Source organism: Clostridioides sp. ES-S-0001-03 (assembly GCF_020676075.1).
GTDB lineage: Bacteria > Bacillota > Clostridia > Peptostreptococcales > Peptostreptococcaceae > Clostridioides.
Map to the genome: position 1 here is coordinate 230,687 of NZ_JACVWJ010000005.1, position 57,671 is coordinate 288,357.

The following is a 57,671-nucleotide window of genomic DNA, read 5'->3' on the forward strand; positions in this document are numbered from 1 at the left end:
TGCATTTTTTACTATATCAGCAGTACGCATTATCTCAACAACACCTATTACAGATATTATTGAAGATTCTTTTACAAGTGTAATAAACTCATTTGCTAATGAAGGTAGTATATTTTTTATAGCTTGAGGTATTATTATATATCTCATAGTTGACCAGTAATTTAATCCTAATGATCTACTTGCTTCCATTTGTCCATTATCAACTGATTGTATACCTGATCTAAGTATCTCTGCCACATATGCACCAGAGTTTACTGACAATGCAAATGCACTAGCTATAAATTCACTTGGTATACCAAATAACATAGGGAATCTTATTCCTAATTGAGGTAATCCAAACCATACTATATATATCTGTACTAATAATGGTGTTCCTCTTAAAATCTCAATATAGATTGATGATATTACTCTTAATACTTTACTCTTTGATATTTTTGCCATACAGATAATTATACCTATTACAAATCCAAAGCATAATGCCACAAGAGAAATTCCTACTGTCACACCTGTTCCTTCCAAAAAAGAAGTCCCAAATCTACTTAAAAAACTAAAATCTAAACTCATAATTTCATCTCCCACATAACTTTCTTACTAATTTGAAGCAGCTTCAGTAGATGCTTCATTTAAAAATTCTTCTATTTTTTTACCATCTTGTAATTCTTTTATTTTTTTATTTAATAATTCTATAAAGTCTTTGTTGTTATCAGCTTTTTTAATTGCTGCTGCCATACCTTCTGTTACATCTTTACCAACTTCAGTATTTGCCATTTTTATTCCATCATATTTTTTAACATTTATTAAAGAAACTGCTTCATTAACAACAACTGCATCTATATTTCCATTTTTTAATTCTGTGATTAGGTCAGGTACTGCTTTTAAAGATTTTGTAGTTGTCATTTTTAGAGTGTTAACTACATATTCTTCTTGAATGCTTCCTGCCTGTACCCCTACTCTAAGTTTTTTCAAATCGTCTTCAGTTTTTACTTTGTCTATATCTGCATCTTTAACTATAACTGCATTTCTACTTAAATAATATAATTCTGAGAAATCAACACTCTTTTCTCTTTCTGGTGTTGGAGACATCCCTGCAAGAACCATATCAACTTGGTCTGCATTTAAAGCACCTATTAATCCATCAAATGACATATCTTTAATTTCAACCTTTACACCAAGTTCCTTTGCAAATTCTTCAGCCAACATTACATCAAATCCTTTTATTGAATCTTTACCATCTACTACTTTATGAAATTCAAATGGTGGGAATTCTGCACTAGTACCAACAACTAATTTTCCACTTTCTTTTATTTGCTCTAATTTTGTTTTTTCTTCTCCACCACTACATCCTACTAGCGATAATGTTAATCCTAATACTAATCCTAAACTTAATAATTTTTTAAATACTTTCATTTTAACTACCCCTCTCTTTTAATTATAATTTTCCCTCAAATTTTTAATACTTTAATGTTTCGAGTTACAAAAAAAGTCCCTCAGTCTTTAATGACTAAGAGACGACTTTACCGCGTTACCACTCTTATTGATAAATACTTATACAACCTTCAAAATTTGTGAATTTTAGCCTTTATAGCTACAGGGATATTTTAATTTTAAAATCAAAAAAGTCCCTTAGCTTTACAGCTAAGAGACGAATTATATCCGCGTTACCACTCTTTTTGATAAGTAAGTACTTATCCTCTCAATCCCTTAAGGCGGGCAAACCAATTATCATACTAACTAAAACTTCTGATAATTTCCTCCAGAGCTCTCTTCACATAGACTTCATTGCTAGGCTTACACCAACCCCTAACTCGCTGTAAATCCATATATGCTACTTTCTCTATCACTGGATTTGTTTCCTTAAATTGTTAATACAATTGTACTTCCTTCTAATATTTTTGTCAATAAGTTTTTTATTTTTTTAATAATTTTATTTTCTAAAATTTAGATATTTTATTACATGCTTGTTGATATTATCCATATATTTATAAATAATGTATTTCTTATTTATTTCTGTTCTTTAGGTAATTACAAATAATATACTTCTTATTTGTTTCTATTTCTTAAATGCTTATAAATAATATTTTTCTTTTTATTTCCATTATTTAAATACTTATAAATAATATTTTTCTTTTTCATTTTCATTGCTTAAATACTTATAAATAATATATCTTATATTTATTAAATTTTATATACTAAGTTAAATAATATGGATTATATTCTTCAATAAACAAGTTTTCAAATCTAAAGTTCGCTCTCTATCTTTAAACTTTATCGTAAACATGTTTCCATCTTTTTTGATTATTTCGCCTTCGTGAAATTTTTTATGGTATACCTTATCACCAACACCAATACTATCAATTTCTTTTTTAGTTGGAGATTTTATATCATTGATAAACAATGATTTATCAACTTTTTTACCATATTTATTTAAAGTAGAACTTATACATAGTTTTTCTTCAGCTCTTGTAATAGCTACATACATAAGTCTTCTTTCTTCTTCTAATTGTTCCTCTTTTTTTTCTTCCTTACAAATATCATATGATTTTTCATGAGGTATTGTTCCTTCATTTGCACCTATAATATAGACATTCCTAAATTCTAATCCTTTTGCACTATGCATAGTTGTAAATATAACACCATCAGTCTGTTTATTCTTGTTATTTTCCATTAACTCAATCTTTACTCTCTCAATATGGTCTAAAAACTCTGTCACTGTATTGAAATTTGTAGCAGAACTCTCAAGTTCGTTTAATATCTCTACAAGCCCATTAGTCTTTATCTTTCTATTGCTACAGTAATCCAAGACATATCTATCATAATCAAGACTAGTTCTAATATAAGATATTGCATTTTTAGGATTTAAAGTATTCAAATAGCTCAAGTCTATCTCCAAATCTGTTATTGTTTTGACTTGTTTGGGATGAAGGTTACATTTGTTTATTAGTGCTGTTACAAAATCTTTTTCATCTTTAACCATATTTACATTATCTTTAGATATATATCTAAATGGCTTATTTATAATTCTTAACCAATCTTTATTTGATTTTGGATTAATACCTATTCTTAAATATGCTAGTATATCCTGACTTGCCCAATGGTCATATATTGTAATTACTGAATCTTTTACTACAAATGGAATTCTCATATCCATAAATACATCTACTAAGGCTCTTGACTGTATATTAGTTCTATAAATTACTGCAAAATCTGAATACTCTACATAATCCTTTTTTATTTCGTCAATTATTTCCTTGGCAATATGTAAAGCTTCTTCCTCTGAATCATATGGAGAAATATAACTCACAATGCCTCCCTTACCTTGACTACATTTAATAACTTTTTCATATCTATTTCTATTTTTTTCTATAAGCCTGTTTGCAGTATTTACTATTTCACTTTTAGACCTATAATTTACATCCAGCACTATTTTTTTAGTATTATTAAAATATTTTTCAAATTCAAGCAAAAAATCTGGTCTAGCTCCTCTAAAACCATATATACTTTGGTCTTCATCTCCAACCGCAAATATGTTGTTTAGTGGATTACAAATTAACTTTAAAACCTCAAATTGCACTTTATTTATATCTTGGAATTCATCTATCAATATATATTTATATACATTCCTAACCATTTCTAAGGCTGATTTATTATTCAAAAGCAAATAATAAGTCTTTATAAGCATATCATCAAGATCAATCTTATTAACTTTTGATTTTTGCTCTTCATATAAATTATATACTTTTAAAAACTCATCTTTTGTCAACACTTCTGAGCTAAATTCATTCTTATCCATAAGTTCATTTTTTACATAAGATATTTCATTTATAACTTGACCTATATTTTCATCATCATCTGCATTTTCTATATTTAGACTTTTTAATATTGCCTTTATTGTTATCCTCTTTGACTTTTCATCAAATATGCTATCTAAATTGTACCTTTCAAAATACCTCAAAATCTTAAAAAACACAGAATGAAAAGTGCCATATGTTACCTTATTGAGTCTTATATCATCACTTAAACTCAATGCTCTATTTTTCATTTCTACTGAGGATGCTTTGGTAAAACTTATCGCCAATATTCTTGCTGGTGCTATATTTTTGTTTACTACCATATTAGCTATTCTATATGTAATTACCCTAGTCTTACCTGAACCAGGCCCTGCAAGTATCATGCAAGGCCCATCTATATGTTCAACTGCTTCTAGTTGATTTTCATTTAACTGTCTTATATCTATATTTGTTGTGATTATTACATCCACCACCTTAATTTATAATCATCCTATTTTCTTTTTTAATTATAAACTAAAAGTATCCTAAAAATACATTTAATTTTTCTTCTATTAAACTATATCATCTCTATTTTCATAACATATCTTGAGTTCCTGTTTAATTTTATCACTTATATCTTGAGGAACAAATTCTGGTTTACCAATGTAATATCCTTGAATATAATCTATTCCAATAGCTACTAATGCTTCCATTTCACTTTTGGTTTCTACACCTTCTGCTATAACTTTAATATTTCTTTCTTTAGAATATGAAATAAGGTTTTTTAGTATTTTTCTTCTATCTTCATCTTTGTCAATACCTCTTACAATAGACATATCAATCTTCACATAATTTGGCATTATGTACAGTAGTACAGCATCGCCATTGTAACCTGTTCCAAAATCATCTAAAGCAATTTCTATATTCCACTGATTTATATACACTTTCTTTTTGTCAATAAAATCTTCACTAATCTTATCATTCTCTGTTATTTCTAGCACTACCCTATTTAGATAATTACCATATAAATCTTCTATTTCTTCAAAATCAACTTTTGATAAATTATTATTTGGTATAGAGTTTAAGAACAATTTACACACTCCAAACTGTTCCCTATATCTCTTAAAAGATTTAAGTGCTTTGAACCATGTGATACGTTCGATTTGATATAACTTAGACTGTGAACGAGCCAATCTAATAACATCCATTGGAGAACTAAAAGTTTCCATTTTGGGTCTCATAAGTGCTTCATATGCAAATACTTCACCTTTACAATCCACAATAGGCTGAAATGCATATTCAACCAATTGACCATCAATTAATTTATTTAACTCTTCTCTATTATGCAACAAGAATGAATCTTTATTATATATATTGACATCAAATTCACTTACTTCGCCTTTAATTGTATTTTTAATTTGATACATAGCAAAATCTGCATATTTCATTAGTTCATCATAGTTAGTTGAATCGCTAGGATACCAAGAAATTCCTGCTGATGCTCTTATTTTAAATTCTGTCCCATCATGAAGCTTTAATAAAGTATTATTCATCTGTGTCTTAACAGAGTTAATAATAGTTCTTATGCTATCTTTACTTTCATACCCATATATGAATACATAAAACTCATCCCCTGAAAGTCTAGAAACTATACCATTCCATGATATAAACTTTTTAAGTATATCTGCTGCACATCTAATATATTCATCACCAGCATCATGACCATAGGTATCATTAATATATTTTAAATTATCTAAATCCCACATTATAAATGCAGCTATTTTAATCTCTTCTTTATTTTCAAATTTTTCTCGTACTTGTGAATAAAAAGCTCTCCTATTTAGAAGATTTGTTAAAATATCGAAATCTCTTTCATACTCAATTTTCATTTTCTCAATAAACTCTTTTGTAACATCAACAACAACACCTAATATCTTTAAGTCATCTTCAACAATATTTAATCTTATCCACTTAGAAGTTTTATCTTTAGATTCAAATTTATATATGTATATATTTTCTGTCTTATAATTTTTCTGTAAATATGTATTCATTTCATTCATTTTTTTTATAAATTTACTTTTTGATATATATCCATATTCTTGAAATTCATCATCCGTAGTAAATATACTAAAAAATCCTTTTGTACAAAAAACATTATCTCCATTTTTATATAATTCAAAAGCTCCAATTGGCATATCTGCAATTTCAATAATTTGTGATAATTTTGATGAGGAATCTGCAACATTTGCACTAAGTAGCTCTATGGCTGAAGATAATTCATCTATTTCAGATATGTTTATTTTATCAAGATTTACTGGTTTTGATGGATTACTATTTCTAACTTTATTAACCAAAAGAACAATTGGTTTTGTAAACAATCTCGACGCAATATAAATACCTATAAGCCCTATCACTAAGGAAACTGCAACAGACACTATTACCAAGGTTTCCACTCTTTTTGAAAAACACAATAAACTTTTTTCTTCAATAATTCCCAAAAGAGCCCAACGCTCATTTTCAAATGGAGTATTGGAATTGTATAAATCTAAATATTGTACACTAGCATAAGTACTTTCTTTAATTTTACCATCATCTTCATTTTTAACTTTATATACATTTTTATAAGATTCTTTTTGCTCAAGGTTCGAATGTAAACCATCCCAAAATTTGTCTTTAAATGTATAACCATTCGAAACAACATTTTCAAATGCCAAATCATCATTTCTATCTACGCCTAAAATATAATTACCTTTTTTATTTTCATTTATCTCCCCATATGGAAGCAACTCTCTTAAATAATTTATACCTAAATCTATTCCAAGTACTCCATATACAGTTCCATCTTCATAAATAAGAGGAACTGAATATGTTATAACTCTATCGCCTTCATTTGTTAATAAGAACTGACTTCCCCAGTATCCTAAATTAGAACTTGATGTATTTGGATTATCAATTGCAGCTCTAAATGGTTTATAAAAGAAATTATCTCCTTTTTCCTCATTTTCACTTTTAAAGGAAAACTTTGGAGCCCAATAACTATCCATAGATATTCCAAAACTTCTTGCTATCTCTGAGGAGCCTCTTTCAATTAGCAAATCAGAATTATCATTTGGGTTAAATTTAGGGTCTAGGTCTCTTATATACAATCCTGTCTTACTTATTTCATCTTTACTATTTATTGAATCATATTCAATATCTTTGTTATTTAAAATTATGAAAGAACCTGTAACAGAATTTTTTCTCAAAAGATATATTAAATCTTTTGATATATTTTTTATAATTTCTTTATTAATTTCTTCGTTTATACCCACATCTTTAATTGAGACATTATTTTCATCTAAAACTTTTTTTACAGATGAGTTAATAGCTAGTTCTGTCTCGCTTGTCTTTGACCATCTTTGTAACATCTCATTTTGTATATAATTTTTACGATTAATTACTCTTTCATTTAAAATATCAAATGAATTATCATTTAGTCTTTTAATAGTTCCTCCCCATAAAATTGTGGCACAAAATAAACTTGTTTGAATTAGCATAACAATAATTAGAGGAAATATCATCTTTTTCATTATTGAGTTATTCTTTTTTAGATTATTTTCCATATTTATTCCACCCATACCTTTGTGCATTTTGGTACACGTTGCCAATTCACCTACTCTTTTACAGCATTTTCAAGCTCAGTCTTAAAATTTAAAAACCATGCTGAAAAATTTTCATTATTATTAAATTGTGCTACTGCATTCTCTTTAGAGGTTCCATTTTTTATTAATTCATTTATTTTATTTAAATCTTCTTTAGCTTTATCAATCATTGAATACTCAAGGATTTGTCTGGCTTTTGTCCCACCATCAAATGCTTTATTAGTGTACAACTTACAACTATTAATCTGTTCAATAGATGAAACAATTGAACTTTCCACTTTACTTGATACCTTTAAATCGTCTTTATTCATAACATCCTTTATAACATCCAAATTATTTGTTTTTTTCTTTACTGGTAGATATCCAGAAGCAATAGAGAATTTTACATTAGACTCTTTATCTGTAAACCATTTTAAAAATTCTACTGATGCATACTCTTCTTCTTTAGTAGATTTTGTTACAGCCATTCCTGCCCCTTGTTGTACAGCATATTTTTCTTTATCTTTAAAACGTGGAGCTTGAAAGACAGATGTCTCAATTTTATAACTCTCATTATCATTTAACATTACTTCATCTGGAAAATATGATGCTCCTGAACTAGAGCCAACAAGAGCTAGTATATCTCCTGTTTTTGCATCATCAGAACGGAACTTACCATAAGATGCAAAATATCCATTTATATATGGGACATAAAAATTATGCCATAATTTTTTCATAACCTTTTCATCAAGATTCAATGTAACTTTTCCATCTTTAACTGAAAAAATTTCTACTCCTAACTGCTTACTTCCTATAATAATATAATTTGCTAGAGCATCTCTTCCAAAAAATGCTTTACCATCATTAGGCTCTTTTGTTAAACTATCTGTCCATTCATAGTATTTCTTTGATGTCTCTACTAATCCTTCAATTGTTTGTATATCATTTATATTTGAATTTGTTGCTTTGGCAAACTTATCCCAATCTGTCTTATTTAACATCAAAATCTCAGTAGACTTTGCAATCGGAAAAAGCTTAAGTTCGTTATCAGAATTTAGTCTACCTTCATCTACATATTCTTCTATATACTCATTTAATTCATCCTTACTTATGTACTTATCAATATCTACTAGTAGTTTTAATTTATCCATTTCATATGCAGTATCTGAGTACGCTGCAAAAATATTTGGAACATCTTCAGAACCAACCTTTTTATTAGCAGAATCCAGCACCTTTTCAGATAAATCAACTACATTTCCCTGACTAAACGCTTCAACAATAATTCCTTTTTCAGCACCTACAGTGTCATTAAATTCCTTAACTAGCTTATCAAACGCCATTTTTTGCTGTCCATTATAATAATGCCAAATTTCTATTGATGTCGGATTTTCTGGATCTAGTTTATAACTCTCTTCCTTTTTCAAATCACACCCTGTAAGTAATAAAATAATCATTGATGTGATAATTAATTTTACAAATCCACTCCTATTCATAAAATCGACTCCTTCAAATGTATAAAATTTATTATAGCATTAAAACCGTAACTTAATTACTTATATTAATTATAAAATATTTACTGATATATTTAAATAGGACTAACAGTATATTTAAAAGCAACTAGAAAACAAATGATTACAAATATTGAAAATATACCTTTAGCATAATTCTTCTCTCTAAATGCACCAAATGATACCAAACCTTGTTGAATAGCCACTGTAATTACTAAAAGTGTCATTATTATATTAAGCTGAACTAACTTAAACAGATAAAGTAAAGAAAATATTACTAAAAGAACACATAATACAATACTAGATTTATTAATAATAGTAGTAATCTTATCTTCTTTTTTATGTTGTTTATTAGATTCTTTTAACTTCTCTTTATTTAAAGTTTCAACCTTTTTATTATACCTTGCCCTTGTTTTATCTTTATATTTTGTGTTTTTATTCTTATTACCCATTTATTTACTCACCTTTGATATCAATTTTAAAATTGAGTCCTTTCATAATTTAAATATTATATATTTAAGATACCATATATTATCACAAAAAGGTAACTTACTAATCATCTATTTTTAATTTTCGCATAAAAAAGCTATCCCTTATTAGAAATAACTCTGTATTGAGATAGCTTATTTAACTATTTATTTTCTCCAACATTTTCTACATCATCGAACTTACTATCAACCAAGACTATATCAACTCTTCTGTTTTTTGATTTGCCATCTGGAGATGAATTGTCAGCTATTGGTCTAAATTCACCATATCCTACAGCAGACAACTTATTTGGTGCAATACCTGCACTATCAATAAGAAGTTGGACAACATTGGTTGCTCTCATAACTGATAAATCCCAATTAGATTTAAATTCAGAATTTTTTATAGATAGGTTATCTGTATGACCTTCTACTCTTATATAACTATTCATTTCATTTAACATCTTACCTATTTGAATAATCTTATCTCTAGAATCATTTATTATAACAGCTTTTCCAGTATCAAATAATATAGTATCTTTAAGGCTTATTACTAGTCCTCTATCTTGAGCTTTTAATGATACCGAATTTGCCAATCCACTTTCATTTAAATACTTTTGAATATTTTCACCAACTTCTTTAAACTCAGGATTTTGTAAACTATCTAGATTATTATTGTTTTGGTCAACTACTGGTTCTATTTTATTTTGTCCACCTTCAATAACTCCAGATGAACCACCAAATGCAGAACTTAGAGATTGAGATAATTGTTTATATTTCTCTGCATCAACATTACTCATAGAATACATTATGACAAAGAAAATCATAAGTAATGTTATGAGGTCTGAATAAGTTAAAAGCCATCGCTCATTATTTTCTTCTTTTTCGTCTTCATCATGTAACATAAATATTCCATCCTTTTATATTATTCAATTCTACCATCAGCTTCTCCAAGTTCAATTAATTCTTTTGAATTTAAAAATATCTTTAATTTTTCTGTCATTAAATTAGAATTATCTCCCTCAAGTATAGATAGTATCGCTTCTATCACTAAAAGTCTTTCATTAGTTTCTTGCTGATTTATAGCTTTAAGCTTTGATGCTATTGGTAACCAAATTAAATTGGCTGAACCAACACCGTATAAAGTAGCCAAAAACGCTACAGATATCTGAGGTCCAAGTGCATCTGGATTACTCGAAAGATTTCCTAAAATATGTACTAATCCCATAACTGTACCTATGATTCCCAGTGTAGGTGCATACCCTCCTGCTGAATCGAATATTGCTATTCCTTCTTTATGTCTTTTTGATGTTATTTGTATTTGAGATTCTAATATATTTCTTATTGTAGCTGCATCAACGCCGTCTACCATAAGTTCAAGACCTTTTCTAATAAATGGGTCCAATTCATCATTTTCGCTTATTTCTTTATCAATACTAAGAAGACCTTCTTTTCTGGCCTTGATTGCAATTTCTTTGAAATAAACTATGTTTTCTATATTGTTAGGCTTTTTATTTTTAAAAGCTAACAACATTATCTTTATGGACTTTTTGAATACAGGAAATGGTGTTGAAGCACCAACAGCCCCTATAGTTCCACCAAAAACAACAAGTGCTGATGAAAATACAAATAAGGCTCCAATGTGTCCCCCATCAATAACGAAAGCAACCACTAAAGATGCTATTCCCACTATAAAGAAAATTAAAGTTGTCATATATTACCTCCTTTCTTTAATTATGTCTGCTAGGTTGTTTTTATTAATAGACATTACAAAAAAGACTACCTTCAACAAGGATAGCCTTTGATAATTGGCGGAGAAGGAGGGATTCGAACCCTCGCACCGGTTACCCAGCCTAATCCCTTAGCAGGGGATCCTCTTGAGCCACTTGAGTACTTCTCCTTATTTCTATGCAATTAAATTATATAATAAAATTATATTTTAGTCAATTAATTTATGAAATTTAAGGTATTTTAAGTCATTAAATATCTATTTTCACTTTTTTACTTAAATGTAAGTTTGAAATATGGTAAAATTATCTTGCATAACGCTTATAATATTATTTACTAAATATACACACATTAACATATAGACATAAATCCTTAATTCATCATAAGTTATGCTTAAAACTAAAATAATATTAATCCAAGGAGGATTTTCCATGTTACCACAGGAAAGATATGAGAAGATTTTAAGTATTCTCGAATCAGATAATATAATTAAAATAAATGACATAGTCCAAATGTTTGATATATCAATAGAAACAGCACGAAGAGACCTAGCACATATGGAAAGTATTGGACTTTTAAAAAGAGTTTATGGTGGTGCTATACCAGTTATAGCAAGTAGCGTAGAACTTAACTATATTAAAAGAAAAAAAATAAATTCAAATGATAAAAAACAAATTGCTCTTAAATGTAGTGAATTTATAAATACAAATGACACTATTTTTATGGATACTGGAACTACTGTTCTTGAAGTTGCAAAAAGTTTAAAAGACAAAAAAAACTTAACTGTAATAACTAACTCAATTTTGGTTGCAAATGAACTTATGAATACTAATATAAAAGTATATGTACTTGGTGGATATCTTAGAGAAACTGAAGGTTCTTTTTCTGGACCACTTACATTAGCAGCCATTGAACAATTTAATGTTGATAAGGCAATTTTAGGTGCTGGAGGTATTACACTTGAAAATGGTATTTCTGACTATCACTTAGAAGAATCACTTGTTCGAAAAAAAATGATTGAAAGGTCTAGAAAGTCAATAGTAGTTGTTGAGCCACCTAAGTTTGGAATAAATTCATTTGCTTCTGTTGCTCCTATAGAGCATATAGATACTATTATTACATCTGCTAGTATAGACCACGACATAATTATAGAATTTTCTCAAAAAGGAATACCTTTAGTCATAGCTGATAATTAGCTTATATGATTGCTTTTTAGTTCCTTATAAAATATCATTGATTAAAGTTAAGGAGCCAAATAATTATTTATTTAGCTCCATTTATACCTAAACTATACAGTGTTTTTACTATGTCACTATGTCTTTTTTTATTTACCTTATTTTTTTAACTTAACTCTATTTTTTAATTTAGCTTAACGCTTACTTTAACATTAATTCTTTTATACAACCTCTTTTTTCATTTTACTACTTTGCTCTTCTTCTGCTGTTAAATCTTTTGTCATTACCATAGCAAGTGCAATCGCCAATACTCCACCAACTAACTTTCCAATTACAACAGGTGTAATCATCTCTGGCACTACTCCTGCTGTAAATCCTAGGTGATCACCTAGTGCTGCTGTTGCACAAACTAACCATGCTGTATTTACTACTTTTCCCTTTGGGCTCATGTCTTTCATCATTTTATACACTGGAATACTATTAGCTAAAGTGAAAACTAATCCAGCTGCACTTGTTGCATCCATACCTAATTTTCCACCTATTGCTGTAAGTGGTTTATTTAAAACTTTAACTAATAAATGTAGTATAGGAAAAGTACCCAATAATACTATTGCAATACTTCCAATTACTTGAATACCCTCTCTTATAGGTGTCATTCCTTTTATAAGTACTACCCCTGTTATTTCTTGAAATGCTGCTGCACCTAATCCTATTGTTATCAATATAGATATAATTTTTCCAAAAACTAAAGACCCATTTATCATAAGTGTTGAATTTACTTTCAGACCTATTGCTAATATTACTGCTAATATTATTACTGGCACCATATTTATAATCACCATTGATAAATTAAATCCTGCTATCATTCCTCCTACAATCCCTCCAAAAGGTATTGTTATTAATCCTATTAATAACCCTTTTGCAAAAAATGGTCTGTCTTCATACTCTATAAGGCCTAATCCTACTGGGATTGAAAATACAAGTGTACACCCAAGCATTGATGATACAACTAATCCTGCAAGCATCCCTGCTTCTTTATTGTGTGCAAGTTCCATCGCTAATGGATATCCTCCCATATCATTTGCTAATATGGTTGCAAACATAGATGGGTCTGCTCCACATAAATTGAATATTGGTATTATTACTGGTCCTAATACATTTGAGATAACTGGAGCTAAACAAACTATACCAACCATCCCTAAAGCTAGTGGACCCATTGAATTAAAACCTTCTTCGAATTGTTCACCAAGACCAAATTTATTTCCAATTATCCTATCTAATGCTCCTAAAAGCACCCCTACAGCCATTATATATAATATAACTTTATCAAAGGGCATATTTAATTCCTCCTATACATGTAAATACTATGTTGTACTTTAATTAGCACACATCTTTTTGGTATCGTTTTCCCAGTTCATAGCTCTTTTTACTGCTTGATTCCACCCAAGCAAAATTTCTTCTCTTTTTTGTTTTGTCATATTTGGAGTGTATTCTTTACTTATTGTAAACTCATTTCTAATTTCATCAATACTATTCCAAACACCACAGGAAAGACCTGCCATATATCCTACTCCAAGCACTGTTGTCTCAGGATTTTCTGCAATTTCAATTGGTATATCTAATATATCGGATTGAAACTGCATTGTAAAATTATTTTTTGTAATTCCACCATCCACTCTTAGCATTTTTATATCCTTTCCTGAAGCTAAATTCATAGAGTCAACAACATCTTTGACCTGAAGTGCAACAGATTCAAGAGTAGCTCTTACTATATGCTCTTTCTTAGTACTGCCTGTTATACCAACCATTGTACCTCTTGCATATTGGTCCCAATAAGGTGCTGCAATCCCTGCAAACGCTGGAACAAAATATACACCACCAGTACTTGGTATTGAGTTAGCCATATCATCAGTTTCTGAGTAATTTTTTATAACTCCAATTCCATCTCTAAGCCACTGTATTGCAGCACCTGCTATATATACTCCGCCATCATAAGCATATGTAATTTTGTCTCCTATTTTCCAAGCAACAGTTGTTAATATACCATTACCCGCTATTTTCAACTCTTCACCTATATTCATATATAAGAAACATCCTGTTCCATAAGTATTTTTAACCATACCTGGCTCAAAGCATCCATTTCCAAATAGAGCTGCTGGCTGGTCAACCATCGAAGCAGTAATTTTTATTGATACACCACAAAATGCCCCTTTGTCTGTAGTCCCAAAATCACCACTTGTAGGCATTATATCCGCTAAAATACTTCTAGGAACTCCTATAATATCAAGTAATTCTCTATCCCAATTCATATCTCTTATATTAAAAAGCATGGTTCTTGCTGCTGTAGAAACATCAGTTAAAAAAGACTTTCCTCCTGTCATTTTCCAAATTAACCAGCTATCTAATGTTCCAGCAAGTACTTCTCCATTTTTGATTTTTTCTTTTACACCTTTTACATTATCTATTATCCATTTAATTTTTGTCCCTGAAAAATAAGGGTCTATGATTAGTCCTGTTTTATCTATTATCTTATTTTCTAATCCTGGTATATTCTTTAAATTTTCAACATAATCATAGGTTCTTCTGCACTGCCATACAATTGCATTGTATAATGGCATACCTGTATTTTTATCCCATAGCATTACTGTTTCACCTTGATTATCTATACCTATTCCCTTTATATCACTTTCATCTATTCCACTTTTAAAAGCTTGTTGTAGTACATTATTACTTACAGTTTTTGTGTTATTCCAAATTTCTATAGGGTCATGTTCGACGTATCCAGATTGTGGATAGATTTGAGTATGCTCCATATAATCACTAAAAACAAACTCTGATTTTTCATTTATTAATACTGCTCTTGTTCCTGTTGTTCCTTGATCAATTGCTAATACATATTTCACTTTAAGCGTCCCCCTTTATTTTCAGAATTAATAGATTTTTTATTATTTTTTGAATATAAAATCTATTCAACTTATTTATATTCTATATCATCTTGGGGATTTATACAATATTTATTACAATATTTTTTGTATATTTTTACTTTTTTTGATTGTTAAAGTATTTTAATTAAAATATTATTGCAATATTATTAGTTTTATTCTATAATCTAGTTAAATTAACACATAAACTTTTAATATATACACATAAACAGTCATCATAAAATTTAAATTAAACTTTAAGGAGGATTTGCAATGAAAAAAACATATCTATTTAGTCCTGGACCAGTAATGGTTACAGATAGGGTTAGAAATTCACTTCTTCACTATGATATATGTCATAGAGGAAATGAATTCATGAATTTATTTAAAGATACACAACAAAAAATCGGTAAATTATATAATGCAACTTCTGATTATTATTCTCTAGTTGTATCTGGTTCTGGAACATCTGTAAATGAATGTGTATTATCTTCTATATTTGATAAAGAAGATGCTGCTTTATTAGTTAGTAATGGTGTATTTGGAGAAAGGCTAGAAGAAATATTATCTGCTTATAGTGTTAAGACCTACAAACCAGACTTTAAATGGGCTGAATATCCAGACTTAGATATTTTAGAAAAATACTTACTTGAAAATCCTGACATAAAAGTAATTGCTATGGTATTTCATGAGACTAGTTCAGGAATGATAAATCCTGTACCTGAATTAGGAAAACTTGCAAAAAAATATAACAAAATATTTTTTGTTGATGCAATAAGTGCATCTGCTGGTGAATACATTGATGTTGATGAGTTTAATATAGATATAATAACAGGTGTTGGTGGTAAAGCCCTTGGGGCATTTCCAGGCTCTGCATATCTTTGTGCTAAAGAAAGCGTTTTACAAAATATTAAAGAAGATCAATGTAAAAATGTGTATCTTAGCCTTTACAAACATTATAAGCTTGCAAAATCATCTTCTCAAACACCAAATACACCTAATGTCACTTTAATATTTGCTCTTAATGAAGCTTTAACTGAATTTTTAGAAGATGACAGTAAGATAGAAAGATATAAAGAATGTTCTGCTATTTTAAGAAATGGTATGGAGGAACTAGGTCTAACATTTTTACTTCCAGATAAATATATGTCTAATACTGTTACGTCTGTATTTCTTCCTAAAGAAATTGATATAAATAGATTTATATTAGAACTAGAAGAAGAAAATGGTTATGTGGTATATCCAGGAAAAGGCAAATTTCTAGATGATAATATGTTCCAAGTTGCAAATATGGGAGAAATTTATCCAGACGATTGTTATAAATTCCTTGATATTTTAAAATCAAAGCTAGAAGTTAAAAAAGCCATATAAATATCTCAAGACCATAAATAAAAAAACTATATAAATATCTCAAGTTAAACTAGATTATGGTCTGTAAATAACAGCTATCTATAAATAATCACTCTATATGAACATATTCAAAAATATACTTGAACATTAAATATAGCCAGATGTTGTTTTATATTTTTTTATAAGGGTGAACTCTAATATGTAAAGTTCACCCCTATATGAAAAATTTATTTTTATACAATTCTTTTTATATTTAATTCTTTTATATTTTTGATACAATTCGGCTATTTAACTGTATAGATTGTTATAAATTTAAAATCTATACATGATACTATATACTTTTAAATCTGATTCTTTTTTTAATTAAAGGCTTTAAATATTACTTTTCAAGCTCATCAAAGTAATTATATACAATAACTTCACCTGTTTCTTTATCTGTTGTCTTTATAATCCCTTTAGCTCCATTTACCTCTTCTTTTGTGAATTCATCGTCTAGTACAACTTTAAATTTATCTTCATTTCCATATCCTTGCTGAAACTCAGCTCTTAAAATTACATTTTTTTCAGCTTTTGGTTTTAATTCAAATTCAATTCCTGATTTCATTTCATCAAAATAATTTAAAACTACAACCTCATTATTCATTTTATTAGTTGTCTTTATAATCCCTTTAGCTCCATTTACTTCTTCTTTTGTAAATTCATCATCTAGCACGACTTTGAATTTATCTTCCTTTCCATACTCTTCTTGAAATTCTTTTTTCATTTCACTGTACTTAGTCTCAAATTCTTCACTCCTGTTTAATTCCATAGCTGATACATTTATCAGTGACGTCCCAATAGTTATTATTGTTAATGCCATGACCATACCAGTTTTTAATTTTTTTAACTTCATATTTTACCTCCTAAATTAAATGTTCTTAGTGAAATTATATAAATAAAAATCTAATTTTTACAGTTTCATTCTTGTAACTAAAATTACTATTATGTAACCAAACTTTTTAATTTAACTATTCCTTAAAACCTAATTTTTTGGGGAATAGTTGAATTAAAAAAATAAAATTTTTAAACTTTTAATGAGTCTAATAGTATATTTATTGAACTTAATAAATTTTATTTTTAATAAAGTAAAATTTATCATATATCTCAAACCTACTTATTTACCAAAATACTACATCCAAAAAACTAGTCTCACTATATATTTCATTGATAGCTTACTCATTTTTTACTTATAAAATCCTATAATCAATCTCCAAATAAATTAGTTAAAAATTCAAAGAATATATACCCCTATTTAGTATATATTTTTATATATTAAAAAAAAGTTTTAAATAAAGTTATATTTTTTGCAACAGTTTTGTAATTAAAAACATATTGAAGCTAAAATTAAATGTACTATATACTATAAATATGTCGACAAAATAAATTTATAAAGGAGAAAAACAGGTGAGAAAAAATTTACTAATAGCAATATTGTCTGCTATTTTAGTGTTATCAAGCATACTTACAATCTTTGCATATTCAACTATTAAAGATAATAGCAGATTAGTATACTCTAACATAATAGATAGAAAGATAGAAAATCAAGTGAAAAATGTATTAGAAAAAAATAAAATAAATAAGAAAGATATTGATATTTTTATTAAATCAGTTAGGAGCTACAACAAACTTCAAATTAAAATACTTCAAAACAATGTAAATATATCTAAGTCTGGATATAGTTCAATTAACACAAAACAGGTTCCATACAATTTAGATAAATTACAAAGTAACTGGATGGAAAAGTTTCCTAACTATATGGATGTAAATTGTAGAATAACAGCATTTAGACTTTTTAAAGATTTCATCAACTCAAAAGAGAAGTTTACTGGAGATTCTATCGATTTAAGTATTGATTTAGATACTATAATGAATAATAGAGATGCAAAATTTAACTCAAAGGATGTAGAAAAATTTATTAACTTTTTCTCTGCAATACCAACTCAAGACACAGATGATATAAATAAAAATGCAGAACAAATAAAAAAAGAGTGGAAAAAAAGAAAAATATCTTTTAAAGATAATAAAAATATGTCTATTATAAGTGGCTTTCTTCGTTATCCAGAAACTAAAAATGTATTTATAGGTCATACAGGTATATGTATCAAAACTGATAAAGATATCTTATTTATAGAAAAATATGGTTCTACATCACCTTACCAAGTTACTAAGTTCAAAAGTAAAAAAGATGTGAAAAATTATATGTTCAATAGATTAAAGATGTCAGAAGGAAATGTAGAATTACTAGACCCAATAATAATGGAAAATGATAAACTTATGCAGTAATATCTCTAAATACTAAAAGCACTTTATGATTGTTAAGATAAGTAAAAATAGGCTATATCCATGAAAAAATATTAATTATAAAACTTTCATACTGAACAAATCTATAAATATTTTTCTAATTTAACAAAAAGACTGTAAGTAGATTTATTTTACATAAATCTACTTACAATCTTTTAAATAAATACTTTAAAAATATAAATTATCATAACTTTAGGATTATAATATATACATCTTTATCCTATATCATAATTATTTATTTCCTCTGCACAGTGAGAATCTGAGCCAAGAACTAATGGAATATCATATTTTTTTGCTAATTCTAATAAGTATCCATCTACATAAGGCTCTTTACAATATTCTTTTCTGTTTCCAGAAACATTGTAATCAAGTTCATATCCTTTTTCTTTAACTAACTTTATTAATTCTTCAAGAACTTTATTTCTTTCATAATTATATGGAAATACTTGATTAAACTTTCTAACTAAATTTAAATGACCTATTCTCTTTGGTTTATATGTACCTAAATCAGCATTTACAGCTTTTATTAATGTTTCATAATACTTATTATAAATAGCTTCAATACTTCCAAGCTTATCAATCAGATTTTGAAACTCTTCTACACTATAGTCCACACAACAATAGGCACCATCAATTTTAATTATATGTACTGATAATAGAGAATCCTCTAATTCATCACCATATTTATCTAAATTGTTTTTTATGCCTTCTTCATAACCTTCAAGAAAATCTACTTCCGCTCCTACATTTATCTTAATTTCGCTCTCATATTTATGCTTGAAATTTTTAACATCATTAAGGTAATTTGATAAATTTTCAGGATTCATGCAACTATCATTTTCAGGTGCAGGGTCTTGAAATCCATTTGGATATGGAAAATGCTCTGTAAATGTCATTTCTGTTAGACCAACATCAATTGCCCTTTGTATATATTTTTCAAAATCATCCTTACTTCCATGAGGACAATAAGGTGAATGTATATGACCATCTTTCATAACTAATTCTCTCCTTTTATTAAATTGAACTACTACTCCTTAACTATCTCCAGTAATATTTGAAGCCGAAGATATATTAAATAACTCAGTTTTATAATAAATTTCCTCATTAAAGTATAGTACATACTCATTAGAAATTTCAATAATTAAATATAAATAAGGCATAAAAAATCGCCTATATCAAAATATATAAGCGATTTTAACAATCATATTTACATATGTTTTTTAGCCTCTAATAACATTTTATTTGCTTCTTCCATACATTCTATAGCTTTTTCAATACTCTTTGCAGTTTCTTCTTTTCCAATAGCTCTAGCCTTTTCTACCCATTCTCTAAATCCTTCTTCATGAGTCTCATTATGATTTATCCAATGTACTAAAAGTATTTTTAAAGTTTTCTCATCTTTAGACTCTGATGATTCTTCATGATTATGTTCGTGGTCATGGTCGTGTGGATGTTCATGGCACATATCTCCATGAGTATGTTCATGGCAATGGTCGTCATGGTCATGGTGCCCATGGTGGTATCTTATAATCTCTCTATCAAACATCATTAGTTATTCCCCCTGTTATTTTATATTAAATTCTTTTTTTATAACATTAACAGAATCTTTTACAAGTAGTGCTAATGGTTTACCTTCTAATCCAACTAACTCTATATTTTCTGGCATAATAGGTAAAAGTATCTTAAGTGCCTCACTATCTGCAATAGCTTCACTTATATTACAAGTGACTTCCCCCATCATAGAATTAGGTATTATTACAGAAATAGGTGCAACTATTATATTGGCTTTTCTAGCTGATACTACTATAGCATTTTCCCCTGTAGCTCCTTTATTAGCATGAGCCTTCATCATAGAACTAGTTGCTATAGAATTAGTTCCTAGTGCATAAATTTCTACATATGTAGGTAATTCTTCTCTCAGAGAAGAAACTATCTGGGCTCCTATACCTCCACCCATTCCATCTATCACTGCTATTATCATATGAAATTCCCCTATTAATTAATTTTCTTGTATTATTATCTTATGGTCCATCAATCTTATTTCTTTAATTATTCCATCTATTATTTTTTGTTCTCCTAATAAATCAGTTAAATAAATCTTTCCATCACAAGGGTCTATATTAACCACATTCTCCATAACCTTTTCTAATTCATTGTTATTCTTACAAATGAAAGCTGATGATTCACACATATAAATCTCCTCCTAATATGATTTTTATTAAAAATCAAAAAAAGACTTCCTCAGGTATTTCAATACACCAAAGAAACCTTCATGATTTCAATTTTCGTATATTATTATACCTTAAGTATATCACTTTAATTTACTTAAAGTCAATTAAAGTTAACGCTTTTTATTATACTCTTCATCCTTGTATTTTTTATATAATTCTTCAGCTAATTGCTTTTCATAATCAGTCAAGTCTTCTTCTACAAACTCAACATTAAATTGACTAGCCAGTCCTTTTATTAGATTAGCTTGTAGAATATTTATGTCTATTTTTTTACCAATTTCATTCTCTATTCCACTGGCCTTTTTAGCTGTGAATTTCATTGCTCTTTCTTTTAGTTCTGGTGTTTTAGCCTTTATTAATTTAAACAATTTTTCTACATCAAAATCCATTATTATTGAACCATGCTGTAACAAAACACCGTCTTTTCTACTTTGAGCACTTCCAATTACCTTTTTATTATTAATAGTAACTTCATATGATGCATGTGCATTAAAGCATGCAGCTGATAAATTTTCTCTACCTATTCTCTCTCCACTATTTAAGTTATCTGTTTCTATACCACTTAAATTCAATCCTCTAACTAAACCTTCACTTATATATCTATAAGATAGATTTATACTTTTATCAATTAAAGGGTTATCTTCTCCTATAATTATACTATAAGTTAGCTCATTATCATGTAATACAGCTCTTCCTCCTGTGATTCTTCTGACATAGTCTATATTCATGCACTTACACTTATCTAAATCTACCTCATCTTCAAGTTTTTGAAAATATCCTACACTCAAGCAAGCTGGCTTCCAAGTGTAAAATCTAAGTGTTGGCTTCACACATCCTTTTTTATATGCAGTAAATATAGCTTCATCAATTGCCATATTCATTGCACCATCATATGATTTATTATGTATAACTCTCCACTGATTCATGATTATTACGCCCCAATCTTTAGTATAAATATATTCAAGAAATCATTTACAGATTTAGTTCTCTTATAGCCAAATCTATCTCATCTTGATTTAAAGGTCTTGAATAATTATATATAGTACTTCCTGGTCTTTCATTATAATATGGTCTATTACAATCCTTACAGCCTCTTATCTCAAAAGGGTAACCCCTGTTTATATCTGATACAGTCTCATCATCTAGTTTTATATTTTCCAAGTATCCATTTTTGAATTCAAAGTATTCTTGTGAATAACCTTTATTTATCATATAGGACATTAGCTGTACTCTTCTGTAACTTTCTATATTTGGTTGACTTATTTTTTCCATTTTAGTTCCTCTAACTGGAGTAAACGCAAATAAACTAATAGTTATATTGTTCTTCTTTAAATAAGTATATAGGTTGTATATGTCTTCATGACTTTCTCCCATACCAACAATTATATGTGTGCTGATTTTATTAGGATATAACTTTGACATTTTTGTTATAAAATTCAATTTTTCATCATAATTATATCCTTTTATTTTTTCATATAAGTCTTTACTTGCTGCATCTATCGCTATTCCTATTTTATCTACTCCAGCAGAAAAAAACTTGTTTATTTCTTCATCACTTTCTAATTTTGCAGACAATGAAATAGGCATATCTATTTTACCATTTATGTAATTTATAAAATCTAAAACAGATTTATGTGCCTCTTCACTTGCCATTGATTGTATACATATTCTCTTTATATTTTTCCCGTTATATGCTCTCAAAGCATTCAATATTTCCTCTTTAGAATACTCTGGCCAAACTACTCTTGATAATTTATCTTTTCTAGTACTGCTTTCTATTGATTGAGAACAAAAACTACATTTGTTTATGCATTTTTCCCCAATCATTATATATGCTGTAGTAGGAGGTATATCGCTTTTTTTATTTAATATTCCAAGTTCTATTGCTGTCCCTGATGATAATCTAATCATAAAACGCAACACTCCTTACATTCAGTTATTGTCATATTCATATCTATAGCCTTATTCTTAGCAGATTTTGATGGAAGAACTATTCTATTAACTCCACACATTATAGCTAATTGGTCTAGTTCTTTTCTATACACACCTCTAGGTCTCATACAACCTAGGTTAATCTCGGTATTTGGTAAACTAATTCTAGCTTCACATAAAACATCTGTTACTTCTTTCAAATTAGGAGATTCTACATCTTCATATTCAGTACCTTTTGTAGGAATAAGAACTATAAATGTCAGTTTATTAGGAGGATTTTTTTGTAAGTATTCTATAATCTCATACTCACCTTTTACTTTTCCTCCTTTTAAACCAATACATATATGTGGTGCTACTTCTGTATTTTCTCTTATTGTATTGTAAGCTTTAATATAATCTTCTTTGCTTTTATCCATTTTATAAACTTCTTTTATAGTTTCTTTATCGAATACCAAGTCGAAAGAAACTATATCTAAATACTTACATAATTCTATAATACTCTCTTTATCCATAAGCCCTAAATGAGCATTTAATCTGTATCCTTGTTCCTTTAACTTTTTAATGGTCTGTATATGGGTATTTATTGGGACATCACCTTCATAACTACAACCACCACTTAATAAAAAACTAGTTATATTTCTTGATTTAACTTTTTCTTTATAGTCCTCAATTGGTATCATATTTTCTAAATAATGACCATTACAATGAGCACATTTAAGACTACACTTATTACTTGTAGTACTAAGAGCTAGAGTCTGATTCGGATAAGCAAACTCTATCTCATTTCCGAAATTTCTTAATTTAATGTCAAACGCAGTTCTCATTTTCTCAGACAAATCCTTATACATAATTTAATCCTCTACATTTATGTTTTAATGCTCTACCTATGCATCTATATTTTGATATTTTACTCTTCTAGTAGTTGCTTTGCAGTTGGGAACTGCTCTATATTTGTATGTGGTAAGAAGCATGCAGAAATAAATTCGTCCATGTAACTTGGATAAACACTAAGTTCAACATAAGTTATTTGTTTACCTATTTCTTCAAGTTTATTTTTGGCATCTTTACTTATAAGAGCCAAGTAAGAACCTACAAGTGAACTATTTCCTATATAAGTAAATTTCTCTCTATCGATATCAGGAAGTAATCCTATAATTATTGAATTTTCTATATCTAGGTTATTTCCTATACCACCTGCTATATAAACTCTATCTAATATACTAAAATCCATACCCAAGCTATCTACAAGAGTATATGCTCCTGAATATATAGCTCCTTTAGCTCTAATAAAATTATCTATGTCCACTTCATTTACTACTATATCATTTTCCAAATCAAATTCTTCTTTAAATGCTAATACATACTCTCCTATTTCATGTTCATTAAATCTGACTCTCTTATTATTTAAATCTCTATATATCTTACCTCTTCTATCTATTACACCCTTAGTAATCATTTGGCAAATTAAATCAATTATACCAGAACCACATATACCAACTGGTGCACATTCATCTATTATTTTTAATGTAGGCTCTAAAGTTCCTTTATCAATAGCCACCTTCTCTATTGCTCCTGCTGATGCTCTCATTCCACAGCTTATGCCTCCACCTTCAAATGCAGGACCTGCTGAACATGCACAGCTCATCATATAGTCTTGATTTCCAAATACTATCTCTCCATTGGTACCTAAGTCTATAAATAAAACATTTTCTTCACTTGACCATATACCAGCTGATAATACCCCTGCTGTTATATCTCCTCCTACATAACTTGCTACAGATGGAGCTAAGTACACATATGCACTATCATTTACAAAAAGACCTACATTTTCACCCATAAGTTTTGGAGATTTTAAAAATGGTGGTATATAAGGTTCTTGTCTTAAAAAGTCTGTATACACCCCTAAGAATAAACTTGTCATAGTTGTATTTCCAGCAGCTACTAAAGTGACTACATCCTCCTTATTTATGCCATTTCTTTCATATAATGTTTTTAATAGAGGATTTATAGTTTCATCGACTATAGCTTTGTGTAAAGTTTCTAATCCGTTTTTCTTAGTCGAATATATAATCCTATTTATAACATCTGCTCCATATTTTATCTGAGCATTTCCAGATGATGCTTTATCTACTACTTCTTTTGAATATAAGTCTACTAAACATACAACTACCGAAGTTGTACCAATATCTATTGCAACTCCATAAAGAGAATTTTCCTTATTTCCTTCTTCTATATTTATGATTGTAAGTTTCTTTTGTTTTTGAACATATGTTATTGTAACTTTGAAATCGCTCTTTCTAAATATCGTTGGCATCTTTCTAAGTATATCTAATCTAAAATCTATTTCATTGTATCCCAGATGATTTCTAACATGTCTTTCTAATCTATCTACATCACTTATATTGTCATCTAAGTTTGGCTCTTCCATTTCTATGTATTTCTTTTTTATATTTGTCTTAAATTGTAAGTTATGCTTTTCTATTATTTTTTTAGCTCTCTCAAAAATTTCTCTATCTTTTTGTTTATTGCTACCTTCAATCTTCATACCATGCATAGAAGATGATACTTTAGAAGGAACTTCAATTTCTATATCTGAGATTACTTTTGTACAACAAGCTAATATATAACCTTGCTCCCATTCGTCATCTGTTATATGTCTCGTTTTTTCTGTATCAACCTTACCTTTTAACAACTTTACCTTACATTTACCACAAGACATATTTCCATTACAAGGAGCATCTATAAATATATCAGCATTTCTTGCAACTTCTAGTAATATATCCCCCTCATTACAATAAACTTCTTTATTGTTTGGCATAAAATTTACCTTTATCATGATATCCCTCCCAATTTGTTCTATATATTATAAAAGGAAAGTATAGCTAAATTTGCGTGCACTCAAATTTTACTATACTTTCCCCAATTATAATAACATCCCTAGTCTTTAATTATTCTAATCCAGCCTCGTATTCTTTATCACTTAATAATGTATCAAGCTCAGCAACATCAGCTAGTTTTACTTTTAATATCCAGTTTTCGTATGGGTCTTCATTTATACATTCTGGTTCATCTTCTAATTTTTCATTAACTTCTAATACTTCACCATTAACAGGAGATATTAAATCAGAAGCTACTTTAGAAGATTCAACTACTCCAAAATCTACTCCCTTAGTTACAGTATCTTCTACTTCTGGTGTTTCAACAAATAATATTTCTCCTAATTGATCTTGAGCATAATCTGTTATACCTATATATACAACATCTCCATCAATTACTTTTACCCATTCATGATCTTTAGAGTATTTTAATTCTGGTAATAATTTCATTTCGATAGACCCCCAATATTATATTATTGATTAATTTATTTAAATCATATTAATATTATATCACATTATTTTAAATTTTCCATCAATTACATTACACTTTCCATAGCTAATGCTGGATGACCTTTTTCTTCTAAGAAAGCTAATACTCCTTCAGAATCGTCAGCTATAGTTTCATCACAAATCATATCACAGAAGTTCTCTATTCCAGTCATTTCTTTAACTGTAGCATTTAATTTATCAGCTACATAATCTTTTAATTCTTTTGGCATCCAAACTATTCTTTCTGGTCCACCTTCTGCATAAGCGAATTTTTTAGAAGATATGAAATGTCTTCCGTGTCCCATGAATCCTGGAGTTTGAACTCCTCCACCTGTCATAGAAGCAAGTTCTCCGAAAGTCATACCAACTGGAGTAACGCTTGGGAATTCTCTGTTAACTACAACAAATCCATTTGCTTCTGGCATTATACCACAGATACACTCGAAGCATCCACAAGAAGTCATAGGGTCTTCTAATATAGAGTATAATGTAACAGCTTCAACTGCACCTTGAGATATTTGGTTTACAGTTTCATTTACAGAGTTCCATACACCTGTTCTATCGTCTAAACATTCACCTTTTTCTATTGGTTGACAAGGACCTGTAGGGTCTAATTCTTTAGTAGCTTTAGCATCTAACCAGCTAACTGCTCCACAAAGACCAAGTCTTTCAGGAGTAACAACACAAACGTGAGCTGGTGCAAATGATTGACATAAGTTACAAGAATAGAAAGTCTCTACACTTTCATCAACCAATGAAGCTAATCTCTCATCTCTAGCATTGTATTTAGCTATTGCTTCACCTTTTAATTCAGAAACTTTTTCTGCATCTGTAATTATAGTTATTTCACACTTATCAACAACTGATTCAAATTCATCTAACATCTTAGCATATAAAACTTCTCCTATATGCTCAAGTCTAAATCCTTTATCAAATGCATCTTTAGAGATTCTTACCCAAGCCATATCTCTTTGTCCAACGTGCATTACACCTTCTATATAGTTTAAGAAGTAGTGGAAACGTCTTTCAAGAACTGGTTCGAAATCTTCTTGCATGTTTTTACCAGCTATTTTAACTATTACAGCAAGTGGTAATCTTAATACACCATCTGCTTCAACTTCATCTATGTTTGGTCCTATTATTTCTATCTTATGGTCTTCAACTTCAGCAGCTTCTTTCTTAACAACAAGCTCCCAAGCTTCAGTTTTATTTCCACCAAATTCAGCAAACATGTCGCTCTTTCTAATTCTTTCACCTTCAAATGCTGCTGCAAATGAAACTGGTATAGGTATTTCAGTAACTTTTATTTTTATTCCTCTAGCTTCTAATGAAGTAGCTACTATCTTATCATAATCTTTTTGAGTTAATAAATTCATTGGAACTTCAAGAACAGTTTGGTCAGTTACAACTGGGAATCCTAAAGCTATTGCTCCAGCACCTGCAGATACAACTAATTCACTTAATGGTCCAAAAGCATTAACAAATGCAGGAACTCTATTAGCTGTGTATTCTAATAATCCGTTTAAATCACCAGGAGTTAATCCACCGAATATTAATGCTGCTCTTACTGCAACAGATACAACGTGGATAACAGAAGTTACATCATATCCTAGAGGTATAACTCTTAGTTCAAGACCCATTTTTACTCCAGCTTCTATAGCTTGGTCTATAACCTTACCAACTAAGAAAGTTAATAAACCTTTAGATTGGTAGTCTTTTATAACTTTTGCTGCTGATTCAGCATCAGGACATTCTCCAAGAACAACTGCAACACCAGGTATATCTCCTGTAACTAGTGGTACACCAAGTGATCTGATTATAGGGTCAGTTATATGACCTGCACATGGCTCACTATATGGAGCATCCATAGTTGAGTATTTTAATGCTTCAATTACTTCTGCAGCTAAAGCAGTAGCTAAACCAGCATTAAAAGCATGTTCTAATAAATGAGTTCTATTGATTAAAGATTTTACTACTTCTAAAGCACCTTCTAAGTCCCCTAAAGTGTTCATTTTTTGTCCTGTTGCAGCATATATACAAGGTAATGAATATGCTGTATCAGGGAAAGCTACTTTATGTTCTTTTCCGTTTTTTTCTATAGCTTCATTTAACATAGCTTGAGCTGCACCCAAAGCTTGTTCTGACCCTGTAAAGATTATATTATATAGATTCATTCTATTTCCCCCTTTAATATTTACACCTATTTTTTATTAACTATACCCTAAAAACCCTAGAAAGCAAATCCACCTTCATTTAACTCTAAGAAAGAGTCTGCATATAAAGATGCCCCGTTGATTATGTCACAAGATTTTACAGTTTTCATTAATTCTGGGTCACATGGATTCATTATAGCTGAACTAAATCCATTAGCCATTGCCATTGCTAAGAATGCACTATCTAAAACAGGTCTAACATGTTTAGGACATCCATTAGATACATTAGATAATCCTCCTGTAGTTAAAAGTCCCATTTCAGTCATCATTTTTATAGCTTCTAAAACTTCTACTTGTTTTTCTTGCATACCTTTTATAACTAAGCATAATGGGTCAAATAATATATCAGTTGGCTCCATTCCTAGCATTAAGCCTTTTTCTAGTATCTCTTGGCAGTAAGCCATACGTTCATCATTATCTCTTGGGATACCTTCTTTTGCACATAAACCTATAACCATTGATTCATATTCAGCTGCTATATCTATTAAATCAAATCTTGAACCAGCATCAGCAGAGTTTATTATTGGTTTTGCATTAGTTCTATCATAAACCTTAAGTCCAGCTTCGATAGCTTTTTTATTAGCTGTATCTAATGCTATAGGAACATTGTTAAATTCAGATTGAAGTAGCTTAACTCCCCATGTCATTATCTCTTCGCCATCTCTTTCAGCAGGTCCTATATTGAAATCTATATAGTGTGCTCCTGCTTCTAATTGTTCTTTTGCTCTTTTTAATATTGGAGCTGGATCTCTTTCTGCTAATGCCTTTCTTATTGAAGGTGAGATACAGTGTATTCTTTCACCTATAATCATAAATTTTTCCATTTATAATGTCCCCCTTTAAATTTAATATTAATAGTTAGTTAATATTTTATTAGTTTGTTTGGCATGCTTTTTCTTGGTATCCTTTTAAGAACTTAGGTAATTCCATAGATTCTTCTGGTCCTATAACTACATTCCATCCTGGTAAGTTATCTTCTATATCACCTTTAAGTACTGCAACTTTTCCTGGAATGATAATGTCTTTACAATTAGTTACTTCTTCTACTTTACTTTCTTTGATGAAAGCAGAGATTGAATTTCCACCAAATTTACCAGCAGCCCAAGATGTAAGAACTGAATATCCACCTGCATCTGGTATTACTAACCATACTGGAACTTTTGATCTTTCTATATCTCCAGCAACTATGAAATAAGTTAATGCAAAGTCAACAGTAACTAATACTGGAGAATTTTCATCTGGGTTATTAATTGGGTAAATCTTTGGTTCAACTCTCATTGGTCTTTGTGGGTCAGTGTATATATTTTGTCTTAATGCAAATAATGGTAATGCTTTAGCATAACTAATATCATCTATTACTATTATAGAACCATATTTTATAGTAAATATTGATGATAAAGCAATTTCCATCATAGGATTTGAGTTAGATAATCTATTTGCAAATACTATTGAAGGATATCCAAATGTTCTATCTTGTTCTTTTAAAGCTATTCTTCTAACTTGCACAGCATTAGTGTAAGTATCTTTTATATTTTCTCCAGTTACATCTAATACTAATTCTTTATATCCAGCAGATTGAACTAATTCAACTGTTTCATATAATTCTTCTAAGCTAGCTGCTTTTACTCCTAATGGTAGGTTTGCTCCTTTAACTACTTCTATCATATCTTTGTAGTTATCTTTAGTTGCTCCATATACCATTGGTCTAGCATCTTTTAATACTTCAACAGCTTCTTTAACTGCTTGTGCATCATCACAAGCTAAAATATAAGCTACTTCTAATCCGCTACCTTTTATTTTGTCTATTAGTTTTAAATATGCATCTTTGTCTCCACAGTATTCTAAAACAACCATTTCAACTTTCATTTGTTCACCAATTCTTATATAGTCAACTTTTTTCATGTTAGCTATTTTAGCATCTACTGCTTCATCACTCATACAAGTACAGAATGAAACTGCATATCTATTTCTACTTACTAATGTTTTTTCATGTCTAAATAATACTGTTTCCCCGCCTAGTTCATATTCAGATGCTCCAGTACCAACTTTTAATGCTTTCATTAAAGGTGCTGTAGCTTCTGATAGTTTTGCTATAGCGTCATCAGACATATGTGGGCATTTGCCTACTTCTACAGCTCCTGAAGCAACCTTCATAGAGAAAGCCATACAAGTTGGGAATCCACAATCCTTACAGTTTTTCTTTGGTGTTAATTTAAATATATCTAAAGCTTTTAATGCCATTATTTTCTCCCCCTAACCTTAACAATTTAATTAAGCTAATGCGTTAACCAATTCTTTTATAGTTTCTATTGATTTTGGATGACGAAGTATAACTGCGTTTGAACCACCTACTAAAACACTTGCTGCAGTTGAAACTTCCATTGCTATAGTTCTTTCTTCTGGACAACCCCAATCTGGCTCATCTTCTACTGGAGCTATAGCTTCTTTAACATGACCTACTTCGAAAGCTACTGGTGTTATGATAGGCATTTGTAATGTCTTATCATTTTGACCAAATGCTGCAAGTCTAATTCTATCCATAGTAGATGCAACATATTCATATCCATAACCAACTGCTGAACATCCAACATTCATAACTATATTTTCACCTTTAACGCCTAATTGAGTTAACAGTACGTTTAATTGTTTTGCTAGGTTTATATCAACAGAAGATTCTGCTCCAACTTTGTGTGAATAAGCCATTCCAGCTGATGCTCCTACTCCTTTGTAGTTATCTTCTACTGCTGACATAAATAGACAGTTATGCCCATCCAACGCTTGAGCTAATTTTTCAAACAGTTTACCATCTTTTTCATGATTTCCTGAACCAGCTACTACTAAAGGCAATGTTATTGCTTCAACTACTGCTTTAGCAACTTCAGCACAGTCATCAACTGATTTATCTAATCCATTTGGGTCAGAACCATCAAATTTTAAACAAATAAAATCTGCTTGTGTATTAGCTTCAACATATTTAGCCCATTCTACTGGACAATTAGCTACATCTTTGTATAACTCTTTATATGAATCAGTCCAGCTTTCAGGATAAACGTCTGATATTTCTATACCTATTTTTGGAGTATTCCCTACTTCTCCATCAAAACTATAAAAAGGTAATACATTTTCCCCACCTAATTTAATTGCTTTTTCCCCTATTCCTACTTCAACTTCTGATATTTTTCCAGAATATTTTTGAGTAGACATTTTAAATGCCATATTTTTTTCCCCCTTAAGCCTATTTTAATTCTAATTTAGCAAAAATCTCTTTCATAGCCACTTTAGATTTTGAATCTTCAGGTAAATTAACTAAAGGAATACCTGTAGAATCATATTCATATATCAATTCATCCATAGGTACAACACCAATTAGCTCTAGGTTATGTTTTTCTATTTCCTCTTTAACACCATCATTCATAACCCCATTTGGAACCTTATTTACAATTAGAAGTATTCTTCCAACATTTAATTTTAGTTCCTCAGCTAAATCTCTTATTCTAGCAACAGCTTGTATGCTACGTCTTGAGCAATCACTAACCAATAAAAGTGTATCAACATGTCTAGTAACTTTTCTGCTTAGATGTTCCATACCAGCTTCGTTGTCCATGACTAAGTATTTGTAGTGACCAGATATTTTGTTTACTTGTTCTCTAAGTATCCCATTTACAAAACAGTAACATCCTTCCCCTTCTGATCTCCCCATTACTAACAAGTCATATCCTTCTCCTTCTTCAATTATAGAATTTAATCTAAATTGTAGATATTGTGCTTTTGTCATACCACCTGGGAATGCATTGCCTAACTTTTCTCTTTGATTTACTTCTTCTCTTATTTCTCCTATTGTTGCTTCAACTTCAATACCTAATACTTCATTTATGTTAGCATTAGCATCAGCATCTACAACTAATACTGGTCCCTTATTGTCCTTAACCAAATAATCAATCAAAAGCCCTGTGAGACTTGTTTTACCAGTTCCACCTTTTCCTGCAACAGCTATATTGTATCCCATTTTAAGACTTCCCCCTTAAATCTAGCCACAGAGCCTTATGTACTCTGTTTACTTATTATAATTTAGGTACAGAATGAACACATTCTCCATGTACATCATGAAGTGCTTCCATTAGTCCTTCAGATAAACTTGGATGTGGATGTATTGCATCCCCTACTTGTTCTACAGTTAATCCTAGATGAACAGCAAGTGATAACTCTGTTAATAAATCTGTAGCATGAGGACCTACTACTGCTGCACCTATTATTTTATCTGTTTCTTTATCAGCTATTATTTTTACAAATCCTTGGAAATGTCCTATAGCCTGTGCTTTTCCAAGTCCTCTAAAATCAAATTGACCTACATTGTATTCTACACCTTCAGCTTCAAGTTGTTTTTCAGTTTTACCAACACCAGCAACTTCAGGTTCAGTATAAACACATCTTGGAATTGCTCTATAATCTACTACTTTAGTTTTTCCTAAAGCATTTTCAACTGCAACAATACCTTCTTTAGAAGCAACATGTGCTAAGAAAGGAGTATCTATTATATCACCTATTGCATATATACCTTCTACATTAGTTTCAAGATGCTCATTAACTACTACTTTTCCTCTTTCCATTTCAATTCCTATATCTTCTACTCCAGAATTATCAAGGTTAGGTCTTCTACCAACACATACTAATGCATATTGTGCTTCTATAACCTTTCCATTAGAAAGAGTTGCAACAGCTTTACCATCAACTACTTCACAAGTTTGTACTCCAATACCTGTAATAACTTTAATCTTATCTTTCTTAAATTGTCTAAGTAGTTGTTTTGCTACATCTTTATCTTCATTTAATAGTATCTGGTCAACCATTTCAACTATAGTTACTTCTGTTCCTAAGGCTCTAAAGAATTGCCCTATTTCACATCCTATAACTCCACCACCTACTATTAACATAGATTCAGGTATATCTTCAAGTCCAAGAACTTCATCACTAGTTATTACAATCTTTCCATCATATGGGAACATTCTTGGTACAACTGGAACAGAACCATTAGCTAGTATTATCTTATCAGCTTTTATAGATTCTACTGTTCCATCATCTTTTGTTACTTCTATAGTATTTTTATCAATTAATTTTCCAAAACCATTAACTAGTTTTACTCCTCTTTTCTCAAATAGGAATTCTATACCACTTATTAATTGATTTACAACTTTATTTTTTCTTTCCATTATGGCAGTGAAATTTGGTGTAACTGTACCATCTATCTCTATACCAAAATCCTTTGCTTCCTTCACAGTATTTAATACCCCTGAAGAAGCAAGAAGTGCTTTAGTTGGTATACATCCTGCATTTAAGCAAGTTCCTCCAACTCTTCTTTTTTCAACAACTGTCACCTCTGCACCAAGCATAGAAGCTTTTATAGCTGCTACATATCCTCCTGGTCCACCACCTACTACTACTATTTTCATCCTTAATTCCCCCAAACCTTATAATCTACAATCTTGTAATACTATAAACCTGCGGCATCTAGTATAGCAGGTATATTTTCTTCTGCCCCAATTGCCATTATATGAACACCATCACATAAATCTTCTTCTTTTAATTGTTTGATAAGTTCTCCTGCCATTTTTATTCCTTCACTTACCCAGTTTTCTTTTCCAGCTGCTCTTAATCTTTCGATTTGTTCATCTGGCACAAATATTCCTGGTACATTTGCAGTCATAAATTTAGCCATTCCTGGAGATTTTAAAGGTACTATCCCTGCCAATACCTTGCAATCCATATCTCTTGTTAGTTCTCTAAACTTTCTCATTGTATTTATGTCATAAAGTGCTTGAGTTTGGAAAAATTTAGCTCCAGCTTTTATTTTCTTTTGCATTTTTAATAATTGAACTTCTATTGGAGAATATTCTGGAGTTACTGATGCTCCTAGATAAAAATCTGGAGAACCTTTTAATTTATTACCAGCCATATCCGTACCTGCCATTAGAGTTTCAGCAGTTTGAAGTATCCCTACAGAGTCTAAATCAAATACACCTTTAGCTTGTGGATGGTCTCCTACGCTAGTATGGTCTCCTGTTAATGCCAACAAGTTGTTTATCCCAAATACACCTGCTGACAACATTTCTCCTTGTATAGCTATTCTATTTCTATCTCTCCCTGTTATTTGAATCACTGGCTCTAATCCAGCATCTTTTAGTAATTTACATGTAGCAAGAGAAGTTGCTCTCATAACTGCTGATTGAAAGTCTGTCACATTTGCTGCATGAACTCTTCCAACTAACGGCTTTGCACATTCAATTAAATGTGAAAGGTCAGTCCCTTTTGGAGGAGCCATCTCAGTAGTAACTGCAAATTTTCCACTCTCTAATGTTTCTCTTAATAAGCTCATCTCTAATCCCCCTTTTAACCTTCTAAAAAAAACTTTTATGAATTGGCTGTTGCTTCTTTCTTTTTCTTTGCACTTAAGCTTCTTGGATTATTTTGCTTAGAATAGTCTTTTGGCGGTCTTATTTCTGCTAAATTATCTAATTGCCCTATAGATTCCAATCTTTCATATATTTTTATCCAAGCACAATCATTTTCTGGATTTACTTCACATTTACCATTTTTAGCTCCACCACAAGCCCCATTCATAAGACCTTTAGCACACATAGTTACTGGACATATTCCACCTGTCCAACCAAGTTCACAGTCTCCACAAGCCTTACAGGCTTCCTCATATTCTCCAACCCTTTGTACTTCCCCTATAAACAAAGTGTTGTTAGCTGGATAAACTGGTTTATTTTTTAGGTTTTTAACTATTGTTTGTGTCCCATCTCCACATGCTAAAGATAAAACTGCATCAGCTTCTTTAGTTTCTTCTTTTAGAGCCTTTAAGTCCTTTTTAGACTTTAAAAGGTTACAAGCAGGATCAAGCATTACATATCCTAAGATTTTTTTGCCCTCACCTTCAAGAGTTTCCTTCATTTTTAGAACTTCTTCTTCTCCACCACTCTTACAAGTCGCTGCACATTGATTACAACCAACTAAAACTAGCTTGTCAAAATTCTTTAAGTACCCTAGCACTTCTTCCAATGGTTTATTTTCAGAAATTATCATATCTACTTCCCCCCTAAACCTTCCACAATATCTATCTATTTATTGTTTTGCAACTTACAAGCTTTAACTACATGTTTTGCAAGTATAGATGTTGTAACTGAACCAACCCCCGCTGGAACTGGAGTTATCATCGATACTTTATTTAAAACTGCATTTGTATCAACATCTCCACATAAATTTCCTTCTTCATCAACATTTATACCAACGTCTATAACTACTGCTCCATCTTTCACAAAACTTTCATCTACCATCTTAGCTCTACCAATAGCTGCTATCAATACGTCCGCTTCTGCAGCTACATCTGATAAGTTTTTAGTCTTTGAATGGCATATTGTAACAGTTGCATGTTCACTTAATAAAAGCATTGATACTGGCTTCCCAACTACCATTGATCTTCCAAGAACTGTTACCTTACTTCCTTTTAAATCAACATTATAATGTTTTAATATTTCTACTACTGCTGTAGGAGTACATGGTGGGAATCCACTCTTATCTCCTTCCATGACTTTAGCAGAGTTTATTGGGCTAAAACAATCTACATCTTTTTCTGGTGCAATGACATATTTTATAACTTCTTCATTTAAGTGTTTTGGAAGTGGTCTAAAACATAATATACCATTAACATCCTTGTCATCATTAACTTTCTTTAAAACATCAATATATTCTTCTTGAGTTATATCTTCAGCTAATTCCAACACTTCAGTTGTTATACCAATGTTTTGACATCTTTTTAGTGCTCCTCTTTCATATGATAAATCATCGCTTCTTGCTCCAACTCTAACTATTGTTAGCTTAGGATTTATACCTTCTTTAACTAGTAACTCGACTTCTTTTATTAAGTCTTCACTAATCTTATCAGCTACAGGTTTTCCTTTTATAATCTGTCCTTTAGTTGACATTACTTCCATATATTCACAACTCCCCTACAAGCAAACTTAAATTAATTTATTCTATATACCACATATTAATAACATAGTATCTACTTTCGTCATTTAAAAATTATTTTCCAAGCGCTTTTTCAACTTTAGCATAAACTTCATCACAAGTTTTAACGCCATCTTCAACTAATTTATCTACTTCTGTTTTTACTTTACTAACATATTCTTGATCTTGTATAGAATTTATATTTATAACTACATTTAATTGTCCACCAAGTATAGCAGCTCTTAAACATTGAACCCCTACACCAACGTCGCTTATAGCAAGTCTTGAACCTTTATCAACTAAATCTTCATGTAACTTAATAGCTTCATAACAAACTCTTACTATATTTAATGGTACTTCACAAGCAACTTTTAGCGCTTTTTCCATTGTTTCTGCTTTTATTCTTTTTTCCTCTTCTGTTTCTTTAGGAAGCCCATAAGCTTTTGATAATGGTAAGAAACATTCTGCATCATCATCTATCATTTTTAATAAATCTTTTTCTAATTTTCCTGCTTTATTTAATATATCTTTTACACTTTCTTCATACTCAGCATACTTTTTCTTTCCTATTGTAAGATTGCATACCATACTCCCTAAAGCCATACCAATTGCACCAACTAGTGCGGCAGCTCCACCGCCACCTGGTACTGCTTCTTTAGAAGATAGTACTTCTACAAAATCAACACAAGTTTTATCTGCTATTTTCATGATAATCCTCCTTAAAAGGATGTAGGAAAATATCCTAAATTATCTTAGAGATATTTCCTACTCTTTATTTATAAATTAATACACTTAGAATAATCCAGCTATTACTCCATTTTCATCAACATCTATTTTTTCTGCTGCTGGAACTTTTGGTAATCCTGGCATTTTCATTATTTCTCCAGTAAGTGCAACTATAAATCCAGCTCCTGCTGAAATTGATGCTTGTCTTACAGTTATTCTAAATCCTGTTGGTCTACCTAATTTAGTTTGGTCATCAGTTAAAGAATATTGAGTTTTAGCCATACATACTGGAACTTTAGTAAATCCAAGTTTTTCTAAGTTAGCTATTTCTTTATCAGCTTCTGGAGTATAATCTACACCATCTGCTCCATAAATCTTAGTAGCTATAGCATTTATCTTATCTTTTATAGATAAATCATCTTCATAGCAGAATCTAAAATTATTTTCTTCTTCATCTAATAATCTTAAAACTTCTTTAGCTACTGCAATTCCACCTTCTCCACCTTTTGCCCATACTTCAGAAAGAGCAACATTAACGCCTAATTCTTTACACTTGTCTTCAACAAGTTTAAGTTCAGCTTCAGTATCAAGTGGGAATCTGTTTATTGCAACAACTGCTGGTAATCCATATACTTGAGTTATGTTTTCAACATGTTTTAATAAGTTTGGAAGTCCTTTTTCAAGAGCTTCTAGATTTTCTTCGTTTAAGTCTGCTTTAGCAACTCCACCATTGTATTTTAATGCTCTTACAGTAGCAACTATTATAACAGCATCTGGTTTTAAATTTGCCATTCTACATTTTATATCTAAGAATTTTTCTGCTCCAAGGTCAGCACCGAAACCAGCCTCAGTTATTACATAATCTGCAAAGTGCATAGCCATTCTTGTAGCTATAACAGAGTTACATCCATGAGCTATATTTGCAAATGGTCCACCATGTACAAATGATGGTGTTCCTTCAAGAGTTTGAACTAGGTTTGGTTTTAAAGCATCTTTTAATAATGCAGCCATAGCACCATTAGCTTTTAATTGTCTAGCTGTTACAGGTGCACCTTCGTAGCTATATCCAACTATTATGTTTCCTAATCTTTCTTTTAAGTCAGCTATATCACTTGCCAAACAGAACGCTGCCATTATTTCAGAAGCAACAGTTATATCAAATCCATCTTGTCTAACTGCTCCATCGCCTTTTTTACCCATACCATCAACGATATTTCTAAGTTGTCTATCGTTCATGTCTACACATCTTCTCCAAGTTATTTTCTTAGGGTCTATTCTAAGTTCATTTCCTTGATGAATATGATTGTCAAGCATAGCAGCTAAAAGGTTATTAGCAGCTCCTATAGCATGAAAGTCTCCTGTGAAGTGTAAGTTTATATCTTCCATAGGAACAACTTGTGCATATCCTCCACCAGCTGCCCCACCTTTAACACCAAATACTGGTCCTAGAGATGGTTCTCTTAGAGCAACTAATACATTTTTATCTAATTTTGCAAATGCATCAGCAACACCGATAGTAGTAGTAGTTTTTCCTTCACCTGCTGGAGTTGGGTTTATAGCTGTAGTTAATATTAACTTAGCTTTTTTCCCAGTTTCTCTTTTTAGTAGATTGTAGTCAACTTTGGCTTTGTATTTACCATATAGTTCTACATCTTCTTCACCTAGTCCTAATTTTTTTGCAACCTCTCTAATATCTTGAGGTTTAGCTTCTTGAGCTATTTCAATGTCAGATTTAAATCCCATAACTGAATCTCCTCCCACAACCTAAATAGATTTAAAATATAATTTTTGTATAAATTGTATTAATATGTAAAAATTATATTTTATAAGATAATTATACATGTAAAATTGCTTAAAAACTAGCTACTAAGCTATTAAAATATCTTTAACTTAATAGCTAGTCATTTATCTAATTAATCATTTATTACCTATCTAATACCTATTTATTGCCTTTAACCAACAACCCAATTATAAATCAAAATTTCTATTTATCTTTAAGTGACATTAATTTCTCTTTTATTTCTTTAATTTGTGCCTTTGTTGTTTCACTAGAATCATATGGAGATTGATTAGCTCTATCAGAATCTATAACATCTTGATTGTAATAGATAAATCCTAAAGATTCCCCATCTTCTAAGTTTTGTATTATAAATTCTTCATCTTCTTTATTTCTGATTTTGTTACCTACAACAAATACCTTATTTACGCCTATATCATGACCAAGTTTTTTAACTTTTCTATATGTTTGGAGACTTCTTTCTCCTGGCTCTACAACTACTATAAAAGCATCTACACCTTGAGCTGTTCCTCTTCCTAAGTGTTCAATTCCAGCTTCCATATCCATAACAACTACATCTTTATTTTGTAGTATTAAGTGTGAACAGAGTCTTTTTAAAAGAACGTGCTCTGGACATACACATCCAGTGCCACCAGAATCCACTGTTCCTAATGTAAGTAATCTCACTCCGTTGTATTCTTTACAGAAATTTTCAGGTATATCGTCTACTTTAGGATTCATCTTAAACATTTTTCCAAATGAACCTACAGAAGCAGCTGTTCTATCTGAAACTAACTTTTTCATTTCTGATATAGGTACTATTGATTCATATACTTCTTTTGGAAAACCTAGTGCTAAAGCTAAATTAGCATCAGGATCGGCATCAACAGCAACAACTCTGTATCCGTCTTCAGCAAACATCCTAGAGAGCATTGAAGAAAAAGTCGTTTTACCTACTCCACCTTTACCTGTTATTGCTATCTTCATAATCCCTACCACCTTTATTACTATTTGCTTTTTATTTTATTTATGTTTTAGTGTAGTTATCTATTTTTTAAACACTAAAAATAAACTACAGCTAGTCCTTACAGGAACCAATTACATTTACCCTACTAGCTTTTCAAAGCAGCATGTATAGTTTTAGTATTCTTCATTATATTGTTTATATTTTATTTATTCAGTATATTCATTGTATTTTGATGTTCTTTTCTTTAATATTTGACTTCATTCAACTATAAAACCTTTATTTAGATATAAAATCGTTTTTTCTAAGGCTTTAGCCATTTTCTAAGCTTCTGCTTCAACACCCATTTTTTCTTCAACTAATGCTTCGAAGTGAACACGTTTCTTTTCTATATCTTCTATTATTGTAGCTGCTAACTCTTTTGGATTTGTATTTACAGTAAATGTTGCACCAACTTTATCTTTTAATTCGCTAGTTAATATATCTACTGCTCTTGAAGAACCAGCTATTGGAGGCATTATTCCTAAGTAAGTGTCTATACCAGAAGCTACAACATAGCATCCTATAGCAACTGCTTTTTCTGACATCCACTCTGGAGCTATACCTACAACTGGAAGGTCACACATATCCATATCTAAGTAATTAGCTGCTGCTCCAACTAAATCTAATATACGGCTTATATCAACGCAAGAACCCATATGTAGTACTGGTGGGATTCCTACTAATTTACAGACAGTTGCAAGACCTTTACCTGCATATTTTTCAGCTGCATCAGTTTCCATTAAACCAAATTTAGCTGCTGCTGAAGCACCACATCCTGTAGTAACTACTATTATGTCGTTTTTAATTAATTCTTTCATTATTGTTACGTGAGCCTCATTTGAAACTCCTTTAGCATTGTTACATCCAACTACACCAGCTGCTCCTCTTAATACTCCAGATTTTAAACAGTCTGTTAATGGCTTAACTGTTCCTGCTGGATCTATATGAGAGTTTACAACTCTGTCTAATTGATTTACTACTGCTTCTACACTATACCCAACTGTTGCCCCTGATTTTAATTCAGGTATAAGTACTTTTGATTTATCTCTATTTTTAAAGTTTAAGATAGCTTCTTTAACTATTGATTTAGCATCATCAAGAGCTTGTTCTTCTCTAAATTCAATATAAGTTGAACCTGTTATTTTAGCTTTTGGAGAAGTTGTTACAAATTTAGTGTGGTAACAATCTGCTACTCTAGCTAGTGCAGGGAATATACATTGAACGTCAACTATTACAGCCTCAACTGCTCCAGTTACTATTGCAAGTTCTTGTTGATGGAAGTCTCCTGCTATTCTTACACCATGTCTCATTGTAATTTCATTACCTGTACAACACATACCAGCTAAGTTTATTCCATCTGCTCCAACTTCTTTAGCTAAAGCTATTAAGTCTGGTTCTTCTGCAGCTAAAACTATCATTTCTGATAATGCTGGCTCATGTCCATGTAATATTATATTAACTTTATTTTCTTCTAATACTGCTAAGTTAGCTTCTGTTCTTCTTGGTACTGGAGTTCCAAATAAGATATCGCTTAAACGAGTACCTATCATAGAACCACCCCAACCATCAGCCATAGAAGTTCTTAGACTCATGTGTATTAAACTATCTATATCACCAGTACAACCTATATGAGTAGAGTGCATTATTGTTGCAATTTCTCTATCTATAGCTCTTGGTTCTATAGCATATTCTTTCCATATTTTTTGTCTTGGTTCTGGCGCATTTTTTATAAATCTTAATGTCCCAAAAGGTTTACCAAATTCCATTAATGCAATTTCTGCCACTTCATGTGCTACATCATAGATATCTCTACCTTCTGTTTCTACATCCCATTCTTTAGCTAAAGTAATTAATTTAGCTTCGTCTCTTATTTTATAGTTTCCATTTGGATCAGCTAATGCTAATGTATGTGCTATATCTCTAGCATGGTCTGAATGGGCAGCTGTCCCACCAGCAACCATTCTTGCAAAGTTTCTACCTACTATAGTGTGTTCGTCTGCTCCACATAACCCTCTTGGAGTTTTAGGACTTATTCTACATGGTCCCATTCCACATATTCTACAGCAAACCCCTTGAAGACCAAAACCACATTGTGCTTTAAAGCCTTCTTTTCTATCATACATTGTTTCTACGCCTTCTTCTCTAGCTTTTGCTATCATCTTCTGGCTGTTTAAATCAATTGTTAACATTTTTTCATCCATATTCCTATCCCCTTTTTTTGATTTTTAAAATCCCCCAGGTGACTGACTTCATGTCATAAAATAATAAAATAAATGCTTTCTAAGTTGATTATATACTAATTTTCAGCACTTTGCTTTAGATTTAAATATTTTTTTAACAAAATTAGATAATACATAAAAATTTTATTTTTAATACCTAATTTAAGTTAATTTAACTACTCATTTTTGGCTATTTTTTAATACTTGAGCCTACTTTTTTGATACTTTAGTTTAATTAAATTATGTTTTGATTTTTTTAAATCAATTTTGAATTATTTCTAGTCAATTTTTTGATATTATATCTTATTTGTGTGTTTATTATTTCTCACTACTTTTTTGGACTTGTTACAGATTTTTACTCCCTATACCATAATTAGTAAAAACTTCTTAGAATAGCATTTTTTGGACTAATTTTTTGAAATTTTTTTATTTTTCTTACTTTAATATTAATTATAGCTTCAAATTGAACATTTGTATATATTCATTTGAAGCTATAATTATTTTTTATATAAAATTTTTTTAATATTGCATTAATTTAGATATTATGACTACATTTTATCTTTTAACGCATTTATTTTACACACTTAATGTTTTTATTTCATACTTTTAGCTACAATAGCTCCATACGCAATAGAGTACAATTTAGATTCATGTGAATCAGCTCTTGATACTAAAACTATAGGAGCTTTTGCGCCCATAATTATACCTGCTGATTTAGAATCTGCCATGTATGTAAAGGCTTTTCCTATGCCATTACCAACTTCTATTGTTGGAACCAACATAATATCTACATCTCCAGATACTTCACTTTTAAATCCTTTTATCTCACTAGCTTCTTTTGAAACTGCTAAGTCAAAAGCTAAAGGACCTTCTACAATTACATTATCTCCAAATTCTCCTGCTTGACAAGCTTTTGCTAACATATCTGCATCTACAGTAGCTTGCATTTTAGGATTTACTTTTTCCTTAGCTGCTAAGCATGCAACTTTTACAGTTTCCATACCTAAAGCTTTTGCTGCTTTTATAGAATTTTTTAATATCTTTGCCTTTTGTTCATAGTCAGGAGCTATATTCATTCCTCCATCTGTAGTTATCAATAGCTTATGGTATCTTTCTAACTCATATACCATAACATGACTTAATAAACTATCAGTTCTAAGACCATAATCTTTATTTAACACTTCTTTCAAGATAACAGATGTATCTAATAAACCTTTCATTACAAAATCAGCTTCTTTACTTGATACTAATTTAACTGCTATTTCAGCACAGTCTTTAATATCATCCTTGTCAATAATTTTAATTCCACCCAAATCAAATTCTATTTCTTTTGATATTTCTCTTATCTTTCCTTCATTTCCAACCAATATAGGAGTAATTATATTTCTTTCTACAGCATCCTTTATAGCCATTAAAACTTCTTTGTCGTGAGCTGCTGCTACAGAAAGTACTATTTTTTCTCCTCCTTTAAGCTGCTCTAAAATATCATCTAATTTCTTTATCAAAAGTAACCCCTCCCTTATATATATTTAACTAAATAATACCATATTTGATATGTCTTTTATCAATTTATTTTTTATGTTACAAAAAATTTGTACAACTAAAATCTGCTTTAATATTTAATTATTATAAATTCAAGATACTTATGAAATATAATATTACAAATAGTAAATAAGAGTAAAAATACTTAGACAAAGTAAATAAAAAAAGTGGTACAACATAATAAATGTTCTACCACTCTTAATTAATAAAATTTAATAGCATCAGATAAAACTCGCTAGCATCAAGTCCAACCTAATAAAGTAAAACCTAATAGAATCTAATACAATCTAATAACATTCTTACTTATTTATACCAAGCTCTTTTAAACAAGCAATCGTAATCTCATCCTGTGGATTTAATTCATAAGCTCTTTCTATATAGTAAGTTGCATCATCAATTTCACCATTGTTTAAGTAAGCCATACCTAAATTACAAAGAATTTCTGGGTCCTCTTTTATCTTAGCAGCTTGCTCAAAATACTCTATTGCTTTATCTAAATTATATTTAGAAGCTTCACAAAGCCCTAATTCAACTATAGCATCTACTTGCTTAGGTTTTATTACTAATATCTTCTCAAAATACATCTTAGCCTGCTCTATTTCGCCCATACCCTTATATCCTAGCCCTATCATAAACAGCAAATTCCACCAATCCATATGTTCTTCTTCCAGTGGCAGTAATTTTTCTAATCCCTCTTTAAACTTACCATGGAATATAAGTGTATATCCTTCTTCATACTGTACTTTAAAATCCATCTTTCCTAAATTTTCTTGTATCTCAGCCACTAAGTCAGCATCTAAACCTAATCTTAATGCATCTTCCCATGTCAATTTAGTCTTCAAATATTGACCTTGATTATAATAATGATAACCTAAATGATAATAACCTAATGCAAAATCATTATCAATATCTATTATCTTTTCAAGTTTGGCCATTGCCTCAAGTAAAAATGCATTCATAGCCTTATCATCTAGGTCTTTTTGATATTGTTTTGCTATCTCTTGGCACACAATTGCATAATTATACATTGCATCTAAATCATCTGGATACATAGTTATAAATGCTTTTATATATATTAAAGAATCTGTATGCTCTCCAATCTCAAAGTATTTTCTAGACATGTATCCCATATATGCTTTTAAATCTAAGTTAATATCCTTAGACAAAGCATCTAAAAACTTTTCATATTCTCCATTATTTTTAAATTTACTATCTATACCAATTATATATATCATTGCATCTGCTATAGACATTGAGTTTAACTTATCTTGAGCAGTTTTTTCTTTTATACCTTTTACTAGTACCTCATTTTTTATAGGTACATCTAGCCCACCTTTTGGCACATCATAACTCTTTAATTTAAATTCTCCACCATGCTTTATAGTTATAAAAGCTAGTTCTTCTGCCTTCTTCAGTAAATACTTTTCTATTTTAAAATCCATTGTTTCCTCCTAAATACTTAAATTTCTACTTTATGAGTTTTAGATTTCTCAAATATTTTTTTATCATCATATTCAAATAAGACTATATTTTCTTCTTCTCTTATTTCTGTATTTATATTATTTTTTAAATCCACAATATTAAATTTAAATGGTTCAAAATGAACATATTTTATTATATGTTTTGCTGGTTTATCAACAAAATTAGGTAGATATGTTGATAAGTTATCATTATCTTGTAAAAATACATGACATCTATTCTTAAAGTCATCCACATCTAACTTATTAAAAAACTGTGGTATATTTGATGTCTTACCTAGTGAAATGTAGTCATACTTTAATATATCATTAAATACATCATTGTCTATATTTATTTTTTCATTATAGAAATCCAGTAATATTTTGTATAATTGATTTTTCCCCTGTGCCAAGTCAAAATACCCATTTTCATCAAAGTACTTAGCAAAAGTTTCAAAAAATTTAAAAGGACTTTGTTTATAAAATTTGCCTATAATATATCTCATGGACAACACAAAGTTTTTAGAATTGTAGTATCTTTCAAGTACATCTTCTATATCCTTTAATTTCAATGTTTCTTCATAGCTTATATAATTATTGTATAAAAACTCATATGGAGCATAATCCTTATATTTAAATCCATGCTCATCTGCTACCTTTCTCATACCTGTACCCTTAATCATCTTTAAGAAACCTAATTGTAAGTGTTCTATCCCTAGATTAAATACATCATTAAATGAGTTCTCAAAGCTTTCATAATCCTCATAGGGAAGTCCTGCAATTAAGTCTAAATGTTGATGTATATTTCTATAAGATGCTACTGTCTGAACAACATGAGATAACTTTTTGAAATCATCTCTTCTTCCTACTGCATCAAGTGTTTTTTCATTTGTCGACTGTACTCCTATTTCAAACTGGAAAAGCCCTTCTTTACAGTCAGCCAAAAACTCTAGCATCTTGTCATCTATCAAATATGCTGTAACTTCAAAATGATAGGTTGTATATCCATTATCATTTTTCATAAGAAAATCCATAATTTCCATAGCTACTTTTTTATTTGCATTAAAAGTTCTATCAATAAATTTAATTTGTGAGACTCTTGCATCTATTAAAGCTTTTAAATCTCTTTTTATTCTATCTAAGCTGAAATATCTCAGACCAGGAATGGTAGAAGATAAGCAGTATTGACAGTTAAATGGACAACCTCTTGACGACTCATAATATACTATTCTATTTTCATATTCCTTTGGATTTAAATTTTCATAAGGACTAGGAATCTCGTCCAAATTTTGAAGAAGTTCCATAGGTTTATTTACTATTATCTCGCTTCCTTGTCTATATACCAATCCGTCTACACTTTTTATTTCTTTTTTTCCTTTAAGATGAAGCACTAAATCTCTAAAGATTAATTCTCCTTCTCCATAAAGTATATAATCTACAAAATCGTATTTCTTCATTGCCTCATAGCTATCATAACTCACTTCTGGCCCGCCCAAAGCTATTTTAGTATTTGGTCTAATTTTTTTTAGATTATCACAAAGTTTAACTATATCTCCTATATTCCAGATATATGTTGAGAATAAAATTATATCATATTCATTTTTGTATATATCTTTTAAAATATAATCTAAGTCATTGTTTATCGTATATTCTTTCATGTCAACTTCTAGCAAATTCCTTACAAATTCTTTTAGGTATCTTATAGCTAAATTTGTATGAATAAACTTAGAATTCAACGTTGTTAATAAAATTTTCAAATATTTCTCACCTCTTTTTAATATTATACTGCTTTTTGTACCCCTTATAGGTTAAAATAGTATATGTAAAGTCTATATAACATTTATATAATTAGATTATTAATTTCAAGTAATGTGAGGAAAGGAAGTTTTTTATGGAATTAATTGAAAAAGTATCTATCAACTCTTTATCAAAAAGAGATTTACTGCTTATTATAAAGTCTCTTGAATACACTAATGAAAATACCCAAATTAGTGATTTTATCGACCTTAGAAATAATATAGTAAAAGAATTATGTTTCTTAACTGACACTAAAGAAAAAGATTTTTTGGATTACTTAGAAAAAAACAGTAATCTCTAGTAACCTAAACCTTTTTAAACTTTAATATATAAATACCTGATTTAGAATGTATCTTTATGCTTAATATATTATCACTAAAGGTTTTCGACATAACTGTTATTTGATTAAATATGGGGTCTATTGTAGTATCGCCTTCTTCAAGGCTTATAAGACTTCTTGGTTCTATTTTTTTATTATACATTTTAACCCCAATTTTATATTTTCTCAACTTAACAACATATTCTGACATAGAAAGAATAAAATCTATATTATCTTCGTTTAATTCAGTCTCTTCACCTAAAATAGATAATATAGATTTTTTCATGCTTTTAATTCCTTCATTTTCTACATTTCTGTCTTCTATATAAATATCATATAAAATATTTAAAACACTTGATAGAATACTTTCTTCATCATAATCTTCATATTTTAAATCAATATATTTATCAATTAATTGTATTGTGCCTATCCTTGCCATCTGAAACTTTACAATATCAGACTTGTCTAATTCTATAGAAAAACCTATTATCTTGTCTTTAATATTTTGTAGTAATTCGACATATTCAATTTTACTGTTATTTATAAGATTGTGCATAACAGAATTATATGCTACAGAACTTAATAAATAATCAAATAAGAATTCCTCTTTTCTAAAGTAACTCACATATTTTTTTATTAATTTAACAACCTCATCTTCACTTTTTTGAATATTAGTATTTGATAAAATTAATGGTAATAAAATATTTAAAAAATTGACATTACCTATTTTTTCTCCATAAAATCTGAAGTAAATAAGTTCATCTTTCAATCTCTTTTCGTCTATATATACACATCTTTGAGTTTTATCATCTATTAAGGATTTTGTATTTATTATAATTAAATCTTTAAGAGTCTTACTTCCATTATTAAAAGAAGATGTGTAGACTTTTTTTATTAATACGTCATTCATAAATATATCCTTTCTCAAAAACTTAATTTAAATATCCTGCTATTAAAAAAAAAGAGACAGCCCGTTAAGAAGCTGTCATATATAGGGGGATAGTAGTGTACAAAAATCATTGTAATCTACTATCTATATATTATTATACGATACTACTTTTTTATATGTAAAGCATCAGTTTTCGACATCCCTATATTCTACAGTTATACAAATTGCGTACTAAGTTCAATTTTATTCTTTTTATTTCAACATTTTGTTGTATTACATTCTTTCTGGAGCGTGCATTCCCAACAGCTTCAGAGAATTTTCTAAAGTTTGTTTTGTGGCTTGTACCAAAGCAAGTCTCGATTTTCTAATCTCTAAATTTTCCACTAAAATTGGATTGTCATGATAAAATTTATTAAACGCTTGAGCTAAATCTAGCATAAATCTTGTAACTATATGCGGTTCATTCTTCTTTAGAGCAAGTAAAATATTTTTATTAAATGACTCTATAACTCTAAGAACTTCTGCACTATCTTCATCAGCCAATAGACTATAATCTATATCAGAAGTGATTTCTTCTTTTGCTTTTCTTAAAACTGCACAACATCTAGCATGTGTATATTGAACATATGGCCCAGTCTCTCCATCAAAGCTTAATGTTCTTTCCCATGAGAAAGTATAGTCTTTTATTCTACTATTAGATAGTTCTTGGAATACTACAGCTCCAACACCTACTTGTTTAGATATTTCATCTACATTTTTAGCATCTGGGTTTTTAGTTAGTATAATATCCTTAGTTTTATCTATAGCTTGATTTAATGCATCTTCTAAAAATACAACTCTTCCTTTTCTAGTTGACATAGTCCCTTCTTCAAGAGCTACCATACCAAATCCAACATGCACTAAGTCTTTTGCCCATTCATATCCCATAAGTTCAATTACTTTAAACCATTGTTGGAAATGTAGGTTTTGTTGAGAACCAACTACATATATACACTTATCAAAATCATAAGTTTCTTTTCTATATATTGCTGCAGCTAAATCTCTTGTCATATATAATGTTGAGCCATCATTCTTAGTAATAAGAGCTGGTGGCATCTTATATTCTTCTAAATCAACGATTCTTGCACCTTTAGACTCTTGTAAAAGATTTTTCTCTTCTAACAACTCTATTACTCTGTCCATCTTATCAGAATAGAAACTTTCACCTGCTAAAGAATCAAATTCTATATCTAAAAGTTTATATACTCTACTAAATTCTTTTAGACTTTCATCTCTAAACCATTGCCATAATTCTTTTGCTTCTTCGTCACCATTTTCTAATTTAGTAAACCATGCTCTTGCTTCATCTTCCATTTCTGGATGTTGTTCTGCTTCCTCATGGAATCTTACATATAATTTTAATAATTCTGGGATTGGATTAGATTCTACTACTTCCTTTTCTCCCCACTTTTTAAAGGCCACTATTAACTTACCAAATTGAGTTCCATAGTCACCTAAATGATTTATTCTTATAGTTTTGTATCCTTGTGATTCATATATCTTATATAGAGCATTACCTATTACTGTAGTTCTTATATGCCCTATATGGAAAGGCTTTGCTATATTTGGAGAAGAGTATTCAACTATTACAGTTTTATCTTTTCCAAAATCACTACGACCATAATTTTCTTTTTCATCTAATACTTTTTTGATTACAGTTTCTGCTAATTGAGATTTGTTTACAAAGAAATTCACATATCCGCCTAATTGTATTACTTTTGTTATCTCTCCACTAGCTTCTATACTTTCTGCTAATTCACTTGCTATCATGTTTGGAGCTTTTCTAAATACTTTAGCTAATTTAAAGCATGGAAAAGCATAGTCACCCATGTCCTTGTTTGGTGGAACTTCTATAAGTGCCTCTATCTCTTCTATCGACAGTTCTTCTATTTTCTCTTTAAGGCAATTTGATATTGCTACCTTGAAATCTTGCATCTTGTTGCTCCTCTCTACATTGTTCCTGGTTTATATTGTGCTTATCTCTTTATGTTAAATCAAATTTAGTGTTTTTTCAAGTATTTCATTACAGGGCAAAACACTTTAATAATTATGTTTTCTGTATATATTAAAAATACTATAATTACAGTTTTTATCTATACGATTATTGCTTTTCTATAAGTCTTTTTCACTCTTGACTTTTATTCCTTCTTCTTCCAGTAACTTTGCTGTGATACCTTTCCCTGGTATTTTTTTGCCTGAAAAACTACCATCATACACTAGATTACATCCACAAGAGGGGCTACCCTCTTTTAGTATTGCTTCGCTACATACATATAATCTTGCTATTTTTAGAGTTTCTTCAGCCCCTCTTACAAAGTTTTCTGTTACATCTTTATTATCTTCTTTTGTGATTACTTTTCCATCAACTATCTCAGCAGGAGGTCTTGGTGTAGATAAACCACCTAACTGTTCTGGACATACAAGAGTAAAATCTTTACCTTTTAGGTATTCTTTTACTTCTTCATTTTCATTATTATCGCCACTATATTTACAATTTATTCCTATTAAACATGCAGATACTAATATCATAAAAATGTGCTCCTATACAAATTATTTTAGTTTAACAATTGTTACTCCTGCTCCACCTTCTCCATACTGGCCACCTCTTTGTGATTTTACATGTCTATTTTTTCTTAAAATGTCTTGTAGTCCTGATTTTAGCACTCCTGTACCAATTCCATGTATTACTGTTACAGATTCTAGACCTGCTACATATGCATCATCTAGATATTTTTCGACTTCCATTATAGCTTCTTCTAAATTTAAACCTCTAAGGTCAACTTCACTTTTTATATTTCCAGATTTTGCCCTTATGATATTTCTTGTTGATTTAGTAACGTGTTTTGAAACATCCTTGTGAGATTTTTGTAAAGATTTAAAAGGTAGAGTCATCTTCATTATACCAATTTGCACTACTGCTTCTTTTCTCTTTTTGTCTACAGAAACCACACTACCATTTTGATTTAAAGTTATTACTCTAACTTCTTCCCCTGGTTTTAGGTCTTTTATTTCTTTACTTGAAACTTTTGGAACTATCATACTTTTTACTGTCGGTTGAAGACTTCCCATAGAACTAGTCAATTCTTTTCTAAGTTCTTCTATTTTACGATTTTTTTCTTTAGAAGCTCTTTCTTGTTCTAAACTTCTAAGTTCCTTTATTATAAGGTCTACTTCTTCCTTAGCTTGTCTTGTTATTGAAAATGCTTCTGATTTAGCCTTTTCAATCATCTTATCTCTTTGAGTAACTAATTTTTCAAGTTTTTCGTCGTATTCTACTTTTAGTCTTTCTATCTCTTCCTTCAATCTCTCAGCTTCTTCTCTATCTTCAATAGCTTTGATTCTGTTCTTTTCAACATTTTGTAATACATCTTCTAAAGCTATGTTATCTGTGTTTATATATTCTTTGGCACGTGAAATTACATAGTCACTAAGTCCAAGTTTTCTGGAAATCTCAAACGCATTTGATTTTCCAGGAACACCTATAAGTAACTTATATGTTGGACTTAAAGTTTCTATATCAAATTCAACTGCTGCATTTTCTACACCAGATTTAGTAAGAGCATAATTTTTAAGTTCACTATAGTGAGTAGTTGCTATACATTTCGCTCCTACAGAGTTTATATCTTCTAATACTGCTATTGCAAGTGCAGCTCCCTCAACAGGGTCTGTTCCTGCTCCTAATTCGTCAAATATAACTAAAGAGTCTGCTGTTACGGTTTTTAGTATTGATACTATATTTGTCATGTGAGATGAAAATGTAGATAAACTTTGCTCAATACTTTGTTCATCTCCTATATCTGCAAATACATTATCATATACACACATACTACTTCCATAATCAGCAGGTATGTGAAGTCCACTTTGTGTCATAAGTGCAAATAAACCTACAGTTTTTATTGTAACTGTTTTACCACCTGTATTTGGACCTGTTATTACCAATGTGTGGAAGTCTCTTCCTAAATAAATAGTATTTGCCACTACTTTTTTCTTATCTAATAGTGGATGTCTTCCATTTTTTATATTTAAATATTTATCCTCATTTAATGTAGGCTCTATACCTCTCATTTGTATAGAAAGTTTTCCTTTTGAAAATGCAAAGTCTAATCTTCCAAGTATCTCTTGATTGGATATCAAATCTTCACTTACTTCTCCAACCATTGCAGAAAGTTCTGATAAAATTCTCTCTATCTCTTCTTGCTCTCCTAATTTTAGCTGTCTTAACTCATTGTTCATCTCTACTATAGTCATTGGCTCTATAAAAAGTGTCGCACCAGAAGATGACTGGTCATGTACTATACCAGCTACTTGCGACCTATATTCAGATTTTACAGGTACTACAAATCTATCACCTCTTAGAGAAATTATGGCATCTTGTAAGTATTTTTGATAAGTAGTTGAACTTATTATTGAATTTAATTTAGACCTAATGGATTGATTTTTTTGAGCTATTCTTCTTCTGATATCTCTAAGTGTACTTGAAGCATTGTCAGATATTTCTACTTCACTTATTATCGCATTGTATATCTGTTCTTCTATATCTTTATATACATATAGAGAATTTGATAGAGATTGTATTATTGGATAATTAAAATCTTCTTCATCACTGCTAGATAGACTATTTTTTAATCTTCTAGCTACTCTTAAAGTATCCGCTATCATAATTAAACTTCCTGGGTCAAGAGATGCACCTATATAGGCTCTTTTAACCTTATCTTCTATATCATGAATACCATCCAAACCTACTGAACCTCTCTTTATAATAATTGATTGAGCTTCACTAGTTTCTTCTAGCATGGACTTTACTTCTACAAAATCAGTATTTGGAACTAAACTTTCTATATATTTTAGACCTAAAGAAGATGAGGCTTTCTTCTTTAATAAATCTATTATTTTATTGTATTCTAGAACTCTTAACGATTTCTCATTCATTTTTCTATATTCACCATCCTCAATATTTTAACTTTTTTCTTTAATATTTAAAATGTATGCTTTCCAAGCATTTTCAATAAAAACTGCAAGTTTTATTTCTTTTTTATTTCTAAATTTATTATATTTTTTCTCTTTTAGATATATTTTAAACATATTTTGTATTATACTATGTATGTAGCTATCTATATATTATACATAAACATGCTTTATTTGTAATATAATCTGTTAAAAAATCTTCTTTAATATTTTTTAAAGGAGTTTATTTTAGCTTATTTTATAAAAATAGCTACTTATATAGATAAATTAAGGAGGAACACAAGTCATGGGAAACGTATTAGAAGGATTAAAGCCAGAAAATGTTTTTAAAAACTTTGAGAAAATATCTCAAATTCCTAGAGGTTCTGGAAACGAGAAAGGCATAAGTGATTATTTACTTAGCTTTGGTAAAAATTTAGGGCTTGAAACTATCCAGGATGAAAGTTTAAACATAATAATAAGAAAGCCTGCTACAAAAGGATATGAAAATTGTCCAGGAGTAGTTCTTCAAGGACATATGGATATGGTTTGTGAAAAAGAAAAGAATATTGAACATGATTTTCTTAAAGACCCTATAAAATTAAGAATTAATGGTGATATGATATACGCTACTGGAACTACTCTTGGAGCTGACAATGGTATCGCTGTTGCTATGGGTATGGCTATATTAGAAGATAATACTTTAGAGCATCCAGCATTAGAAGTTTTAGTTACTGTTAATGAAGAAGATGGTATGAATGGTGCTGATGCATTAGACCCAAGCTTAATCAAAGGTCAATATATCCTAAACATGGACTCCGAGGAAGAAGGATATCTATTAGTTAGTTGTGCTGGTGGTAAAACTTGTGTTGTTAGTCTACCTGTTGAGTACAAAGAAGTTGGAGCTGACAAGCAAGCTTTATTAGTTGAAGTTACTGGATTATTAGGTGGACATTCTGGTATGGAAATTGTTTTACAAAGAGCAAATGCTAACAAAGCAATAGCTAGAGTATTAAGCGTACTAGATGTTGATTACGAATTAGTTTCAGTTGATGGTGGTACTAAGCATAATGCTATACCTCGTGAAGCTAAATGTATAATAGCTGTTGATAAAGCTGATGTTGAATCTGCTAAAAAACAAATAAATGATATTTTAACTGCATTTAAACATGAGTTTACTACTTCTGACCCTGATATGGCTTATTCAGTAGTTGAAACTTCTGCAACTAAAGCTCTTACTAAAGACTGCAAAGAAAAAGTTATTCAAATGTCAAGCTTAACTCCTCATGGTGTTCAATCTGTAAGTCTTGATATAGAAGGATTAGTTGAAAGTTCTACTAACTTTGCTATAATTGAAACTAAAGAATCAACTATTGAATTCTTAACTTCTGTTAGAAGTTCTGTTATGTCTATTAGAGATGAGATAGCTGATAGAATAAGACTTTTAGCTCAAGCTTTAGGTGCTGACTATGGTCTTACATCTCAATATCCAGCTTGGGAATTTAAAAAAGGTTCTAAATTAGAAAAAATATGTAGTGAAACTTATGAGAAATTAACTGGTAAAGTTCCTACTGTTATGGCTCTACATGCTGGTCTTGAGTGTGGATTATTACTTGATAAACTTCCTCATGCTGAAGCTATCTCTATAGGACCAGATATGTTTGATGTTCATACTCCAAAAGAACACGTTAGTATACCTTCTATTGCTAATGTTTGGGATTATGTTATTGAAATATTAAAATCTATGAACCAATATTAAGACTAAGTTTTAAGAAGCAGATTTTAATTCTAAGTAAATCCATATAAAATTAACCTGTAAATTAATACTAATGTTAGCATCAAGTTTAATTTTAGTATTAATTCATAGAAATAAAGCCTAATGATGATAATAACATACGTCATTGGGCTTTATTATTTTTACTTTAAAAAGATTTATTAGATACTTTTTATTTAAAAATTTATTATATTTTTATACTGAATCTTATATAAATTAATACATCTCTTTTATGTACAATTATACAAAACTCGTTCAATTGTATCTTATTTACAATTTTTATAGTAAATCTTACTAAAAATTATACTCCTACTATTTTAAATTTATTTCTTCCTTGCTTCTTAGAATCATAAAGAGCATCATCTGCCATTTGATATAATTCGTCATATTTCTGTCCATATTTTGTTATTACTACACCCATACTTATAGATATGCTTTTTCCACTTGGCAGTTTTATGAGGTGAATTTGTTTATATACTTCATTACATTTATTGACAAGTTCTTCCTTATTTATTATATCTTTAATATAGATACTAAACTCGTCTCCACCCAATCGACCAACAATATCATTTTTTTCAAAACTTCTAGCAAGTACTTTTGCAACATCAATTAATATTTTATCTCCAATTAAATGCCCATAAGTATCATTAATAGACTTAAAATAATCAATATCTAAAATTAACAAAGCTCCATTTTTGTTAGGAGATAAATTAGATAAACTTTCTGTAGTTAACTTTCTAATATATGCTGAATTAAGAATATTTGTTAAGCCATCTTTTTGAACCTTATCCAGTAACTTATCTTTTTCCTCTTTTTCAGAATCAATATTAGATATTTTTCCAATTACATACACTGGTACACTTTTTTCATTATAAATTATTTTTGAAGTAATTCTAATCCAGTGACAACTACCATCAGCGCATATAGAATACATTTCAGTCGTCCCATTCTCCTGTGACTTGATTACATCAAAAAACTTTTTATTATGTTCTATTTCAATCTCACTCATAGCACTCTTACTTATACCATAATAAGTACTAATTCCTTTCCCTTTCATAGAAACTATCAATTTATCTCGTTTATAATCATATTCAAAAAAGTATTCACTTGCCATTTCATAAACTTCAGCATGCTTTTTAAGTTCCAAAGATATTTTCTGATTCATACTTTTACGTGTATGCAGGCTCCATGCCATACCTCCAATAATGCAAAGTAATAAACTAGCAACTATTAAAATAGTTTCAATTGGATTTTGTTGCATAATATAAAGTAGTGAAAAGTCTTGTCTATATGTAGTGTTTTGATAGATAATTGATTGCATCTTTTCTGATGGAATGCTTATAATAGCTTTATTAAATATACCCAATAATTCCTGCTTACTTGGTTTAACTATTCCAAAGCAAATACTCTGTGATTCATAAGTCTGTGGAACTAAACGTACGTTTTTGTACTTAGGTTGATTAATATAGTACTGTATAGAATATCCTTCTCCATAAGTATAATCTGCAAACCCTTTGTTAACAGCTTCTATACACTCTTCCAAAGTATCATACCATATGACATCCCCATTAAAATAATTATCATAACCAGTCCCTTTAGGTAGAGCTAGACGTTTTCCATCTAAACTATTTTCATTTAATTTGTTATTAATCATCATAATATATTGGGTGGAAACAAATGGTCGAGACATAGTCACATTGTGTTTACGAGAATCTTCATAATCATAAATCATTCCTGCTACAATATCAATTTCATGATTTTTAGTCATTTTATCCAAATCTTTTTGTGACTTTACAGGCACCAGTTCAAACTTCAATCTAGTTTTATCAGATATGTGATTTAATAAATCTATTGATATACCCTTTAATTCTCCTGTTTTTTTATCTATGTTTTGAAATGGTGGCTTATTTAAAAGTACTCCAACTTTTAATGTATCTATATCTTTAATATATGTAGTTTCATCATCAGACAAAATCATCTTACTATTTTCTGGTGTAAAATATTTTTCATACAAAGCAGTCGAAAAATATGGGTCTGTCTGTTCGATATTATTAATTGCTGAATTGAGTCTTTGAGTTAAGTCTGTACTTCCTTTAGGTGTAATAAAATAGAATGGCTTTGGTGAGAATTTAGCTATAGTACGCACACCTTCCATTGGACTCACACTCACATTAAGCAGTGCATCTGCTTCACCAACCTTTAGTGCTTGTAATTGTTCTTCTTGTGACTTACAATATACCAATTTAGGTGATATTAAATTCATCTTGCAATATTCATTTAATTCTTTAAGCCTAGTATTAGAATTCTCTATTACAGCAATACGAATTTCTTTCATAGCTTCTAAACTTATACTATCAATAGCTGTATTTTCATATAATACTTGTAATACTGTATTTACTACTCCATAACTATTACCTGCATAATTATACAATTTTTCCATCTGCTCATTGTATAACATGCTTCCCATTATATCAATCTCACCTTTTTCTAACATTTTCATTAGTTTTGTAAGAACTTCATTTTCATCACCAGATACTTGAACAAATTCATAATTCCATCCA

At 29.9% G+C, this 57,671-nt stretch carries 46 protein-coding genes, 1 tRNA gene and 1 other annotated feature (2 of these 48 running past the window's edge); of the genes, 5 read left to right on the forward strand and 42 right to left on the reverse strand.

Translation table 11 applies throughout. The features are described 5' to 3' along the window. From IC174_RS12160 to IC174_RS12200, 9 genes are all read right to left on the reverse strand, one after another. Positions 1-564 carry the 5' portion of an amino acid ABC transporter permease gene (locus IC174_RS12160; protein WP_227433421.1) on the reverse strand. Its footprint begins 114 nt before the window's first position, so 564 of the gene's 678 nt are visible here — the first part of the coding sequence; it begins with the start codon at positions 562-564; its stop codon lies beyond the left edge, outside the window. A 27-nt stretch (positions 565-591) separates the two neighbouring features. Next, positions 592-1,407: a transporter substrate-binding domain-containing protein gene (locus IC174_RS12165; protein ID WP_227433422.1), complete on the reverse strand. Its 816-nt coding sequence runs from the start codon at positions 1,405-1,407 to the stop codon at positions 592-594. A 228-nt stretch (positions 1,408-1,635) separates the two neighbouring features. Beyond that, positions 1,636-1,850: a binding site (T-box leader), on the reverse strand. A 344-nt stretch (positions 1,851-2,194) separates the two neighbouring features. Next, entirely contained in the window at positions 2,195-4,261 is a 2,067-nt protein-coding gene (locus IC174_RS12170) for an ATP-dependent helicase (RefSeq protein ID WP_227482997.1), read from the reverse strand. Between the two features lie 78 nt (positions 4,262-4,339). After that, the gene (locus IC174_RS12175; RefSeq protein WP_227482998.1) at positions 4,340-7,369 is read right to left on the reverse strand and encodes an EAL domain-containing protein; all 3,030 of its coding nucleotides are present in this window, start codon (positions 7,367-7,369) and stop codon (positions 4,340-4,342) included. A gap of 50 nt (positions 7,370-7,419) precedes the next feature. Continuing rightward, on the reverse strand, positions 7,420-8,880 hold the full coding sequence (locus tag IC174_RS12180) for an extracellular solute-binding protein (RefSeq protein WP_227482999.1): 1,461 nt from the start codon (positions 8,878-8,880) through the stop codon (positions 7,420-7,422). Positions 8,881-8,972: 92 nt separating this feature from the next. Next, positions 8,973-9,347, reverse strand: coding sequence for a hypothetical protein (locus tag IC174_RS12185; protein ID WP_227433426.1), 375 nt, complete (start codon positions 9,345-9,347; stop codon positions 8,973-8,975). A gap of 179 nt (positions 9,348-9,526) precedes the next feature. Next, positions 9,527-10,267: a flagellar motor protein MotB gene (locus tag IC174_RS12190; RefSeq protein ID WP_227433427.1), complete on the reverse strand. Its 741-nt coding sequence runs from the start codon at positions 10,265-10,267 to the stop codon at positions 9,527-9,529. Positions 10,268-10,287: 20 nt separating this feature from the next. Further along, positions 10,288-11,076: a flagellar motor protein gene (locus IC174_RS12195; protein WP_227433428.1), complete on the reverse strand. Its 789-nt coding sequence runs from the start codon at positions 11,074-11,076 to the stop codon at positions 10,288-10,290. 95 nt (positions 11,077-11,171) lie between these two features. Further along, positions 11,172-11,262 (reverse strand) — tRNA-Ser (locus tag IC174_RS12200). Positions 11,263-11,521: 259 nt separating this feature from the next. Here IC174_RS12200 and IC174_RS12205 point away from each other — a divergent pair. Further along, entirely contained in the window at positions 11,522-12,286 is a 765-nt protein-coding gene (locus IC174_RS12205) for a DeoR/GlpR family DNA-binding transcription regulator (RefSeq protein WP_227433429.1), read from the forward strand. A 200-nt stretch (positions 12,287-12,486) separates the two neighbouring features. Here the strand turns inward: IC174_RS12205 and IC174_RS12210 are convergent, their stop codons facing one another. Together IC174_RS12210 and glpK are read right to left on the reverse strand one after the other, a co-directional pair. Then, complete coding sequence (locus IC174_RS12210) at positions 12,487-13,602, reverse strand: ethanolamine utilization protein EutH (RefSeq protein ID WP_227433430.1); 1,116 nt, start codon at positions 13,600-13,602, stop codon at positions 12,487-12,489. Positions 13,603-13,641: 39 nt separating this feature from the next. Further along, positions 13,642-15,168 (reverse strand): glycerol kinase GlpK, encoded by a 1,527-nt coding sequence (gene glpK / locus IC174_RS12215; RefSeq protein WP_227433431.1) that lies wholly within the window; start codon positions 15,166-15,168, stop codon positions 13,642-13,644. Between the two features lie 291 nt (positions 15,169-15,459). Between glpK and IC174_RS12220 the strand changes: the two genes are divergently transcribed. Then, the gene (locus IC174_RS12220; RefSeq protein ID WP_227433432.1) at positions 15,460-16,557 is read left to right on the forward strand and encodes a pyridoxal-phosphate-dependent aminotransferase family protein; all 1,098 of its coding nucleotides are present in this window, start codon (positions 15,460-15,462) and stop codon (positions 16,555-16,557) included. Between the two features lie 358 nt (positions 16,558-16,915). Here the strand turns inward: IC174_RS12220 and IC174_RS12225 are convergent, their stop codons facing one another. After that, positions 16,916-17,428, reverse strand: a complete 513-nt coding sequence (locus IC174_RS12225; protein ID WP_227433433.1) for a hypothetical protein — start codon at positions 17,426-17,428, stop codon at positions 16,916-16,918. Positions 17,429-17,979: 551 nt separating this feature from the next. On the opposite strand from IC174_RS12225, the gene IC174_RS12230 reads away from it, so the two are divergent. Next, positions 17,980-18,858 carry a DUF4300 family protein gene (locus IC174_RS12230; protein WP_227483000.1) on the forward strand — a complete coding sequence of 293 codons (879 nt, stop codon included), beginning with the start codon at positions 17,980-17,982 and terminating at the stop codon, positions 18,856-18,858. Positions 18,859-19,091: 233 nt separating this feature from the next. Here the strand turns inward: IC174_RS12230 and hisJ are convergent, their stop codons facing one another. The 25 genes from hisJ to IC174_RS12355 form a co-directional block, all read right to left on the reverse strand. Next, a complete protein-coding gene (gene hisJ / locus IC174_RS12235; protein WP_227483001.1) occupies positions 19,092-19,871 on the reverse strand; it encodes a histidinol-phosphatase HisJ in 780 nt (259 codons plus the stop codon). A gap of 212 nt (positions 19,872-20,083) precedes the next feature. Then, complete coding sequence (locus tag IC174_RS12240; RefSeq protein ID WP_227483002.1) at positions 20,084-20,425, reverse strand: zinc transporter; 342 nt, start codon at positions 20,423-20,425, stop codon at positions 20,084-20,086. Between the two features lie 15 nt (positions 20,426-20,440). Next, positions 20,441-20,857 (reverse strand): DUF3842 family protein, encoded by a 417-nt coding sequence (locus tag IC174_RS12245; protein WP_227433437.1) that lies wholly within the window; start codon positions 20,855-20,857, stop codon positions 20,441-20,443. Positions 20,858-20,875: 18 nt separating this feature from the next. Beyond that, on the reverse strand, positions 20,876-21,067 hold the full coding sequence (locus IC174_RS12250; RefSeq protein ID WP_227433438.1) for a CooT family nickel-binding protein: 192 nt from the start codon (positions 21,065-21,067) through the stop codon (positions 20,876-20,878). 150 nt (positions 21,068-21,217) lie between these two features. Next, positions 21,218-22,033: a lipoate--protein ligase family protein gene (locus IC174_RS12255; protein WP_227483003.1), complete on the reverse strand. Its 816-nt coding sequence runs from the start codon at positions 22,031-22,033 to the stop codon at positions 21,218-21,220. 46 nt (positions 22,034-22,079) lie between these two features. Continuing rightward, on the reverse strand, positions 22,080-23,018 hold the full coding sequence (locus tag IC174_RS12260; RefSeq protein WP_227433440.1) for a radical SAM protein: 939 nt from the start codon (positions 23,016-23,018) through the stop codon (positions 22,080-22,082). Next, positions 23,015-23,887 (reverse strand): radical SAM protein, encoded by an 873-nt coding sequence (locus IC174_RS12265; RefSeq protein WP_227483004.1) that lies wholly within the window; start codon positions 23,885-23,887, stop codon positions 23,015-23,017. The genes IC174_RS12260 and IC174_RS12265 overlap by 4 nt, the downstream gene beginning before the upstream one ends. Positions 23,888-23,946: 59 nt before the next feature. Next, positions 23,947-25,875 carry a corrinoid activation/regeneration protein AcsV gene (acsV, locus tag IC174_RS12270; protein WP_227433442.1) on the reverse strand — a complete coding sequence of 643 codons (1,929 nt, stop codon included), beginning with the start codon at positions 25,873-25,875 and terminating at the stop codon, positions 23,947-23,949. Between the two features lie 112 nt (positions 25,876-25,987). After that, positions 25,988-26,365 (reverse strand): glycine cleavage system protein GcvH, encoded by a 378-nt coding sequence (gene gcvH, locus IC174_RS12275; RefSeq protein ID WP_003418363.1) that lies wholly within the window; start codon positions 26,363-26,365, stop codon positions 25,988-25,990. 86 nt (positions 26,366-26,451) lie between these two features. Continuing rightward, positions 26,452-28,578: an acetyl-CoA decarbonylase/synthase complex subunit alpha/beta gene (acsB, locus tag IC174_RS12280; RefSeq protein ID WP_227433443.1), complete on the reverse strand. Its 2,127-nt coding sequence runs from the start codon at positions 28,576-28,578 to the stop codon at positions 26,452-26,454. 56 nt (positions 28,579-28,634) lie between these two features. Next, positions 28,635-29,441 (reverse strand): carbon monoxide dehydrogenase/acetyl-CoA synthase methytransferase subunit, encoded by an 807-nt coding sequence (acsE, locus tag IC174_RS12285; RefSeq protein WP_227433444.1) that lies wholly within the window; start codon positions 29,439-29,441, stop codon positions 28,635-28,637. A gap of 49 nt (positions 29,442-29,490) precedes the next feature. After that, positions 29,491-30,858, reverse strand: coding sequence for an acetyl-CoA decarbonylase/synthase complex subunit gamma (gene acsC, locus IC174_RS12290; protein ID WP_227433445.1), 1,368 nt, complete (start codon positions 30,856-30,858; stop codon positions 29,491-29,493). 30 nt (positions 30,859-30,888) lie between these two features. Beyond that, positions 30,889-31,833 (reverse strand): acetyl-CoA decarbonylase/synthase complex subunit delta, encoded by a 945-nt coding sequence (gene acsD / locus IC174_RS12295; protein WP_227433446.1) that lies wholly within the window; start codon positions 31,831-31,833, stop codon positions 30,889-30,891. A gap of 19 nt (positions 31,834-31,852) precedes the next feature. Further along, positions 31,853-32,623, reverse strand: coding sequence for a carbon monoxide dehydrogenase accessory protein CooC (locus IC174_RS12300; protein ID WP_021383511.1), 771 nt, complete (start codon positions 32,621-32,623; stop codon positions 31,853-31,855). Between the two features lie 55 nt (positions 32,624-32,678). Then, complete coding sequence (gene lpdA, locus IC174_RS12305) at positions 32,679-34,064, reverse strand: dihydrolipoyl dehydrogenase (protein ID WP_227433447.1); 1,386 nt, start codon at positions 34,062-34,064, stop codon at positions 32,679-32,681. 41 nt (positions 34,065-34,105) lie between these two features. Next, on the reverse strand, positions 34,106-34,987 hold the full coding sequence (locus IC174_RS12310; RefSeq protein WP_003432262.1) for a methylenetetrahydrofolate reductase: 882 nt from the start codon (positions 34,985-34,987) through the stop codon (positions 34,106-34,108). A gap of 35 nt (positions 34,988-35,022) precedes the next feature. After that, the gene (locus IC174_RS12315) at positions 35,023-35,697 is read right to left on the reverse strand and encodes a methylenetetrahydrofolate reductase C-terminal domain-containing protein (RefSeq protein WP_227433448.1); all 675 of its coding nucleotides are present in this window, start codon (positions 35,695-35,697) and stop codon (positions 35,023-35,025) included. A 35-nt stretch (positions 35,698-35,732) separates the two neighbouring features. Continuing rightward, positions 35,733-36,605 (reverse strand): bifunctional 5,10-methylenetetrahydrofolate dehydrogenase/5,10-methenyltetrahydrofolate cyclohydrolase, encoded by an 873-nt coding sequence (locus tag IC174_RS12320; protein WP_227433449.1) that lies wholly within the window; start codon positions 36,603-36,605, stop codon positions 35,733-35,735. Between the two features lie 91 nt (positions 36,606-36,696). Then, the gene (locus IC174_RS12325) at positions 36,697-37,329 is read right to left on the reverse strand and encodes a cyclodeaminase/cyclohydrolase family protein (RefSeq protein WP_227433450.1); all 633 of its coding nucleotides are present in this window, start codon (positions 37,327-37,329) and stop codon (positions 36,697-36,699) included. An 84-nt stretch (positions 37,330-37,413) separates the two neighbouring features. After that, complete coding sequence (locus IC174_RS12330) at positions 37,414-39,090, reverse strand: formate--tetrahydrofolate ligase (RefSeq protein ID WP_227433451.1); 1,677 nt, start codon at positions 39,088-39,090, stop codon at positions 37,414-37,416. A gap of 241 nt (positions 39,091-39,331) precedes the next feature. After that, positions 39,332-40,111 carry an AAA family ATPase gene (locus tag IC174_RS12335; RefSeq protein WP_227433452.1) on the reverse strand — a complete coding sequence of 260 codons (780 nt, stop codon included), beginning with the start codon at positions 40,109-40,111 and terminating at the stop codon, positions 39,332-39,334. A gap of 300 nt (positions 40,112-40,411) precedes the next feature. Then, positions 40,412-42,331, reverse strand: coding sequence for an anaerobic carbon-monoxide dehydrogenase catalytic subunit (gene cooS, locus IC174_RS12340; RefSeq protein WP_227433453.1), 1,920 nt, complete (start codon positions 42,329-42,331; stop codon positions 40,412-40,414). A gap of 611 nt (positions 42,332-42,942) precedes the next feature. After that, the gene (locus IC174_RS12345; protein ID WP_227433454.1) at positions 42,943-43,854 is read right to left on the reverse strand and encodes a bifunctional enoyl-CoA hydratase/phosphate acetyltransferase; all 912 of its coding nucleotides are present in this window, start codon (positions 43,852-43,854) and stop codon (positions 42,943-42,945) included. 336 nt (positions 43,855-44,190) lie between these two features. Further along, positions 44,191-45,333 (reverse strand): tetratricopeptide repeat protein, encoded by a 1,143-nt coding sequence (locus IC174_RS12350; RefSeq protein WP_227483005.1) that lies wholly within the window; start codon positions 45,331-45,333, stop codon positions 44,191-44,193. Between the two features lie 17 nt (positions 45,334-45,350). Continuing rightward, positions 45,351-47,105, reverse strand: a complete 1,755-nt coding sequence (locus IC174_RS12355; RefSeq protein ID WP_227483006.1) for a B12-binding domain-containing radical SAM protein — start codon at positions 47,103-47,105, stop codon at positions 45,351-45,353. Between the two features lie 134 nt (positions 47,106-47,239). Here IC174_RS12355 and IC174_RS12360 point away from each other — a divergent pair, with 134 nt between their 5' ends. After that, a complete protein-coding gene (locus IC174_RS12360; protein ID WP_227433457.1) occupies positions 47,240-47,446 on the forward strand; it encodes a hypothetical protein in 207 nt (68 codons plus the stop codon). Positions 47,447-47,450: 4 nt separating this feature from the next. Here the strand turns inward: IC174_RS12360 and IC174_RS12365 are convergent, their stop codons facing one another. The 4 genes from IC174_RS12365 to IC174_RS12380 form a co-directional block, all read right to left on the reverse strand. Continuing rightward, on the reverse strand, positions 47,451-48,374 hold the full coding sequence (locus tag IC174_RS12365; protein ID WP_227483007.1) for a hypothetical protein: 924 nt from the start codon (positions 48,372-48,374) through the stop codon (positions 47,451-47,453). 252 nt (positions 48,375-48,626) lie between these two features. Further along, positions 48,627-50,327 carry an arginine--tRNA ligase gene (gene argS / locus IC174_RS12370; protein WP_227433459.1) on the reverse strand — a complete coding sequence of 567 codons (1,701 nt, stop codon included), beginning with the start codon at positions 50,325-50,327 and terminating at the stop codon, positions 48,627-48,629. A gap of 177 nt (positions 50,328-50,504) precedes the next feature. After that, positions 50,505-50,921, reverse strand: a complete 417-nt coding sequence (locus tag IC174_RS12375) for a DUF523 domain-containing protein (protein WP_227433460.1) — start codon at positions 50,919-50,921, stop codon at positions 50,505-50,507. A gap of 21 nt (positions 50,922-50,942) precedes the next feature. Continuing rightward, positions 50,943-53,321 (reverse strand): endonuclease MutS2, encoded by a 2,379-nt coding sequence (locus tag IC174_RS12380; protein ID WP_227483008.1) that lies wholly within the window; start codon positions 53,319-53,321, stop codon positions 50,943-50,945. A 322-nt stretch (positions 53,322-53,643) separates the two neighbouring features. Here IC174_RS12380 and IC174_RS12385 point away from each other — a divergent pair, with 322 nt between their 5' ends. Further along, a complete protein-coding gene (locus IC174_RS12385; RefSeq protein ID WP_227483009.1) occupies positions 53,644-55,095 on the forward strand; it encodes an aminoacyl-histidine dipeptidase in 1,452 nt (483 codons plus the stop codon). A 316-nt stretch (positions 55,096-55,411) separates the two neighbouring features. Here the strand turns inward: IC174_RS12385 and IC174_RS12390 are convergent, their stop codons facing one another. Beyond that, positions 55,412-57,671: the 3' portion of a diguanylate cyclase domain-containing protein gene (locus IC174_RS12390; RefSeq protein WP_227483010.1), read on the reverse strand. Its footprint extends 209 nt past the window's final position; 2,260 of the gene's 2,469 nt are visible here — the last part of the coding sequence; the start codon falls outside the window, past its right edge; it ends in the stop codon at positions 55,412-55,414.

Bases quoted from the DNA above. Each gene is read 5' to 3' on its own strand.
- IC174_RS12165 (WP_227433422.1), bottom strand. From the start codon at position 1,407: ATGAAAGTATTTAAAAAATTATTAAGTTTAGGATTAGTATTAGGATTA.
- IC174_RS12175 (WP_227482998.1), bottom strand. From the start codon at position 7,369: ATGGAAAATAATCTAAAAAAGAATAACTCAATAATGAAAAAGATGATA.
- IC174_RS12180 (WP_227482999.1), bottom strand. From the start codon at position 8,880: ATGAATAGGAGTGGATTTGTAAAATTAATTATCACATCAATGATTATT.
- IC174_RS12185 (WP_227433426.1), bottom strand. From the start codon at position 9,347: ATGGGTAATAAGAATAAAAACACAAAATATAAAGATAAAACAAGGGCA.
- IC174_RS12190 (WP_227433427.1), bottom strand. From the start codon at position 10,267: ATGTTACATGATGAAGACGAAAAAGAAGAAAATAATGAGCGATGGCTT.
- IC174_RS12195 (WP_227433428.1), bottom strand. From the start codon at position 11,076: ATGACAACTTTAATTTTCTTTATAGTGGGAATAGCATCTTTAGTGGTT.
- IC174_RS12205 (WP_227433429.1), top strand. From the start codon at position 11,522: ATGTTACCACAGGAAAGATATGAGAAGATTTTAAGTATTCTCGAATCA.
- IC174_RS12210 (WP_227433430.1), bottom strand. From the start codon at position 13,602: ATGCCCTTTGATAAAGTTATATTATATATAATGGCTGTAGGGGTGCTT.
- IC174_RS12220 (WP_227433432.1), top strand. From the start codon at position 15,460: ATGAAAAAAACATATCTATTTAGTCCTGGACCAGTAATGGTTACAGAT.
- IC174_RS12225 (WP_227433433.1), bottom strand. From the start codon at position 17,428: ATGAAGTTAAAAAAATTAAAAACTGGTATGGTCATGGCATTAACAATA.
- hisJ (WP_227483001.1), bottom strand. From the start codon at position 19,871: ATGAAAGATGGTCATATACATTCACCTTATTGTCCTCATGGAAGTAAG.
- IC174_RS12240 (WP_227483002.1), bottom strand. From the start codon at position 20,425: ATGATGTTTGATAGAGAGATTATAAGATACCACCATGGGCACCATGAC.
- IC174_RS12245 (WP_227433437.1), bottom strand. From the start codon at position 20,857: ATGATAATAGCAGTGATAGATGGAATGGGTGGAGGTATAGGAGCCCAG.
- IC174_RS12250 (WP_227433438.1), bottom strand. From the start codon at position 21,067: ATGTGTGAATCATCAGCTTTCATTTGTAAGAATAACAATGAATTAGAA.
- IC174_RS12255 (WP_227483003.1), bottom strand. From the start codon at position 22,033: ATGAATCAGTGGAGAGTTATACATAATAAATCATATGATGGTGCAATG.
- IC174_RS12260 (WP_227433440.1), bottom strand. From the start codon at position 23,018: ATGATTAGATTATCATCAGGGACAGCAATAGAACTTGGAATATTAAAT.
- IC174_RS12265 (WP_227483004.1), bottom strand. From the start codon at position 23,887: ATGTATAAGGATTTGTCTGAGAAAATGAGAACTGCGTTTGACATTAAA.
- acsV (WP_227433442.1), bottom strand. From the start codon at position 25,875: ATGATAAAGGTAAATTTTATGCCAAACAATAAAGAAGTTTATTGTAAT.
- gcvH (WP_003418363.1), bottom strand. From the start codon at position 26,365: ATGAAATTATTACCAGAATTAAAATACTCTAAAGATCATGAATGGGTA.
- acsB (WP_227433443.1), bottom strand. From the start codon at position 28,578: ATGAATCTATATAATATAATCTTTACAGGGTCAGAACAAGCTTTGGGT.
- acsE (WP_227433444.1), bottom strand. From the start codon at position 29,441: ATGGAAAAATTTATGATTATAGGTGAAAGAATACACTGTATCTCACCT.
- acsC (WP_227433445.1), bottom strand. From the start codon at position 30,858: ATGGCATTAAAAGCTTTAGATATATTTAAATTAACACCAAAGAAAAAC.
- acsD (WP_227433446.1), bottom strand. From the start codon at position 31,833: ATGGCATTTAAAATGTCTACTCAAAAATATTCTGGAAAAATATCAGAA.
- IC174_RS12300 (WP_021383511.1), bottom strand. From the start codon at position 32,623: ATGGGATACAATATAGCTGTTGCAGGAAAAGGTGGAACTGGTAAAACA.
- lpdA (WP_227433447.1), bottom strand. From the start codon at position 34,064: ATGAAAATAGTAGTAGTAGGTGGTGGACCAGGAGGATATGTAGCAGCT.
- IC174_RS12310 (WP_003432262.1), bottom strand. From the start codon at position 34,987: ATGAGCTTATTAAGAGAAACATTAGAGAGTGGAAAATTTGCAGTTACT.
- IC174_RS12315 (WP_227433448.1), bottom strand. From the start codon at position 35,697: ATGATAATTTCTGAAAATAAACCATTGGAAGAAGTGCTAGGGTACTTA.
- IC174_RS12320 (WP_227433449.1), bottom strand. From the start codon at position 36,605: ATGGAAGTAATGTCAACTAAAGGACAGATTATAAAAGGAAAACCTGTA.
- IC174_RS12325 (WP_227433450.1), bottom strand. From the start codon at position 37,329: ATGAAAATAGCAGATAAAACTTGTGTTGATTTTGTAGAAGTACTATCT.
- IC174_RS12330 (WP_227433451.1), bottom strand. From the start codon at position 39,090: ATGGGATTTAAATCTGACATTGAAATAGCTCAAGAAGCTAAACCTCAA.
- IC174_RS12335 (WP_227433452.1), bottom strand. From the start codon at position 40,111: ATGAAGATAGCAATAACAGGTAAAGGTGGAGTAGGTAAAACGACTTTT.
- cooS (WP_227433453.1), bottom strand. From the start codon at position 42,331: ATGGATGAAAAAATGTTAACAATTGATTTAAACAGCCAGAAGATGATA.
- IC174_RS12350 (WP_227483005.1), bottom strand. From the start codon at position 45,333: ATGGATTTTAAAATAGAAAAGTATTTACTGAAGAAGGCAGAAGAACTA.
- IC174_RS12360 (WP_227433457.1), top strand. From the start codon at position 47,240: ATGGAATTAATTGAAAAAGTATCTATCAACTCTTTATCAAAAAGAGAT.
- IC174_RS12365 (WP_227483007.1), bottom strand. From the start codon at position 48,374: ATGAATGACGTATTAATAAAAAAAGTCTACACATCTTCTTTTAATAAT.
- argS (WP_227433459.1), bottom strand. From the start codon at position 50,327: ATGCAAGATTTCAAGGTAGCAATATCAAATTGCCTTAAAGAGAAAATA.
- IC174_RS12375 (WP_227433460.1), bottom strand. From the start codon at position 50,921: ATGATATTAGTATCTGCATGTTTAATAGGAATAAATTGTAAATATAGT.
- IC174_RS12380 (WP_227483008.1), bottom strand. From the start codon at position 53,321: ATGAATGAGAAATCGTTAAGAGTTCTAGAATACAATAAAATAATAGAT.
- IC174_RS12385 (WP_227483009.1), top strand. From the start codon at position 53,644: ATGGGAAACGTATTAGAAGGATTAAAGCCAGAAAATGTTTTTAAAAAC.